This is a genomic window from Bacillus sp. P14.5 (assembly GCF_003316765.1).
Taxonomy (GTDB): Bacteria; Bacillota; Bacilli; order Bacillales; family Bacillaceae_B; genus Rossellomorea.
Window position 1 is genome coordinate 1 of sequence record NZ_NIJF01000036.1, and the last position, 57,059, is coordinate 57,059.

Genomic DNA, 57,059 nt, shown 5'->3' on the forward strand with positions numbered 1-57,059 from the left:
CCACGCGAGTTCCACTGCCCTTGGGTCTCTAAAAGCTTCCWTGAGACCTTTCCCACGCAAATCTCACTGCCCTTGGGTCTCTAAAGGCTTCCTTGAGACCTCTTCCACGCAACTTCCACTGCCCTTGGGTCTCTAAAAGCTCCCTTGAGACCTCCTTCCAAGAAAATCTAACTGCCCTTGGGTCTCTAAAAGCTCCCTTGAGAACCGTCCACTGCTATTTCCACTGCCCTTGGGTCTCTAAAAGCTTCCTTGAGACCCCTCCACTGCAACTTTCACTAGCCTCGGGTCTATAAAAGCCCCACTCTCCCACTCGCAAATCGCCCACCATCCAAAACGCCCTAACCCTCACCAAATACCCCAGTCCTCATGACCCCCACAAAAAAACCCGCCACACACCAGTGACGGGCCTCCCAATTAATGTGCTATTTTCTTCTTCAACCCATCGATATATTCATAGGCTGCATCGATTTCTTCAACCGTATACTTCTGCTTGCTCTTGAGGGTAAAGACTTTCTCTTCCACTTCTTCGCGGGACAGATTATCGAAATATAACACCGTTGACACGAGTTCAAGAAAACGGGAAGGCTGCTCATTCATTTCCTCCAGGCAGTCCTTAAGGAAGGGCATATCCGTTTCGTACATGTTCAAAAAGCCCTGGCCTTCTTCTGTCACGGTGTAGCGGTATTGGTAGTATCCGCCTTTTTTCTCTTTGAGCTCGCTGATGAATCCCATGTTGCACAGTTCTTCGACTCGAAGGGTCAGCTCCTCTGAGTAAGGACCGTAGAAATGAAACTGGAACTTTTCTTGAAAAGGGAAAGATAATTTCTTGGCTATATATATCATTTTCTGCAGTTTCTTTCTGCCGGTGATTTCCCCGGAAGCCAAAAATGCACTCATTAATTTCGTGTGATCCTTTAACACTTTTACTTCATCTCCTACTTCAAAAATTACTCGGTGTTCCGCCATTAGGTGCACGGAGGCTGTCTCAGAAGGGTCCGGCACCGAGTTGCAACCGCGGTTCCGGCTATGGCTTTTGAGACAGCCTCGCTATTAATCGAGTTCCAAAATCGAACGGATTTGTCTTTTGATGTTTCTCTTGGATGTTTCATCATATAGAAAGTCGGCAGGATAATAGAGTTTGTGATCCGTTCTTCTTTTACCTGAGATCGCATCCACGATATCCGACTGCCTGGACAATTCTTTTAATTCATTATTCGGCAACAGCAAGTGAATCGGCAGGCGTTCCTCTTCTTCACCGGGACGGTAAAAATCGTAAGGAAGGTCCGATGATGAATCGACGACGAGATAGTACTCCGGATCGATGCCGGCTTTTTTGAATAACGTTTCCAGCTCCCTGTGTTTCTTGTATTCCTTCGCTGGATCGAATTCCGCGTATTTGAAAAGATTCCTATTCATAAAGCGGCGGCAAAGGTCGCTCAGCACCGGATCATCTTCGTCTTCCCATGTCTGGAAGTAGAACATGATGACGGCTTCGTCGAGCTTCAGATAGTCCTCAAGCGATACGTTCTCTTCAAAGAGGGAATAGAAATGGAGAGGATCGTATTTGAAAGTATACGATTGTTGATAGAGCTCCTTGGCACGATGGAGGATCTTTGTCAGAATCACTTCGGCACTTCGTGTTACCGGGTGGAAATACACCTGCCAGTACATCTGATAACGGCTCATTATGTAATCCTCTACGGCGTGCATCCCGCTTGATTTAATGACGACCTGATCTTCCCGGGGCCTCATGACGCGCAGGATCCTTTCCATATCGAAGTGGCCGTAGCTGACTCCTGTAAAATAGGCATCGCGCTGCAAATAATCCATCCGGTCGGCATCGATCTGGCTGGAAATCAGGCTGACAACCTGCTTGTTCACGTATGTTTTTGCTATGACCTCGGCGACATGCTTGGGGAAATCCCTGCCCACTTTTGAAAGGACCTGATTTACCTCGGTATTCCCCAGAATGATTTCCTGTGTGAAATGCTCATGATCGAGATGAAAGACCTTTTCGAAAGAATGGGAAAAAGGTCCATGACCTAAATCATGAAGCAGTGCAGCACATAGACTTAAAAGCCTTTCATCCTGGCTCCATTCAGGCCGGCCCTGGAAAACGTCGTCTACGATCCTCCGTACGATCTCATAGACACCGAGGGAATGATTCAAACGGCTGTGTTCCGCGCCATGGAACGTTAAATAAGTGGTTCCCAGCTGCCTGATCCGCCTCAGCCTCTGAAACTCCTTCGTCCCTATCAAATCCCAAATGACCTGATCTTTTACGTGTACATAACGATGAACAGGGTCTTTAAAAACTTTTTCCTCATGTAACTTCAATTTGGAATATTCCATTCTTTACCCTCTTCCTGTCTAACATATATCTATTATAGACGGTTTTTTTCATAAAAACATCTCGAAGCTTGTCGAAAAATAAATAGAAATGGTGAAAATTGTTTATATTTCAAGGGTTAAAAGCCAGAAAAAAATTTTGCTCCTAAACCGGCTCTTGACAGACTCAGAATACCCTTCCCCAGCGGAACGACAACGAAACTAGCAGAAAAAATAATTTTAACATATTCGTATAGATTCTGTTTATTTTGTACAGACTTCTAGTAAGAAAAGTTACTAAAATAAGGGAGTTGGAATAAATGAAATCCAGACAGGACGCTTGGACAGAGGAAGATGATTTGCTATTAGCCGAAACTGTTTTACGGCATGTAAGAGAAGGCAGTACGCAGTTGAACGCGTTTGAAGAAGTAGGAGATAAATTGAACAGAACATCCGCAGCTTGCGGTTTCCGATGGAATGCTGTAGTTCGCCATCAATACGAAAAAGCCTTGAGCCTGGCAAAGAAACAGCGCAAGCAAAGACAGCGCATTCTTGGAAAAGACCAGGGCGGCAAGAAAAAGCTGCTATATCAGCCGCCCGCACCATCTTATGATGAAATCGACGCAATGTCCCTATCGATGTCTTCTGAGATGAGCTCTGAAGATCAAGAGTATACTAGTCCGCTAATGGAAACATTGGAAGCGATGGAAGCCTCTGAAGCCGCCGATACAGAGTTTGCAGAGGAAGCTGTACAGACCAATGAAGTGAATCCTCCTGCCGCAGCGCCGGTATTCAACACTCCGGCTGCCAAACGTGAGCCGGTCCAAGGAAAAATGGAAATGTCTCTTGAAAAAGTCATTATGTATTTACAAAGCTTGGCACACTCGAACTTTCACTCTGATATTTTAAAAAGTGAGAATCAGAGATTGAAGCATGAGAATGCCGAAATCAGACGCCAGAACGCTGATTTACAAAAGAAAATTGGCGAGCTCGAAAAAAATACAGTGACGATGCAGGAAGATTACGAAACCATGATGCAGATCATGAACCGCGCAAGAAAACTTGTATTATTTGAGGACGAAGAAGGAAAAGCCCCAAGATTCAAAATGGACCGCAACGGCAATCTTGAAAAAGTAGCAGAATAGAACAAAAACACTGGCCGCTGCCAGTGTTTTTTGATTTGTAAGGCTGCATAACAGTTCCTTAACGCTTTAAATCTCAGAGGGACTGTCCCTTTCACCGCTTTAAAGCGGTGAAGAGCATCTATCTTCCCCTGCTTCCGCAAAAAAATCGGCAGCCCAATGGACCGCCGAATACTATTTCTCTAAAACTTTCTCATTTCTTTGGTGAACCCTATCTAAATAGCCTTCATATAAAGGAATCTCGCTGCCTTCCAGCTGGCTTGCATAGATTTTCCCGCTGAACTCCTTCAGAGACTGAAAGAACCTAAGCATGGTATCTTGTATCGTTAATTCCACACCAAGAAGTTCAGAAAGGGAGGCCATCACCTCCGGGTGGATCTCAGGAAAGACGAATTTGCTGCTTTCTTCCCTTTTTCCAGCTGAATAAAAATCCCTGATGACTTTAGCGCGCTCAGATCCGCTTCCATTTACACAGAGATAAATCTGGACGGCGACGCCATTCCGGATCCTTCTTTGTGAGATGCCGGCGAATTTCCTGCCGTTTATACTGAGGTCATAACTGCCTGGACAATAGGAATTGACGATTTCCTTGGCTTCAATATCAACTGGGAAATCTTTGAACATATCTTCTGTCAGCTGCAGCATGGCATCATATCCGCGGTTGATATCAATGCCTTTTTCCGTATCAGGAAACACGAGCGAAAAGTTGAGGACGCCCTCGTCAAGGACGACCGCCAATCCCCCCGAATTACGGACGATGTACCGGTATCCGCGATCTTCCAGAAGCTTCAGGCCATCCTCTAAAGCGGGAAGCTTGGTATCCTGGATTCCGAGTACTATCGTATCGTGATGGACCCACGATCTCGCAGTGGCAGGCGATGTTCCCGCTCCCACTGAAGTGCAAAGGGTATCATCGATCGCAAAGGACTGAAGGGCATCGAATATCGGGCCCAGGCTGGATTGGTCGATGATCCTCCATTCCGGCTGTATTAATAATGATTGATTTTTTTGTATTTCCATCGTTCTTGCTCCTTCGATTATCATGGGGATTATTATATCATATCCCCCTTCAACAGGACGAAGCCTTATCAAAAAACGGCCCCCGCCATGGAGACCGTCAATTTGCCTTTATAATGCTTGTGCTGCCGTAATCAGCGCTAGTTTATAGACATCTTCTTCATTACAGCCGCGGGATAGATCGTTGACCGGAGCATTCAATCCTTGAAGGATCGGCCCAACCGCTTCAAAGTTACCTAGACGCTGTGCGATCTTGTATCCAATGTTTCCTGCTTCGAGGCTAGGGAAGATAAATACATTCGCATCGCCTTTGAGGACAGAGTCCGGTGCTTTTTTCTCTGCAACAGAAGGAACAAAGGCAGCATCGAATTGAAATTCGCCATCTAATGTTAAATGAGGCGCTTTTTCCCTTGCCACATTCACTGCTTCTGTTACCTTTTCAGTTTCAGGGGATTTTGCCGAGCCTTTTGTAGAAAAGCTTAACATCGCCACTCGAGGGTCAATATCGAACATTTGGGCTGTTTTCGCGCTTTCCACAGCGATTTCAGCCAAATCCTGGCTGTCAGGATTGATGTTGATCGCGCAATCGGCAAATACATATTTTTCGTTTTCACGGACCATGATGAAAACACCTGAAGTTTTGCGCACGCCTTCCTTCGTTTTAATGATTTGAAGTGCAGGACGGACAGTATCAGCTGTTGAGTGTGCCGCGCCGCTCACCAAACCGTGTGCTTTGCCTGTATAGACGAGCATCGTTCCAAAGTAGTTTTCATCGAGAAGAATCTTTTTAGCGTCTTCTTCAGTCGCTTTGCCTTTTCTTCTTTCCACAAAAGCCTGTACAAGTTCTTCCATGAATTCATTGTCAGACGGGTCCAGAATTTCACAGCCTTCGAGGGAAACGTTCACCTCTTTTGCTTTCGCTTGGACACTGCCTGCATTACCAATAATGACTGGAGTCAGGATTCCTTCTGCAGCCAGACGTGACGCCGCACTCAGGATTCTTTCATCCTGTCCTTCAGGAAAAACAATCTTCAGGTCTTTTCCTTTAACTTTCGCTTGTAGTGTTTCAAATAGATTGCTCATGAATTAAGCCCTCCTTCATTTATCCACTTTTTAGCATACTCTTCTGCCGGGAGATTTCAAGAATAACGGACAGTGGCAGCGTTTCCAACGCAATTGTTTTTGTTTTTAGAAAATTTCTTCCCTTTTCAGCCTGCTTTATTGTTCCCTTTTCAATACACGTGTATGCAGTTTTGCTTCACAATTAAGGGGAAAATTGTCCTTATTCAGTCAAGATTCATATTCAGGTAATTGGGCCAAACTATGATATAGTAAGGGTGCATACAAGATTATAAGGAGTGATACATATGAGTGAACCGGCACAAACATTAGATGGCTGGTATTCTTTGCATGACTTCCGTGCAATGGACTGGACTTCCTGGAAAATGCTTTCCAGCGACGAAAGACAAATCGCAATCAATGAGTTTCATGGTTTCCTTGAAAAAATGAACAAAACACAAGCTCAAGAAGAAGGAAGCCACGCGCTTTACACGATTGTCGGCCAAAAAGCAGACTTCATGATGATGATTGTCCGCCCGACAATGGAAGAATTGAATGACCTTGAAAATGAATTCAATAAATTGACGATTGCTCAATATACTATCCCTACATTCTCTTATGTTTCAGTAGTAGAGTTGAGCAACTACCTTGCTGATGGTGAAGATCCTTATGAGAACCCGCATGTACGCGCGCGTCTTTACCCGATCCTTCCAAAGGCCAAGCATGTTTGTTTCTACCCGATGGACAAGCGCCGCCAAGGAAATGATAACTGGTATATGCTGCCGATGGAAGAACGCCGCAGCATGATGCGCAGCCACGGTATGATCGGCCGCCAGTATGCAGGAAAAGTGAAGCAGATCATCACCGGCTCAGTTGGTTTCGATGATTATGAGTGGGGAGTTACATTGTTTGCGGATGATGTCCTTCAATTCAAAAAGCTTGTATACGAAATGCGCTTCGATGAAGTCAGCGCCCGTTATGGCGATTTCGGAACTTTCTTTGTAGGAAACCTATTGGAAGAAAAGAAGTTATCCCATTTCTTATACGTATAATTTTATGTTTCACAAGCCAAACAGATAAATTCTGTTTGGTTTTTTTACACTCTTCTCCTATCCATGCTTCCAGCTTGGAAACAAAATCTCCATTTCCTCCACCCTTTTTTGTCTGGATGAAACGAGTACGAAAGGCCCTTCAGCACCCAGCGTCCAACGGCTTCCTCAGCAAATAAATTACACACGAAAATTTGTCCATGCACATTCTCCATCTATCTGGAATATTCAAGCCCCTGCCTACATAAAAATGAAATAGTGAAATCAGAGCATGCTCTCTTTATCATTATCTACTTATTTTTAAGGAAAGAGAGCCTTAAAGGAAGAATACCCTGCTTTGTGACCAGAAGTGAAATACCTTCCACATGAAGGATTATGATTACTCAAGGAGGTCAATATTGTGAAACAATCAACCAGCGGAAATCCCTATGGATATGGCTATACCCAGCCCCCATATTACGGCCAGCCCCAGAACTATATGGGAGGCCAGTATTACGGCGGCCAAGGCATGCAGGTTCCCCAGCCTGCCAGCGCTCAAAGTCCGTCACAGAACTTTCCCGGCCAGCTCCCTGTAGAGGAATCCTACATTGAGAACATTCTGCGCCTGAATAAGGGAAAGGTCGCTACAGTCTATATGACTTTCGAAAACAATCGAGAGTGGAATGCCAAGGTATTCAAAGGAATCATTGAAGCAGCCGGGCGTGACCACCTTGTCCTGAGCGACCCCCAAACGGGAATGCGCTATCTTCTGCCAATGATTTATCTGGACTACATCACATTTGATGAAGAAATCGAGTATGAATATCCGTTCGGCTCAGGAGCTCCTACTGTTTCTTACTCGCCAAGATAAAAACAGAACTCCGGCCAATAAAAAAACTGCGAGCCATCTGGCGCGCAGTCTTTTTTATGATGATTATTCCTTAGTAAAACAGCCTTACATGGATTTCACAGCCGTAATGATGAGCAGAACCCATGCGATCAGGAAAGCTACCCCTCCTAAAGGCGTGATGGCCCCCAGCACTTTGATCCCTGTCAGGCTCAATATGTACAAGCTTCCGGAGAACAGCACAATCCCGGCAAGCATAAGCCAGCCTGACCAGTTCAGCATTGAACCGGCTGCGATGTTGCCCACCAGTACCCCAATGATCAAAATCCCGATTGAATGAAACATCTGGTAAAGTACGCCTGTGTTCCATGTCTCAATATATTTCTGAGAAATCTTCCCTTCCAGCGCATGTGCACCGAAAGCTCCCAATGCCACTGAAAGAAATGCATTGATTGCTCCTATAATAATAAATGTTTTCATACTCACTAACACTCCCATTTATAAATATTAAAATTCAAACAGCGAGTCACCATTGGCTCCATCGTCCGTCTCCAGTTTGCTTTCTTCCGTAATCCTCACTGTCTGGGACTGCTGATCGACAGCGGGCATCGTCATCCTCTGAGCAGGTATTTCTTTGGAAAAGGAAGGCTGGCTGGAACCAACGCTTTCGGTTTCCAGCATCACTTCACACAAAGCCTTGATGGAGTTGATGTGTTCCCGGATGTTTTGCGGTCTTTCCGCTTTCTTTGCTTTAAGGAGTTCCTGCTCCATTTTATTAATTAATGAGACATGAGATATATTCATTGTGTCCCTCCTTACCTGTAGGTCTTTATTTTGTTTCTTTTGCCTCTTTTTGCAAAAATTGTATCTGTTAAATAATAATGGAATTCCGCTCCAGACGGGCGTTGAGCCTCCGGGGTCTCATCTGTCCCGCTAGTCCCGCAGGAGGTCGCTCGCCTTCCGCTCCAATCCCCTTACATAAAAGGGAGAAAGTAAAATAGTCTCGAAAAGCAACAATCTTTTAAAAAGAGCCTTCTCTTTAGTTTTCAAGACGCTGTTAATCTTCCCAACAGAGGACTTCCCGGGCCGAGAATGCGGTCCCTGCATAAGCACACTGTGTTAATGAAAATCATAACATCCCTTGCGAATAAAGTAAGCCGGCCGTAAGTTACTTTCCTTTTTTGCCCTTCGGAGTATACTTCAGGCAGCTTTCTCCCGAAGAACGAAAGACGACCAAGGAGGGCATTGCTTTCGTTTTGAATCCATATGCTTTACATCCCCGTGGATGGGCCGGTTCCCATGTTGTGTAAAAGTATTGGCATTGAAAACAATTGATTTTCTTTTTCTCTGGCAATTCTCTCGTCTCCCTATCCAGCATTCTTCCCTATTCTATCAAACTTATCTCGAATTTGCCTATCCTATGAGTGATAAGCCTGGCACACTTTTCATATCCTCTTTTCGTAAAGATTGTGGCTATTAAGAGGTAAAGGATTTTTGCTCTCTATGGACAGAACCGGCTTCTTCAAACCCGCTAAGCGTTCTTCCCTGGAGGTGAATGGTACAGGCTTTCCGTTCTAATCGACTCTTTTTAAAGCTATATTAACTATAAAAAGAAAAGAACCAAAGCCAATTATCGCTTTGGTTCGCCATCACTCCCCATTGTTTCACGTGAAACATGAAGGATGTAGTCTGAAAATGCTGCTTTTACTCAATGCACCAGTCAATTTCCTCTTCTCCATTTTTCTTCAGCCAATCATTCGCCCGTGAGAAAGGCCTGCTTCCGAAGAATCCTTTCCTCGCGGAGAATGGGCTCGGATGTGGAGATTGTATAACAAAGTGCTTTTCAGCATCGATCAGCTTCAATTTTTCCTGCGCAGGCTTTCCCCAAAGCATAAAAACAACAGGTTCCTCGCGATGATTAAGGTGCTCAATCACCTGGTCAGTAAAAGTTTCCCAGCCTTTTCCCTTATGAGAATGCGCCTTTCCCTTCCTGACTGTCAGAACAGTATTCAGCAGAAGGACTCCCTGTCCAGTCCATTTACTCAAGTTTCCGTGTCCCGGTATCTCACATCCGATATCCTCGTGAAGTTCTTTATAGATATTCCTCAGTGACGGGGGGACCTTCACATTTTCCTCAACAGAGAAACTCAGGCCGTGAGCCTGTCCCGCTCCGTGATAGGGGTCCTGCCCAAGCAAAACCACTTTCACATCCTGAAAGGCAGTGGAATTCATGGCATTGAAGATATCATTCTGCTCAGGAAAGATTTTTTGAGTTTTATATTCTTCGTCAAGAAATTCCTGCAAATTGAGAAAATAGGGTTTATCCATTTCATCTTTCAGTACATCGTTCCAATCGTTCGTAAAATTGTCAGCCACGATAACACCCTTCCATGCTAACCTTTATATTCGATTGTTACTTTGTAGCCAAGCTGTCCAAAAAATTCACTGAGCGATTTTTCAGCATTCTTTTCTGCCGTTTGCAGCAATCCCTGATCGATTGCTTCCTGCTGAATAAGCTCCTTGGCCGCTTGCGCAAGGCCGAACCCTTCCTCCCAGTCCACATCACTTCTGAAGATTCCTTCCACAGAAAATGTTTTGATATTCTCTGTATCAAGCGAAGGAGACTGCAGGATCTCGGCTCTTGGCAATTCTATCGTCATTTCTTTTCCCTCTTCATCTATTAAAATATCATTTTCTGATACTTTTTTCAGGTCCACCCCTGCGAGGACTGTTCCCGGTACTACCAATAACAGTTTTCGCTTCGTGCCCGGTACGTCCGCTGAAATCTCTTTTCCAAAGATCTTATTATCTTCCTGTTCAATGACCGCCTTGGTAAAAGCTTGAGCGGTTGCCAGTGAATTCATGTCTTTGATCTGTTCGACAAAAGATCCCTGTTCTTCCTGAAATGTACTGCCGGCAAACCAGGAATACATGCCAATTGAAAGACCTGCAATCACAATGACCAAAATGAGCAATATGATAAGAAACTTGCTTTTCCAAACACTGAAAATGGCTTTTCCTGCTTTGAAGAAAGGCATTTTGATTTTCCCTCTATCTAAAACGGCCGTGGCACTTGTCTGCTGGCTGCTGTCTTTCAATTCTTCCAAGAGAGCTTCTATCTCTCTTATTTTACTTTCATTACTTTTCAACTAGTTCACCGTCCTCTGTTCATATTATAGAAAATATTGTCGGAAGTGGGAATACTTATTTACATAAGAGGGTAAATGAATAGTTACTACTTATTGGAGGAAAACCCATGAAAAAGTTGATAAACCGGCTTAATATGAGGAATGTAGTTGCCGCACTCCTTGTACTGGTATTTTTTGGGGCGATTATGTTTTATCAAACCCACAAGCCTCTTCCCGAAGGTATCTCCTATGAAGGTCAGGTATTCCGGACGGATGATGTGAACTTCCTCTATGACCTTTCTTATAAGGACAAATCAGGAAATTTTCATCATGAATCCAGAATATTCGAGAGGGTCAACGAGATGATTGCGGAGGCAGAGGACTTTGTCGTCATCGATATGTTCCTTTTTAACAGTTATTATGATGGAGATCACGACATGCCTGATTTAGCAGGAAACCTGACGAAAACACTCATCGAGAAAAAGAGAAGCAATCCTGAAATAGAAATGGTCTTTATTACCGATCATATAAATACTACCTACGGCTCCCACCACGCTCCAGAAGTACAGCAGCTGAAAGAGAATGGAATCAAGGTAATGTATACAGATCTGAAGCCCTTAAGAGATTCCAACTATGTATACAGTGCTGTCTGGAGAACTTTTTTTCAATGGTTCCAGTCAGAACCCGAAGATGATGGATGGCTTCCGAATCCTTTGGCTTCTACCGCACCGGATGTAACACTCAGATCCTACTTGGAACTGTTGAATGTGAAGGCCAATCACCGAAAAGTAGTGGTCACAGACCAATCATCCCTTGTTACTTCGGCAAACCCTCATAATGCAAGCGGACTTCATTCCAACATTGCATTTGAAGTTGGAGGGCCGATCATCGGAGATATCCTTGAGACAGAAAAAGCAGCCGCCCGATACTCGGATGGCCCTCAACTGCCGGATTATCAAGGCAGTCAAGAATCCGGCGGCAGCATAAAAGTACAGGTGCTGACGGAAGGAAAAATTTATAAGAGGGCCTTGGCTGAATTGGATCAAGCCGGTAAAGGAGATACAGTCTGGCTTGGAATGTTTTACTTAGCTGAACGGGAAGTCATCGACGGGCTTGTCAAAGCTGCACGCCGGGGTGCTGACGTAAGAATCATCCTGGATCCGAACCAAAATGCCTTTGGGAACCAGAAAATGGGGCTGCCCAACATTCCGGTGGCATCCGAATTGGAAGAGCGCGGGGAAGATAATATTCACATTCGCTGGTATAACACGAAAATGGAACAGTACCATACAAAGCTCCTTTACATCAAAAAGGAGGACAAGGCAACCATCCTTGGCGGTTCAACTAACTATACAACAAGGAACTTTGAGGACCTGAACCTCGAGACCAACCTGTGGGTGGAAACCCCTCTCGACCAGGAAATCAACCAGGAGTTGTCAAACTACTTCAATAGAATCTGGGATAATGAAGATGCACTTTACACTGAAAAGTTCAGTGAGAAGGAATATGAAATGTCCTGGGTGAAATATATCGGCTACAGAATTCAGAAACTGCTTAATTTCACCACCTATTGAGTTTGTTTAATGTTCGATAAACCGGGTAGATATTAGATATACCGCTTCATCAAAATTATAGAGGAGGCTGTAACAATGTATAAAGTAGAAACAGTTGAAAACGGAGTACAAGCAACGAAAGTAATTGAAGGCTTAAACCGTGAAGGTTACGAGAAAGACGATATTTATATCTTTGCTCACGACAAAGAACGGTCAAAAGATCTGACAGAAGGAACGCATACTGAAAGTGTCGGCATGGGCGAGCAAGGTGTGTTCGACTCACTGGGTAACACTTTCAAGAAGCGCGGTGACGAGCTTCGTTCCAAGATGAGTTCCCTGGGATTAACGGACGCAGAGGCAGATCGTTATGAGGAAGAACTCGACAAAGGGAAAGTAGTTGTCGTCGGCAGCAAGAAATAATCTTTCCCTAAATGCAGCATAATGACTTTTTATCTTAACCCTGAATACATTTTTATCTTAACCCTGAATACCTTTTTATCTTAACCTTGAAAATGGCTCCCTACTGGGGGCCATTTTTTTATTATTAGTTCTATTTGCTTTAAGAAAAAGAAAGACAGCTTCCCTCAAAGCAAGATGAATGTTCATTGGAGACTTTAAAATAGCGACATATTTTAGTGAAAGGACCCTCTCGTTCCTCCCTCTTTGCTCAGGATGACCTTCACTGCAGGAGTACTACTCCTTCGGAACGAGCGGTCGTCTAGTTCCAGCATTTAGCCCGTCGGGGTCACCAAGGGTGCTTTGCTCTTCATCAAATAGAGGGAAAAATTCCCCTTATTTAATAGATACCACTCAAAATAGCTTAAATAGAGGGAGAAATTCCCCTTTCTTAACTTAAATCACTAGAAAATAGGTGCTTTTTCTTTAGATAAGGGGAAAAATTCCCTCTATTCACCTGCAAAATGAGATTCAATCTGCCATTAACGGGAAAATCTCCCCTTATTTTTCCGCTCGCCCGCCGGGATTGTTGCGAATAGAGTATAACGAAAATAACTCTGCGAACAGCACTCTAAATGATGAAAAAGACTCATTTATCCTCAAAAAGGAATAGAAAGACCTTTTTAGGTAAAAATTGTAAAAAAACACCGAAAAGGATGTAAATCAAATGCATACCTTACTATTCTTTCTTTTCTTACTTGCAGTCATTAAATGGGGTGATTGGAAGAACTGGCGCGATTATTATCCGACTTTCCTCTTCTTCCTGGTTGGGGACCTGCTGTATCAATACTTACTTTATAACAAATCGATGTGGCTCTTTCAGCCGTCCTTTGATAGCAGCTACCTCCCTAACCATACTGTCATTTCCTTGATCAAAATGATCATACGTTATTGGGCAACGACCCTTATCTTTCTCGGCCGCCTTCCCGAGAACAAAAGCAGAAGAGTTCTCTGGATTGGCTTATGGGTGCTCATATATTTTGGCATTGAAGTCATCGCCTTTGAAGCAGGCATAATCACCCACCATAACGGCTGGAATCTGCTTTGGTCTTTTTATTTGGATATCGTAATCTTTGTAGTCCTGAGCATACATTATAAAAATCCGGCACTAGCCTGGGTATTATCTATTGTGAATTTAATCTTCCTTTGGAACGTCTTCGGTTTGACCATCGACATATTGAAATAAAAAGTTTCTGCAGCCGGCTCTGCCGGCTTTTTTACATTCCCGGGGTATACGGGAGACGTTGTTTTCGCATTCTAATGATGGTTTTAGTAAAATGGGAAGTAATCAGATTGATTTACCGGATAAGGAGGCAGAGGAGTATGGAACCTATAACGCTGGCAAAGGTTCAGGGCCTGATCAATGAATTCGCCCGCAAAGATGTTTATATACATTTAGAAACGACCAACGGAGCATATGCCTCCCACTTTAAAGAAGATTTCTTCTCAGCAGGAGCTTACATACGCAATGCATTGGTAAACTACCAGCACGGAAAGATTGTCGGTGAGGGCCCTTTCAGAGCAGGATTGAAGCTTGATATTGGCTGGATTTATGCGGAAGGACTCACCCACTTTGAAAAAACAGATAAGAACCAGCTGCTGATGGCAGGGCATGGCAATGATGGTAAACTCGCAGTGGCCCTGCAAATCAGTCCGACACCTTTTGAGTAGGCACAGCCATTTTGAGGAGGGTACAGTATGCAAAAAGAAAATCACGTTCTCGTTATATTTCCTCATCCAGATGATGAAGCATTCGGGGTATCGGGAACGATTTCACAGTTTATAAAAAGCGGCACCCCTGTCACCTATGCGTGCCTGACATTGGGCGAAATGGGCCGCAACCTTGGGAATCCTCCCTTCGCGACTAGAGAATCACTACCTCTCATCCGCAAAGAAGAATTGAAAAAGGCGGCAGAAGTGATGGGAATCACAGACCTGCGTATGATGGGGTATCGTGATAAAACCCTTGAATTTGAAAATGATGAAAAGCTCGCCAACATGGTGACAGAATTGATAGAGGAATTAAAACCGTCCTTGATTATCACCTTTTATCCGGGATATTCTGTTCACCCTGACCATGAGGCAACCGCTCGGGCAGTTGTCAGGGCAGTCCGCCGTCTTCCCAATGCTTCCCGTCCGAAGCTTCACTGCCTGGCTTTCTCAAATAACTGCCAGGAATATATTGGGAAACCGGATGTTGTATATGACATTACTTCTGTTAAAGATCAAAAGATAGCAGCAATGAAAGCGCACAGCTCCCAGACAGCCTGGATGCTTCCACAGATTGAAGAAGGTATTGCTGCCCAGGATCCGGAGGCATTGAAGTGGGTGACGACCGAACACTTCTGGACCTACCAATGGGAAAACGACAAGGTTGAATAAACCATGTGTTGCCAGCAGTATGGAGAAGCATACAAATCAGAATAATTTCAGACCAACCCGTAACAAATCACTCATGATTTGTTACGGGTTCTATTTGAATTACAAACTTCTAATTAGCCAAAGAAATGGCTGAATGATTCGCATCCAACAACAAGTATTAATTTCCACTCCAGGTGCGTGACTCCGCGGGGCGTGCGGTGAGCCTCCTCGGCTTCATAAAAAGCGGAAGCGGCCGTTCAGCGACGTACAGATTGTAGGGCTCACGTATGAGATAAAGGAATCACGAAGAGCGTTAGCGATTCGATGATGACTTATCGCAAGGAGAGAGACCGAAATCTGCTAGTCGCTGGCCGCTGGAGCTAGATTCGCCTGTGGGGTCTCACCTGTCACGCTAGTTCCTTCAGGAGGTCACGCACCTTCCGTTCCAATCATAACACTGCAAGCTTTCCTATATAATTTACTACTTCTATATATTAGGCTGTTTTCTCATTGATTGTTGCTTTCGGAAAAATCCCGAGAGCCGGATTTTTCCCCGGATACGAAGGATTCCTCTATAAACGGAGGGTGTAGCTCTTTTCTTTCTTGCTTACCAGGATATTTCGGGGGGAATTCCGGCATTATTTTCCAAATCACATATTAAATAGCCAAAAAAATTACGAAAAGAGCCTTATATTAATATTGGGGATAAAAGTGAATAGGAAATTGCGCAAAAAAACTTCAAGAACAAAAAGTTCTGCCATTTGCTATTTAGATTACATTTTGTATTGCCAATTTAACAGGTTCCCCAGCTAGCAAGAATACCCTTTATCAAGAAAAAGGAGTGTCAAAACCGATGCGATTTGGCACTCCTTTTGATGTGCAATTTATAATTTTGAAAGGGAAAACAGAACCCGTTATATGATTGATCTTATTTTATTTACTATTATTCTTGTCTATTAAATCGCCCCAAAAATAATTAAGAATAATCATAATGACAAAATAGGTGGTCTTTCCTTTTATTCTCTTTGGGTTATTTGCCTTCAGTCACTTTATACTCTTAATCCTTCCTCTTCCTCTGATAAAACATCAGCGCTTCCTCAAGCATCTCCTTATCATATCCGGTTTTTCCATGAATTCTTTCAACCCACTCTGAAATTGAATGCAGCGGAGCATCATAAAACCTGCCCTCCGTCGTGCTCAGGAAACTCTTCCAATCTCCGAATTCCCAATGAGCGATTTCATTCTTGTATGGGATCCTCACTTCAAGAAGCGGGTCAGACTTTACGTCACTCTGGGAACGATCCGCAGCCTCCATAAACGAGTCTATATTTATCGGACTCAGTTCATAGACCTGCCTGGATGTTTTCCCGTTTGGACGGTGATATAGAACCTCGACTTCCGATTCCCCGGGGAAGACCTGAATATCACTGGCCGGAAAAAACCCTTCAAGTTTACTAGTTTTAAATAGAGAGTGCCTACCTTCAATTAACACAGGCTGAAGCCACTGGTCCCCCAGGTCACACAGATATCTTTCCCCCTCATCACCTAATGCGATTACAGCAACATGGGCACTGCTTGTATTCAGGTCATGTCCGACCGGATAGGCCTCGATGCCCCCTTGCTGAAATTCATGCAGCAGCCAAAGTGCTAAATCAAAGCAATTTCCCGTGATTCCATATTTCTCCCGGTGTAACTGCATGATTTCGGGATCCCGCTGCCTGGTGTCTCCCCTGCTATAGAACCACGCTTTTGTAAGTGTCTCCATAGGAAAGTCATCGAATTTACTCCAAATTCTTACTATTTCTTCTGGTGCTTGCACGCTGCCCCTCCTCCTTGTCTTTCTGTATAACTACTATATTAATAGAAATATTCCTCCTAGACTTGGATATTCTAACCAATATGATGCTATACTTTAGAAAAGACGGTTATTTGGAGGAGCACTTTTGAAGAAGAGTATACTGGAAATGTCACAACATAAGGCGAATGCAATGGATTTTCTAAAAAACGCCATTATGATCATTGATGCAAATTATAAAATTTTATACCTGAATCCCGCTTGTGAAAAGTTATTGAAAGTGAAAAAAGAAGAGGTTCTTCAGCAAAATGCTTATGACCTCCATCCTGACGCACCTGAAGATGTAAGACATATTGAAAACACGGTAAAGTATGGAAGGCCGACCATAGTTAAGAGAATGCCCTATCAATTTGGTGATTTCAATAGTTATTTTAACCTGGAAACACATCTCCTCGAAGAGAACAGTGAAATTATCGGGGCTCTGGCTGAGTTTTCCGATGTCACAGAATTTGTCCTGGAAGAGGAAAAGTTTAAGTACAACTTGGAGCAAATGGCCTCCAATATTATCCTGCTTCCTGAAGGGAAGGGAATTCTTCCACTTAACCAAACAATCATTGACGATCTTGAAATAGATATAATCATACAAAAAGTTTTGATGAGTGTTTCACAAAAGAAATTATCTTCTTTGATAGTGGACCTCTCTTCTGTACTTGAAGCTAACGCTCATTTTCTCCATTCCATCAACGGTCTTCTGAGTGCGTTGAAGCTGTTGGGAGTTTCAGTTACCATTACCGGCGTCAAACCGGAAGTTGCTCAAAAAATGGCTGTCACAGGAGTTTCTCTTGATAAGCATAAAGTACAATTTATCAGTTCGTTAAGAAATGCATTTTAGGAAGGCTCAGCCTTTCTTTTTTAATCAACAAATGAGTGATTACTCACTTTACACTTTTTAAAATTCATTGTATGATAAAAAGTGAGTAATCACTCATTATTTGGAGGTGTTGTTGTTGCAGCCTATTATTGTTATGAAAAATGTCAAAAAGGCTTTTGGAAAGCAAGAAGTACTAAGGGATATTTCATTGGAAATTCCTCAAGGCGAAATTTATGGGTTGATCGGTCCTTCCGGATCTGGAAAAACCACACTTGTCAAAATGTTGATAGGTTTGGAAACTCCTGGTTCTGGGACTATTCAATTTAAAGGAGGCGCTCTTGAGGCCGGTTCTGTTTATACCTCTGTTGGGTACATGGCTCAGTCAGATGCACTCTACACAGAACTGACTGCCAAGGAAAACTTGAACTTTTTTGCTGCCCTTTACGGGTTAAAAAGAAAGAGAGGGAAGAACGCATCAAGATTGTTATGAAAACCGTGGACCTTCTTGATCACCTTCATAAACCAGTGGCTTTATACTCGGGTGGCATGAAGAGGCGGCTTTCCCTGGCCATAGCTCTTCTCCACGATCCGGAAGTCCTGATACTCGATGAACCGACTGTGGGAATCGATCCTGTATTGCGACAGCAAATTTGGGCGCAGTTCCAGGAATTGAAATCCAAAGGCAGGACCTTGCTGATCACAACACACGTCATGGATGAAGCAGAAAGATGTGACCGGCTCGGTCTTCTGCGTGACGGCATGCTGTTAGGCAGTGAAAAGCCTTCTGTTATAAAAGAAAAATACGGTGTCTCTTCTATTGAAGAAGTTTTTTTATCGACGGAGGCGAATTAAGTCATGAGAATAACTGGTTTTGTCATCAGAATCATTAAGCAGCTCTTCAGAGACAAGCGGACCTTAGCATTGATGTTTTTAGCTCCCGTTTTGATTTTGACCATGATGTGGGTCATCTTTGATTCAGATCCATATGACCCCGCAATTGGAATCTCAGCAGAAAATGAGGAAGTATTGAAAGCATTAGATTCAAATGACTTCGTTCATTTTGACAACACTGAACAAGCGGAAGAATCAATTGAAACCGGAGAAATTGACGGATATCTTTCCATTGAACAAGGAAATCCGCCTCTCCTTGTCCTCGAAGGCAGCGACCCTTCCATCAATCAAATGGTGATGAAGGAAGTACAGTCCCTGTTCACTCAACAAACTGAAACTCCAAACTTGGACATTGAGCTTCTGCACGGAGAAAAAGGAATGGGTATGTTTGACTCCTTTGGGCCTGTTTTGCTCGGATTCTTCATCTTCTTCTTTGTTTTTCTAATCAGCGGGGTTTCATTTCTTCGTGAAAGAACAAGCGGAACATTGGAGAGACTTCTGGCAAGTCCTTTGAAAATATGGGAAATGGTCATCAGTTATGTACTCGGCTTCGGTATTTTTGCGGTCCTGCAGGCGGCCTTCATTTCCTGGTTTGCGATCTATGTCTTGGATATGATGATGGAGGGCAGCTTTTTGAATGTCCTGATCATCATCGCATTGCTCTCACTAACGGCGCTGACTCTTGGCATCCTGCTCTCTGCTTTTGCTCAAAACGAACTGCAGATGATGCAATTCATTCCCATTGTGGTGATTCCGCAAATCTTCTTCTCCGGATTGTTCAATCTTGAGACGATTACCGATTGGCTGAGCTGGATTGGGCCGTTCACCCCTCTCTATTATGCTGCGGATGCATTGAGGGATGTTATGATCAGAGGAGCTGCTTTCAGCGATATAACCGGAAACCTGTCATTCTTATTAGGGTTCTCTCTTTTGTTCATCGTTCTAAATGTTGCAGCATTGAGAAAATACCGTAAAATATAAGGTAACTTATCTTACAAGGGGTTTATCATGACTGAACAAAACGATATGCTCGATATACTATTGAACAGCGATGAAAAACTGACAGAAAAGCAGCAGAAAATCCTGGAAGCCGCACTGGAAATCTTTGCGGAAAAAGGATATTCTGCTACCTCCACCAGTGAAATCGCCAAAAAAGCAGGAGTGGCCGAAGGGACGATCTTCCGCCACTATAAAACAAAGAAAGATCTTTTGCTTTCCATCGTGGCACCGACCATGGCCAAGCTTATCGCTCCTTTTATCATCCGTGATATCAACAAAGTCCTTAATACAAAATATGAAAAGTATGAGGACTTCCTGAAAGCGATGATCTTGAACCGCCAGGCTTTCTTAAAGGAAAATATGAGTGCGTTCCGGATTTTGATACAGGAAATTCCTTTTCATCCGGAGTTAAAAGAACAATTCAAGGAACATATTGCTGAAAAGGTCTTTCATCGTTTTCAGCACTTGGTCGACTTCTATAAAGAAAAAGGCCAGATCATTGAGCTGCCGACAGAAACCGTTATCCGCTTTACCGCTTCCAGTGTATTCGGCTACCTTCTCATCCGGCATATATTCCTGCCTGAAACGAAGTGGGATGATGAAAAAGAAATCGATATGACTGTTCAAATGATTATGAACGGGATAGGTGCACAGGACTGAGTGAAGTGCTGATGTACCTCGCTGGCGAAGCGCGGTACATCAAAAATCATATTTCCCATGATCTTGTACCTCGCCGGCTGAGCACGGTACATCAAATAAAGAGGCTGGGACAAAACCTTATAAAAAGCTCTTTTCAAAAGAATGTGTCTGAGTATAAAGAAAGGATTTCCGCTCCAGGTGCACGACTCCGCGGGGCGGGCGCTGAGCCTCCTCGGCTTTGCCTGCGGGGTCTCACCTGTCCCGCTAGTCCCGCAGGAGGTCGCACACCTTCCGCTCCAATCCGCCTACGATCAGGAACTGGCGGATAACCTAATCTAAAAAATAACATCTTTAAGGTAAGAGCCTAATAACCGCATGAGATCAACCTTGATCTCATGCGGTTTTATTTTCGATGATTTCTACTTGCATCAATTAGTTTTCTACTTTTGTCCCAGCCTCTTTAACATGTATAAGTGACGCTGGTACTCCTTTTACAAATCCCACTTATCCACTTGCAGCAATTCAATTGAATCGTCACAGAAAAACCTGATTTGAGATGAGTCTTTTTTCGGGTATATCCGGGCAGTCATAACTTTTTCACCGCCATTGATGAATACTTCAACAGAAGAATGATCGATGAAGATGTGTAGTTCGAGAAAATTCTCCTTAAGTTCAACTTCGGCTTTCCTGACGCCTCCGGGACCTCTGCCAGCAAGGCTGCGGTCGAGCACAAGGCTTCTTTCTTCTTTGATATAAAGAAGTTCGGTTTCCTCCTTGTTTCCGGCTCTCAGTTTCAGACCGAACTGGGAAGCTTCTTTTGCATCAATGGTGACTTTCAGTTCAACAGCATTCCCCTCGACACCGGGAAGTGACGTTTCACCTTGAACGGCCACATTTTTAAATTGTTTATGATTTCTCCGCCTTTTCTCCAATTCAGGTACTGGTTTGGACTTCAGTTTATCTTTTTCCAAAACCAGTTCACGGGGAATCGTCATCGCCCCTGCAAATCCCTCAGCCTGCTCCGGCATCTGGCTCTCCCACATATTCATCCAGGCAGTCATGATTCTTCTGCCAGTTGGGTCTTCCATCGTTTGCGGTGCGTAAAAATCGAAGCCATGATCGAGCAGCTCAAAATCTCCATGCTGAAGCGTTCCTGATTCGTAATCAAGGTCTCCGGTTACATATCCCGCCTGATGGAGGTTTTGATAGAGATTCCCTTCCGGCTTCATTCCCTGCGGAGACATCACAAGGATGGTCCGGCCATCCATTTCAAACAGATCGGGGCACTCCCACATGAATCCGAAATTGCCTTCCCCTTTCGCTGCTACATTGACAAACTCCCATTTAATAAGATTTTCGGAGCGGTATAAGAGGACCTGTCCAACATGGTCTTTAGTGCGTGAACCGAGGACACAATAATAGTGATCCCCTTTTTTCCAAACCTTCGGATCCCTGAAATGGTGTGGGTGGATATCCCCTTGGGGCGCAGGATCAATGACCGGGTTTTCAGCTATTTTTTCAAAAGTCATTCCATCTTCGCTGACAGCCAGGCATTGCGTTTGATACAGATCTGTATCATGATCAGGGCCTGTCCATTGATTCCCGGTATACATCAGGTAAAGCTTACCGTCCTTTTCAATGGCACTGCCGGAAAAGCAGCCATCGCGATCATACTCTTCACTTGGAGCCAAAGCGATCGGTGCCTCTTCCCAATGGGCCAGGTCCTTACTTTTAAAATGTCCCCAGTACATCGGGCCCCACTCTGGTGAAAATGGATGATGCTGATAAAAGAGATGGTATTCACCCTGATAATAGCTGAACCCGTTTGGATCGTTCATCCAAAAAGCAGGTGGTGACAGGTGGTAAGCCGGTTTCCAGGGACTGACGCTGATCTTTTCGCGCATTTTATTAACAGAGGCGGCTGCCTCATCGATCATTTTTTGATGATTCATTGTAACCCTCCTGATTGATCAACTATTTTATTTCTATCATAAATAACGCAGCCTGCATAAACAAGGCTGCCCCCTATCTTTAGAAAGATAGGAGGCAGTTGTAATACCAGATTATTTTACTCATTTGAGGGTATTCTGAGCACATTGCAACTGAAACTAAAAAACAGACAGAACCCAACTGGATTCTGCCTTCTATTAATCTACTGCTTATTAACCTTCCTGCTGCAGCTTCCTTTCCAAAAATTCCTCTTTAATAGCAGATAGCGTCTGATGATCTGTTAGCAGCTCAAGACCGGTCAGTGCCAAGGCTTTTGCTCCTTTAATCAAGGCTTCATCTCCTTGCGGGGAGGCTGCCGCTTCCCTGAATGGCACCGTGTGTCCAACGAGGTTATCCGGCCCGATTTTGATGAATGGATGGATGGTCGGCACCACTTGGCTGATATTGCCCGCATCCGTGGAACCAAGTCCCTCCCTGTCGTTCAAATCGACCGTCTCACCTAATTCTTCTATGACCCCTTTGAAAACATGGTCGAAGCTCTTGTTCAAAAGAAGGTTATCGACTTCATTTTGAAAAGCAATGACCTTGAGTTGGGCTCCTGCTGCCAGGGCAGCTCCCTCTGCCACAGCTTTCACTTTTTTGGTTACTTCATCAAGATGGGCTCTTGTTGCTGCACGGATGAAAAATCTGGCTTTGGCATATTCAGGGATGATATTGGGTGCATCTCCTCCATGTGTGATGATTCCGTGGATTCGCACCTCATCCTTCAACTGCTGTCTCAATGCATTGATTCCATTAAACAGCTGGATGACGGCATCAAGGGCATTGACCCCTTCATGCGGAGAAGCAGCAGCGTGGGCTGGGACCCCATGGTATTCAAAATCCAGCGGGTCAACAGCAAGGGAAGTCGATGTCACTCTTGTCGAGTTGGCCGGATGGATCATCATGGCTGCATCTATCCCCTTCAGCAAGCCGTGCTTCACGAAGCTTCCTTTCGCACTTCCGTTCGGCCCTCCTTCTTCCGCAGGTGTTCCGAGAACAACCACCTCACCTCCGGTTGTATCGAGAACCTTACTCAACGCAATGGCTGCCCCTACACTGGTTGTTCCAATAATATTGTGGCCGCAGGCATGGCCGATTCCCGGCAGTGCATCATACTCTGCCAGAAAAGCGATGGCTGGTCCTGCCTTTTCTGATTTCTTTCTTGCCAGGAAGGCTGTTTCATGACCTGCAACAGCTCTTTCTACTGTAAAGCCTTCTTCCTCCAGGATGTCGGAAAGAAGTTTTGAAGCGAAGAATTCTTCATTTCCGATTTCCGGTCTCTGGTGGATGCTGTGGCTCGCGGCAATGTATTTTTCCCTTTGACTATCTACACTCTCGATAATTACACTTTTTAGATTCGTATTAATTTCTGCTACTGAAGACATGGCGATTCCTCCTGTTATAATTTTTTTATAAGTCTATTACTCTCCAATTTCACTTAATGGAACAAATGTAGGGATCGTGCTGCCTTTGTATTCTTTTTCGATAAATTCTTTTACATCGTCCTGTTGATAAAGCTCACCAAGCTTCTGGAGTGTTTCGTTATCCTTATCTTCCGCGCGGACAGCAATGATGTTGATGTATGGTGTCGCTGTTTCGCTTTCATGGAAGATGGAGTCTTCCGTCGGATTGAATCCAGCATCTACTGCAATTCCGTTGTTGATGATCGATGCGGCTACATCCGGAAGCACTCTTGGCGTCTGGCCCGCTACTACAGGGACGATTTCTAGATTTTTAGGGTTGTCGACGATTTTCTCTACTGCACCGTTTCCGTCAAAGTCTTCTGGAAGTGTGATCAATCCGGCTTCCTGAAGCAGCAGCAAGGCTCTTCCCATGTTTGTTGCTTCGTTAGGCACGGCAATCTTGCCGCCTTCCGGGATTTCATCTGCTGACTTGTATTTATCAGAGTAGATTCCCATCGGAGCGATGACAGTAGTGGCAATCGGAACTAAATCCAAGTCATGTTCTTTTTTGAAAGCATTGAAATACGAGATGGTCTGGAACGCGTTGGCATCAAGTTCTCCCTCTGCAAGCGCGATGTTTGGCTGAACATAGTCAGAGAAACGGACGATTTCGACTTCGATACCTTCCTTTTCTGCTTTCTCTGAAACAAAGTCCCAAATGCGGTTATCGGATCCGCTGACACCGATTTTCACTTTCTTTGTCTCTTCCCCGCTTGTTGAACTTGAGCAGGCCGCTCCGGCCACTGCCACTGCTGAAATAAGTAACGCCAATAGTAATTTCTTCATGAATGATTCCTCCTGTTATCTTCTTCTGATTTTTTTGGATGTGATGTTTCCGAACGTTTGCAGTCCTTGAACCATGATGACCAATATGCCGACGGTGATCAGCATGACGGCTGTATCAAAACGCTGGTAGCCGTAGGTGATGGCAAGGTCTCCAAGTCCTCCCCCGCCGACTGCGCCTGCCATGGCAGATGCGCCGACCAGCCCGACAGTTGCAATAGTAAAAGCCAGAACCAATGAACTTAAAGCTTCCGGTATCAAAAATTTAATGATGATCTGCCAAGGTGTGGCTCCCATCGATTCTGCTGCTTCAATGACGCCTGGTTCGACCTCCAGCAGCGAATTTTCTATCAATCTTGCAATATAAGGTCCCGCATAGAAAACCAATGGAACAACCGCTGCAGCTGTACCTATGGATGTACCGACAATCAGCCTAGTCACCGGGATGATGGCGACCATGAGTATGATGAATGGAATCGACCTGAATACGTTGATGATTCCATTCAACACATTGAACACCGGCAGATTTTCCAGCAGATGCCCTTTTCTGGTCACAACCAGCAGGATCCCCAGAGGCAAACCGAGAAGAGCGGAGAATAACAGCGAAAAGGCGACCATTTGTACCGTTTCAATGAGTGCATCAATAATCTGTTCCTGATCAACTAGCATTGGCTTCGACCTCCTTGATTGCGACTTTTTCCTGGTTGATGTACATCAGCGCCCGGTTGATTTCACTCTCACTGCCGATAAATTCAACAATCAGGTTTCCGAAAGGCACTCCTTGCAGCTCTGTGATATTGCCGAATAATACATTCGTATCGATATCAAACTTTTTGGCGATTTTTGATAGAAGCGGCTGTCCTGCAGATTCACCGACAAAATTGATTCTGAAAACCTTTTGTGCCCCTTCATTTTCCCTGACGATGTCCTTGATTGATTCCGGTAAGTTATCATTCATCACCGTGCTGACAAAGTTTCGTGCTGTAGTCGTCCTGGGTGCGGAAAAAACACTGAATACCGAACCTTCCTCAATGATTTTTCCCGCTTCAATTACTGCCACCCTGTCACAAATCTCACGAATGACTGTCATTTCATGGGTGATAATCAGCACGGTGATTTTATATTCTTTGTTCACCTTTCTCAGCAGCTCCAAAATCGAGTTGGTTGTCTGGGGATCCAGTGCCGATGTCGCTTCATCACAAAGCAATATGGATGGCCTGGTCGCAAGTGCCCGTGCAATGCCGACTCTCTGCTTCTGCCCGCCGGATAACTGGTCTGGATAGTAGTCCGCTTTATCTTCAAGCCCGACAAACTCGAGGAGCTCCGTAACTCGTTCCTTTATAGCTTCTTTTGACACTTTGGCCAGCTTTAGCGGCATAGCGACATTTGCAAACACCGTTTTGGAATTTAAAAGATTGAAATGTTGAAAGATCATGCCGATGTTCCTTTTTACTGCCCTGATTTCTTTAGGAGAGAGCTTTGTTAGGTCCTTGCCATCCACAATCACACTTCCTGAAGTCGGTCTCTCCAGCAAGTTAACGCATCGGATCAATGAACTTTTTCCTGCCCCGCTGAACCCGATCACCCCGAATATTTCTCCTTCGTTTATTTTTAATTCAATGCCGTCCAATGCCCGGACAGGCGCATCTCCACTTTCATACGTCTTAGTCAGTCCTTTGAATTCAATCATGTTGCGGCTCCTTTCCATTGATGAATTTTTCAAAATAAAAAGCCTCTTCCGGAGGGAGGAAGAGGTTTCAGCCCGCAGGCAAAAAGGACTCTTCTTATCTCCCAAGCTGTTGCTTGCTGGATTTGGCACAGTTCCCCATATAGGAGTCCGCTGCCGAAGCTTCATAGGGCCAGTCCCTCTGCCTCTCTCGATAAGAATCATGATTATTTTTATGGAATTACTCTGTTTTATAAGTGTAAACTAGCTCTTTTCCCTCCTTGGCGCTTATTGTTAGTCAAAATGAAGATTGCTGACAAAATAAAAAACCCTCTTCTTGAAAGCGAAGAGGGCATGATTATGTAATCCGTCCTCTTCTCATCTCTCAAGCGTTGCTTGCTGGATTTGGCACGGTACTACTAAGTAGTCCGCTGCCGAGGCTTCACAGGGCCAGTCCCTCTGCCTCTCTTGATAAGAAGTATGGAAATTTATTCTGTTGTTTAACTTGATTTACACTTTACAACGGCAAATCTTAAGTGTCAATACATTTTCTGAAATTTTCAAATAAAAACTTTTTGTATGCGTTTTCTTTTGGATGGGCTGTTTTAAGCAAAGAGGGGTGGTTGAGAAGTAATGGATTTCCGCTCCAGGCGCCCGACTCCAATCTGCTTAAGGAAAAAGAATCACTTAAAATCAGGTTGAAAAAAGATGATTCTGTTAATACTTTTTTTGGTTGATTATACTTCTCTATACTAAGCTTGGCAGGACCAAAGATAACTTATCAAGAATATTTATTATCTATACTCTTTTCGATGAAGAAGCTGCCTATTCAGGAAATGATCTATTAACAAAACCATTGACCAGGGGGTGCACCCCATAGTTTATGATAAAGATATCGGGGGGACGTTATGTACAAGATCAGTGAGTTTGCGGAAATCACAGGGCTCAGCAAGGAAACTCTCCGTTATTATGCCGAGATCAAACTGCTGGAGCCTGCTTACATCGATCCTCGCAATCATTACCGCTATTATGATGACGGATCTTTTTTTCTGGCTGTCCTGCTTGTCAAACTAAGGAGCTTCGGGCTGACTATCCAGGAAATGCAGGGAGTGATGAATGATGAGTCTTTCTTCAACCTGGAGACCCTGTTGCTGAAAAAAAGAAAACTTATTGTAAAACAAATGGAAGAATTACAGGAAAAGATTGTTGAAATTGATGCATTTATACAATCGGGAAGGGAGGAACACAAATGATTCAATGGAGAGAGGAAACGATCATTTCTGCCAATATTGAAAAAGTATGGAACCTGTTTCGGGAGGAGAACATGCCCCGGATTATGCCTAAGGTAATCGAAAATAAGCCTGTCCACATTACTGAAGAAGTCATTGGCTCCATGTATCAACAGAAATATCAAGAAGGAAAGAGAGTTGAAACCTATATTGTTGAAACGCTTGGCTATGAAGATACAGAAACAAGAAAGTTCAAACGCCTTGAATTCGTTCTTGCTAAAGCTTTTGAGGTGAATCTCTCATTCACTTTGGAGAAATTAGCTGAAACACAAACACGGTTTATTTATGAAGGACATAACAAAGGCAGGAATTTTGTCGGCCGCGCCATGCTGAAGCTTGGAGGAGACAAAAACAATCATAAAGTCGTCCAGGATTTTATGGAATTAGTAGAAAAAGAAGCTTCGAAATAAATGAGGTTGCCGAATGATTCTCCGCGTCATTCGACAACCTCTACTTTTGTAAAAATATTCATTGCCTTGTATAAGCACCGCTTATTTTTCAGCCCTCTGTCATTCTTCTTCAGCATCACTGTTCAATTGAGACAGCGGGACACTGTACAGCTTATCATCGCCTTCTGCAGGATTGCCTCTGCCATCCGTATTATTGCTGACAAAATAAAGGGTATCCCCTTCAATATACACATCTCTTACTCTTCCAAATCCAGAAAGGACATCTTCCACTTCTCCTGAATCCAAGGAAAGCCTCTTCACTCCTTCTCCCCTGAGAGCCGCAAAATACAGTTGATTCTCATTGATAGCTGCTCCAGATGGGGCCCAAGTGTCGCTTCCGGAATGGATGACCGGCGGCTGCATGCCTTCCTGTTCTTCATCACCAGTTATGACAGGCCAGCCATAGTTTGCACCCGCTTTAATCAGGTTGATCTCATCCATTGCTGAAGGTCCGTGTTCTGTACTGTAAAGCTCACCACTTTCAGACCATGCCATGCCTTGAGGGTTTCGATGGCCGTAACTGAACATGTAAGAATCCTCAAACGGATTATCTTCAGGAACGGAACCGTCCAAATTCATTCGAAGGATTTTTCCTCCCAGTGAGTTCTCGTCCTGGGCAATATCCTCTTCAGTAGCGTCTCCTGTTGTAATATACAGCTTATTGTCCGGACCGATTTCAAGCCGGCCGCCATGGTGGTACTGGCCGCTTGGAATGTCATCGAGCAGTGTCTGACCTTCTTCCCATACCTCCCCTTCAAGGTTTAACACTACTATCCTATTGTGCGGGCTGCTGCTGTTTTGGTATGTATAATAACCAAAAGCAGAAGGGTTGTCCGGGAAATCAGGGTGAAGGACAAATCCGAGAAAGCCTGCCTCCGATACCTCTGCGAGAGGCTCTTTCAAGCTTACCTCCATCCTGGTCGCTTCACCGTCCTCCAACTTGATGACTCCTCCTGTCCGTTCGTTGATATAAATTACATTTCCAGCTTTATTGATTGACCAGGGAACCTCCAGGTTTTCCGCAAGTACTTCCACATCCACATTTTTAGTTGCAGTTGTTTCCTGTGTCTCAGGCGCCTCAGGAGATTCTGAGGGAGTGTTGGAACAGGAGGCCAGCAGCAGAAAGCAGAAAGTACCAGCAAGCTTCATTTGTTTTTCATTGTGCATCTCCTTTCAAATCAGGTTCATTACTTAGAGGACAAAAATTTATGTCCAATAAAAGTGACCGAATCGCCGATAAACCTTATAAAAAACACCCCTGAATTTTTATTCAGAGGTGTATGCATCTATCCATTATGTACCCGTAAAAACGAGTTTAATCCATTACTGCCGATTTATCTTCCAGAGCATCGTATATTGCCCTTGCCACACCATCGTTTTCATTGCTGACGGTTTTATACTTGCAGAAATCAAGTATTTCAATTGCCGCATTCTCCATGGCTACCGGCCTTCCGACAACTTTCATCATGGAAAGATCATTCAGGTTATCGCCAACCGCCAGTGCGTCTTCGGGATTAAGCCCTTTTTCTTTGATCAAATCAAGCAAGGCGATGCCTTTCTGTGCATCTTCACTTGTCACTTCCAGGTTTTCACGTCCCGATGCGCTGATGGCCAGTCCGCCTGCATCGCTGAGAAGTCCCTTAGCTTTTGCAAGAAGGTCATCATCAAAGGAGAATACCAGAAACTTATAAACAACATTTCCATTCTCAAAAGCTTCACTATAATCATCGACCACTTTAATATGTCCTTTTTCAAAGCGTTCCTGCGCTGAATCCCTGATCGCCTGTTCAGAAGTTTCAGGGTTGGCCGTTTTGAAAATATCGATGATTGACTGGATGCCTTTTTCATAATCTGCTGTATAAACACCTTTGTCTGTATAGAGTTCATAATAAATGCCCAGATCCTTCAGGATACGCATCACTTCCAAAGCCTTCTCCTTCTCTATAGCATTCGTTTTCATTACTTGTCCTTCTTCATTCCGGACTTCTGCTCCGTTGACACAGATGATTGGACAGGTAATACCTGCTTCCTTCAGGACATACCTTGCTTCTTCATATGATCTTCCAGTCGCCACTACCACTTCAATACCTTTTTCCTGTGCTTCCAGAATGGCTCTTCGGTTCTCTTCACTCACTTCCTGTTTTCCGTTCAGAAGTGTGCCATCCATATCGCTTGCGATCATTGTAATCATTCATATTACCTTCTTTCTTAAGGGGATTTATTTCTTTGGTGAATGAGACATGCTGTTCCTGCCTTAAGGCATTTTAACATCTAAATACTAATTTATTGTAAAGAAAGACTCTGAGTTATTCTGCCCTATCTGGTAAAGGTTATAAGAAAGTTGTTAACAAAGCCTGTTCAAAAGCATCATCACACTATCAGAAAATAAACAAAAAAAGAAGCTCACCTAAAAGGCAGCCCCTATGCCGTCAGCAGACCGCGTCTGCTTAATTCCTGTTCTACCATTTCTATAAATTCGTAAACAACTTCCTCTTCCACTGACCGTTGATAGATTTCCACCACTTGTTCATCCGTTAGGTCAAAAAGAGATACCATACCGCTCACCTACTGTTTTTAAACTGACATGCTTGCCTGTTTACCCCTTCTAATTTACATCTAAACCTTTTTCCCTATATTTTTTTAGTTGTGAGGCTGTTTTTCGTAAATACTGCTGCTTTAAAGAGTAGTTGTTCTTAAAAAATGGTCACACTAGTACTAAGATACTTCCTCTGAAACGGCTGTAAATAAAAGGCTGTTTTGCAAAAATTGTGTTTGTTTAATAGTAACGGATTTCCACTCAGGGTGCGCGAACTCCTCGGCTTCCCCCTGTATAAAAAGTGGAAGCGCCTTGGTCAACCCCGAGGGGCTCGCTGGAACTAGATTTGGGGTTGCGTTCCGGTGGTACGTAACCTTGGTCTCACCTGTCATCAAAAGTGGAAGCACCTTGTTCAGCCCCGACAGGCAAATGTTCTCAAGAGAAAAAAAGGCGTTCTTCCTTTTATTCTCTTGAGGTTATTTGACCCCGAGGGGCTAGGTGCTGGAACTAGACGCCCGCTGCTCCCGCAGGAGTTTGCGCCCTTCAGCTCCAATACTTCTAGGTTAAAGGGGGAGGAGGGTAGAAAAGTATTAAAAAACAACAATCTCTTAGAAAAGAGCCTAATTAAAAGGGTTTTCTTCACATTTCCCCCGCCAATTCTTATGGAAATTTCAGGAGAAGAAGCACAACGTAGGTCTCTGTCGAAAACGTCTGATTTGCTGTAATATTTTGAATATAGTTTCTTTTGTTTCTAGGGGTAAAGAAAGGGGAAAAGGAGGGGAGGATAGCTCACTTGGCAGCTTGGTATTTCAAGGAAGGTCTGGACAACTGAATAAATATAAACTATCATGTATTTTATTACGTTTTTGAGGTGAAGTCGCTATGGACAATGGACAATCTAATGCAAAAGTAAAGGCGAGCACAGGAAATGTACTTCTATTTCTGCTTCCGTCTCTTTTGGGAATATTCTTATTTATGACTCCCATTCCACAGGAAGAGGGTTTGACCATACCTATAGCTCTGTTATCAGATTACCTACAGAGTTATATAGGAGAATTCATTCCTGCCATTATGACAGGTTTGATCATTGTAACAGTTCTTGGCTCTTTTATTGCCAAGATATTTAAACCAGCTTTTATAATAAATAATGCCTTTTTAAATAATCTATTTGCAGTAAACCTTCTTTGGTTAATCATCCGGCTATTCGGCGGGATTTTCGCGGTAATGACCTTGTTTAAAATCGGGCCGGAAATGGTGTGGGGTTCTGCAACAGGCGGCACACTGCTCAGTGTAGATGGATTACTGACCATCCTTTTTTCTGTATTCCTTTTTGCAGGCCTGTTCCTGCCGCTTCTGCTTAATTTCGGTTTACTGGAATTGCTTGGTGCCCTGCTGACCAAAGTGATGAGACCGCTGTTTGGACTGCCTGGAAGATCATCTATCGACGCTCTTGCATCCTGGCTTGGAGATGGAACGATCGGTGTTCTTTTAACGAACAAACAATACGAAGAAGGATACTATACAAAAAAGAAGCTGCCATCATCGGGACGACGTTCTCGGTAGTTTCCATCACCTTCAGTCTCGTCGTAATAGCTGAAGTCGGTCTGGGCAATTATTTCCTTCCATTCTATGGAGCTGTTGTTCTATCTGGAATAGTCGCCGCGCTGATTATGCCGCGCATTCCGCCTCTTTCCCGGAAGCCGAACACGTATTACAACGGGCAGGAAGGCCAGGATACTATGGATGTTATCCCGGAAGGATATTCTCGATTAGGATACGGATTTCAGGAGGCGTTGGTCCAAGCCCGTAAAAATAATAATATCGGAACCTTCTTTAAGGATGGTTTTAAAAATGTATTGGACATGTGGCTCGGAGTCGCACCGATTGTCATGGCAATCGGTACAACTGCTCTGATCATCGCGGAGAATACTCAGGTATTCAGCTGGATCGGCATGCCTTTCATCCCGATTCTTGAACTCTTGCAGGTACCGGAAGCAGCTGCGGCGTCAGAAAGTATTCTCGTCGGATTTGCTGATATGTTCCTTCCCGCTCTGTTTGCTGAAGGAATACAAAGTGAGTTGACACGCTTTGTCATTGCCAGCGTTTCCGTGACCCAGCTGATTTATTTATCAGAAGTCGGCGGATTGCTGCTTGGCTCGAAAATACCGGTAGGCTTTAAAGACCTTGCTATCATTTTTCTTGAAAGAACCATTATTACATTGCCGATCATTGTCCTTATAGGACATATTGTATTCTAAATATTTTAAGGAACCCGTAAGTCTTAATTGGCTTGCGGGTTTTTATTTTGCGGATTATTGTGCTGCAAAGATTGTGCTGTTTTAAAAGTAATGGATTTCCACTTCAGGCGTGCGACTCCGCGGGGCGGGCGTTGAGCCTCCTCGGCTTCGCCTGCGGGGTCTCACCTGTCCCGCTAGTCCCGCAGGAGGTCGCACTCCTTCCGCTCCAATCCTTCTACGTAAAAGGGAGAGGAAAATAAAATAGCATTCAAAAGCAACAATCCTTTAGAAAAGAACCTTTCACAAAAATTTGCTGTTTTTTCGAATTACTTACCTTATCTTCTTGGCTTCCTGACTTAGGGGTACGTTTTACGGCTAATCTTACCATTATCTTTTTGACTTCCTGACTTATTGGTACGTTTTACGACTAATCATGCCATTATCTTTTTGGCTTCCTAACTTAGTGGTACGTTTTACGGCTAATCTTACCATTATCTTTTTGACTTCCTGACTTATTGGTACGTTTTACGACTAATCATGCCATTATCTTTTTGGCTTCCTGACTTATTGGTACGTTTCACGCCTAATCATGCCATTATATTTTTGGCTCCTTGACTTGTTGGTACGTTTCCCGACTAATCTTACCATTATCTTCTTGGCTTCCTGACTTAGTGGTACGTTTTACGACTAATCTTACCATTATCTTTTTAGCTTCCTGACTTATTGGTACGTTTTACGGCTAATCTTACCATTATCTTTTGGCTTCCTGACTTAGTGGTACGTTTTCGCCTAATCATGCCATTATCTTTTGGCTCCTTGACTTGTTGGTAAGTTTCCCGACTAATCTTACCATTATCTTCTTAGCTTCCTGACTTAGTGGTACGTTTTTCGACTAATCTTACCATTATCTTTTTGACTTCATGACTTATTGGTACGTTTTACGGCTAATCTTACCATTATCTTTTTAGCTTCCTGACTTAGTGGTACGTTTCACCCCTATTCATACCATTATCCTCTTGGCTTTCTGACTTGTTGATACGTTCCACGCCACTCTAACCCCATCTCACCATAGAAAAAAGCGGGTGCACCAGGCACCCGCTCTTACCTTTACTTCTTCAATTTTTCCAGCATATCTTCTGTCATACGAGCAAGGTCGTATTCTGCCTTGAAGCCCCATTCTTCTGACGCTGCTGAAGCATCGATGGAGTTTGGCCAGCTTTCAGCGATTCCTTGTCTGACTGGATCTACATCGTAGTCCAGCTTGAAGTCTGGGATATGTTTGCGGATTTCCTCCGCCACCATTTCCGGTTCAATGCTCATAGCCGTTACGTTGAATGAATTCCTGTGCTGCAGCTTGGCAGGGTCGGCTTCCATCAAATCAATGATTGCATTCAACGCGTCAGGCATATACATCATGTCCATATACGTCTCTTTGTCGATATAAGATGTGTAGGAGCCATTTTCAATCGCTTTGTAATAAATATCTACCGCGTAATCGGTTGTTCCTCCGCCTGGTGGTGTTGTATAGGAAATCAATCCAGGGAATCGCAGGCCGCGTGTATCCACTCCGAATTTATTGTAGTAGTAGTCACAAAGCAGTTCACCGGATACTTTGTTGACACCGTACATAGTGGTGGGGCGCTGGATGGTATCCTGCGGTGTGTTGTATTTTGGTGTGGATGGACCGAATGCACCAATGGAACTTGGTGTAAAGAATTTGCAATTCAGCTCCCTTGCCGTTTCAAGGGCATTGACCAGTCCGCCCATATTTAAATTCCATGCAAGCAGTGGCTTTGCTTCTGCCGTTGCTGACAGAAGTGCCGCCAAGTGGATGATGGTATCCACTTCATGCCTTTTAGCGATGTCGAGCATCTTTTCATAATCCGTCACATCCAGGATTTCAAACGGTCCTCCCGTTACGACCTCACTGTTAATGGTTCGGATATCTGTCGCGATGACATTGTCTTTTCCATAAATTCCACGCATTTTGATGACAAGCTCTGAACCGATTTGGCCAAGAGCTCCCGTTACTAGGATCTTTTTCATCTTTACAACCTCCCTATTTCTGCCCGTCCTGCTGTCTCTCTATTTACGGAGCGAAGTTTTAACTCCGTCCGAATCTTTGTTTAGATCAATTCCATTTCTTTACCGACTTTTTCATAGATCTCAAGAGCCTTATCCAGCATCTCTTTTGTATGTGCGGCTGTCGGCATGTTTCTTACACGGCCTGTTCCGCGGGGAACTGTCGGGAAGACGATGGATTTCGCATAAACGCCTTCTTCGTTCAGACGCTTACTGAACTGCTGAGTCGTCTTTTCGTCACCAATGATACATGGTGTGATTGGTGTCTCACTATGACCGATATCAAAGCCAAGCTTGCTCAGGCCTTCTTTCAGATACTTGCTGTTTTCCCACATTTTATCTTGAAGTTCTGTGCTGTTCATGATTAATTCAAGCGCTTTTGTTGTAGCTCTGACATCAGCCGGTGTCACGGCTGTGGAGAACAAGAACGGTCTTGAAGCCACTTTCAACCAGTCAATCAGATTCTGCTTACCGGCTACATATCCGCCGATGACTCCGATTGCTTTAGAAAGAGTACCAATTTGGAAGTCCACGCGGCTGGACAATCCGAAGTGCTTAACCGTACCGGATCCTTTGCCGAGTACACCTGAACCATGGGCATCATCCACATATGTCATGATATCGAATTCTTCAGCGATTTCGACGATTTCCGGAAGCTTTGCGATATCGCCATCCATGGAAAATACTCCGTCTGTGATGACCATGACTTTACCATATTGGCCGGATTCTACTGCTTCTTTCGCTTTTGCCCGCAAGTCTTCCATATCTGAGTGGTTAAAGCGGATGACTTTTGCACGTGAAAGGCGGCAGCCGTCAATGATGGAAGCGTGGTTCAATTCGTCGGAAAGAATAGCATCATTTTTGTTCATGACGGCCGAGATAGCTGCCATGTTGCAGTTGAAACCGGATTGATAGGCGATGGCTGCTTCTGTTCCTTTGAACTCGGCGATCTTTTCTTCCAGTTCAAGGTGGATATCAAGGGTTCCGTTAATCGTACGGACTGCACCTGCACCGACGCCGTATTTCTCAACCGCTTCGATTGCTTCCTTTTTCAGCCTCTCATCTGTAGCCAGACCGAGGTAGTTGTTGGAAGAAAGGTTAATCAGATCTCTTCCGCCAATCTTGATGACCGGCCCGTTGGCACTTTCCACTGGGTCTATCTCGTTGTATAGTCCCCGGTCTCTCAGGTCATTAAGGTTTTCTTGCAAAAACTGGTCTAATTTTCTACTAGTCATATAATGTAATCCCTCCATGTATAATAGTGAGAATTTGTAAACGCTTCACAAACAATTGTGCGCGTCAAACGCACACTTTTCAGGTCACCAAATGCTATTGATGCTAATTATTCATTCCTAATTATTTTAACATGTTTACGTGTGACGGACAAAGTTATTGTGCTGGCAACCCTTCCACAACTTTAGTAGAGTAGGCGTGGTTATTGAAGAAGATTGTAATGATCAGGATCAGAAAAATGATACTGACGAAAATCAGGGCGAACTTGCGGGAGTTGTTCGCCCTCTGGATCTCCTCATATTTGATAGGGCGGATACCCGACAAGTTAAAGACCACTACCGCAGAGAGAAGAATACTGTTGATGTTCACGGAAAGCAGCAGCAGAGAAGGCAGGACATGCTCCCATAAAGCGGCTCCTATAGTGACGCCAAGAACGATTGTCGGCGGAAGCAAGGCGACCGCAACCATGACACCGACCAGGGAGCTCGGCGATCCCCTCAGGATTGCCAGTGCTCCTGCAGCGCCTGAAGCGAGGGCCAAAATCCCATCCATATAATCAACCTGCATCCGTGAGACAAACTCTTCACTCTCAACCGGGACTGGCAGCACGAGACCTGACAAAACCGCTATGAGTAATGAGATCCCGATGCCCGCGAACACGGTAAGCGACGACTGCCTGACGAGTTTATAATCACCAAGGATCGATCCGAAAGCCAAGGCAATCACCGGTCCGAGCAGCGGTGCGATCACCATTCCGCCAATGACTATGGCCGAGCTGTTTTTTATGATTCCTATCGTCACTACGATGGAGGAAAGCACGACAAACAATAAATAATTCATATGAACATTGCTCATGGATTCAATTTTCACATACAACTCATGCCTGCTGGCCCTTTGGATTGAATTTCGCTTTTCCTCTTTTTCCTTATTCTCTTCTTCTATTTCCACTTCCGTTTTCCGCCTGATATGGCTTTGCACCGGAAATAATGTCGCTTCAAAACCTTCGACTACATTGATGATGCTTTCGAGGTAGTTGAGGATCTCTTCCGAAGCCGTCGTTTTCACAATCATTCTCACAAGCAGCTTTTCTTCTGAATGCTTCCGAACCACATAAGAAGTAGATTCAAACTTCCTAAGCTTCTCATCTACTTTTTCAAAATGCTTCTTCGGAATATAGGCTTCAATTAACTGTAATGACATGTATTCACCCTCATTCGGCAGAACTTTCCTTCCCAACTAGTATTGCTTTATACCGGAAAGATTACTCGGTCGAAGAAGCCGCATTTGCCTGTTCATGTTTATTGCAGCAGATGTGTGTTATACTGAAGACAAAAGGAGGCGGTAAGCATGACCACGAATAAAGCCTTGATGGAGCATGGGGAGTTTACCCCGGAACGAATCGCGTTTTACAGAGATATCGCTTTTGTGGAAGCTGTGGATCCACAGAATGAACTTCATTACCTGTTTTTCTATAAAGAACAATTCCTGACTTGCAAGAAAGCCTTGAAGCTTAAACGGAGCTCGTTTATCGAACAGGCCTTCAAAGATGGAATTGTTTTTTATGCCCACACCCTCTCGCCGATCAACTGATAGAGCAGAATTCACCGCTCAAAATCATGAGCTTCAATGACCTTCATAAAAAGCTGCAAGCCAGCAGGACTATTCAGGAGACAGCCTATATTTTCAGGGCACTGGATTCGTTCCTCGCACCCGAAAAGCTTTTCCGCCTGATCCGGAACCACTATTATCAGTACCGCCGAAATGGACAATTTCTCCACGCTTATAAGATTCTCAGGATACTGGCCGAAGCCGCACCCCAACACTCCTGGGTCCGCCAGACATCCGCCGAACTGCACTTCCAGCCTTATGAAAAAACCTATAAACAGCACCCTCTCAAACTTCTCGAAAAAGACCCGCTCTATGCCGCTTCCCAACTTTGGCGGAACAGGCATGAACAGGAAAATAATGAAGCCCTTCAACAGCATCTGCTTCAGCAGAAACAAAGGCTGACCATCACCGCTTTGATGGTTGAAAGTGTGCTTCAGAACCCTTGCCATGATACTCTCCAACCGTTGACCTTATGGATACGCACCCACTTTGATAAACAAGATGAAAAAGATCTTCTGTTCGCACTTTCAAAAGAAATTCCGGAAAACAGAGAAATTTTACAGCTTCTGCTACATGAACTGATAGAGTCCGGAGAGTATGAAAAAGCACTGAAACTGCTTAGCGATGCTCCTGCTAGCGCCGGCGAGATGGATGTGAATATGCTCTCCCGGATCTTCGAAGGGGTGAATTGGCAGCAAACAACCATCCCGATTGAAAAACTGAACACCATGATCATTTCCGTCCTTCAAGGACATCCGAGCAAGTTGGAGAAAATTATGAAATCCTGTGTGCAGTCACTTCTTGAAGGACACGATTTGCCCTTTGTAGCAGAGTGGATTTCGCCTCTGCAAACTCAAAACATTTCACTGCCTGTAGCGGAAAAAATCAAAAAAATGAACGCTCTGCTGGATGATCCGGAGCAGCAGTCGCAGCTGGGAGAGTATTACTACCAATTCAATATTCTCGACCGAGCCATCGACTGTTTCAGCTGGGATATGGAACTCCGCCCGAATGATCCAGCCCCCGTCAAATGGCTTTCCCGCCTGTATCAAGAAAAGGGGATGGCCAATGAAGCGAAGGCTTACCAGCAGGTGCTGATGGAGATGCAGAAACGCGCATAATGAAACCCGGCTGTCCTTTAAAGGGCAGCCGGGTTTTTATATAAGGTATTCTTGATTTTCATTTAATAGATGAGGTGTACCAACCATATTTTAGCAAGGAGGTTCTCCTAGGAGGACAAGATAGAGTTATCTTCAATCCACCCCACTATATCGTCAAACGGAATTGAAGGGTTTTTCTTTTCTACCATCAAAACAGTGAAGTCTTCTGCTTCTTGGGGTGATACCATAAGTTTATATCCGTTTTGACGAAGAAACATATAAAGACTTGCAAAGGCTGTTCGCTTATAGAAGATGTGGAAACTTTATCCCCTTTTGTTCCAAAGGAGAATAGACATTGATTTGGTGAGTATTCAAAAAAAACACTTGATGTTCAGTAAGGTATTTTGTCATTCATATTACCTGTTTACGAGGCCTTTGAACGTATCATCGTACTCTGTCATCATATCATTCATCTGCTCTAAGAAGTCCGCATCGACACCTTTAGGAAGTTTCAACTGCGCTTTCTTTTTTATGTTCACTGAACCATTTTGCAATTCGAAATTCACTTCATCTCCATGCTGTATTCCTAAATGATCCAAAACTTCTTTTGGAAATGTGACTCCTAAACTATTTCCAATTTTAGTTACTTTGCGTTCCACTCTCTTCTCCACCACCGTTTTAGTCATGTAAATCACTCGGTTAATATGTTATAACCGTTAGTACAATTATAACTCTTGTTGTACTTGGTAAACATCAAATTTCCTCTTGTGGTTACATGGATTCCTGAAACAGAGGCGCCTAAATCCCATCAACCACTCAAACAGAACTCGCTCTGTCCTCCACACGTTTTCGCAACACCGCTTCATCCATTCTTCTTAAAGCCAGAGTCAGCCTTTCTCTCGGACAGGCAATATTCATCCTTACGAATTTACTGCCGCTTGGACCAAATTTATAACCTTCATCAAACTTAATTTTGGCTTCCACCAGAAAAAATCCGAACAGTTCTTCATGCTCCATTCCCAATTCCGAGCAATCAAGCCAAATGAGATGCGTCGCTTCAGGTATGACCGGCTTTACCGAAGGAATATTTTCCTTTAAGTAATTCACCGTGTATCGCAGATTTTCTTCCAGATACATCAGCAGGTCATTGAGCCATGGTTCTCCTTGTTCGTAAGCCGCAATGGTTCCTTCCACTCCAAAGGCATTCGGCCTGGACAACCCAAAACTCAGCAGCTTTGCTTCGTACGTTTCTCTCAGTTCTTTGTTAGGGATCATTAAAATAGACGTCTGCAATCCGGCAATGTTGAAGGTTTTGCTCGGGGCAGCACAAAGGATGCTTCGCTGCTGGAGTTCTTCATCAATACTGAATATGGGATGATGAGCCGTCCCTTCAAAAACCAAATCACCATGCATTTCATCTGAGATTACCCAGACATCATGCTCAAGGCAAATCTTTGCCACCCGTCCAAGCTCCTGCCTTGTCCACACCCTTCCGACCGGATTATGCGGGCTGCACAAAATCAGCACCTTGGTCTTTGGATCCTTTGCCTTGGACTCCAAATCCTCAAAATCGATTCCATAGATTCCGTCTTTATATGTAAGGGTGTTTTTCATAACCGTACAGCCATGATTCTCAATCGTGCTGTAGAATGGATAGTAAACGGGGTCCTGCACAATGACACCGTCCCCTGGTTCTGTTAAAATTCCGAGCAGGACATTCATTCCCGGAATGATTCCCGGACTGAATGAAATCCACTCTCTATCTATCTTCAATCCATGACGTTTTTTCCACCACATCTGGATGCTATGGAAATAACGCTCGCTGAAGGTGGTATATCCATAGATTCCATGCTTTGCTTTATCCTTCATAGCCTCTGTGATTGCTTCAGACACTTGAAAGTCCATATCAGCAATGCACATCGGGATGATTTCTTCATCTGAGAATGACCACTTTACGGAGTGTGTATTATGGCGCTCCACACAATCGTTCCAATTCATTCTTAAGCCCCCTTTTTTTCTGTAAAAAAATTTTCTCCCACGTTTACTATATCATGAAATGTTAAAAGGATAACCCGCCATCCGGATTATCCCCTGGTCTCTTTATTCTTGATTGGACAGGCGGGCCAGCTCTGCTTGTATCCCGTTTTTCAGCTCTTCGACGACATTGAAATCCATCGCGCTTATATAGTATCCTTCGAGGTCGTCATGCAAGGCTTTGGCTTTTGCCAGATAGGAGGTAGCTTCATTCATCTTTTCTCGATATTTCCTGCTGATGACTTCAATCTCTTCGGCATACTTCTCATCGGTTCCAGCTTCAACTGCCCTTTCATAAACATCCACAATTTCATCACCGGCCCGTTCAGGAAAATACTCATGCGGTGCCGTGCTGTCAAAAATGGCAAAACCGAGCTCACGTACAATCACCATATCAAGGCTGTTCGGATCAAAGCCGCAATGGTAAATTTCAACATCGAGTCCTCTGTCCTCTGCAGCCTGGGCCAGTTTTTTCAGCATCGTCGATTTCCCGGTTCCAGGTCTTCCCTTGATAAAATACCGTTTGGGAAGCTCCTCGGTCAGGTTGCCGATGAAATCACGCGGCCCCTCAGGTGTGGCGGCCCCCAGGAAACGATGCCTTACCTCAGCGTGTTTGTTTAAGTATATGTGGGAAAATAATTTTTCCATCAGTTCAGCTGTCAAAGCATCACAGCTTTCAAAGCTCATATTTTGGATATAGATCTTTTCCCAGTCATCATGGATTTTCAGAGCCTGGGCATACGTGCTGTAAGCAGTCTGGAAGGCAGCGGAAATATCAGAAGTCAGGACCGCAATCTCGTCCCGATGGGTCCTGAGAATACGTGAATCCCATGCGGCACCCAGATTGATATATTCCTCGACAACACCAGGCAAATCAGGCTCGATGACATGAGGAGCCGTCCCATCCACTATTCCCGCCTTTAACGCAGGAATGATCACTCCGTCGATGCTATCGTTATCTGATGAACAATGGAGATACTCAATATCCCAGCCTTCTTTATTCCAATGACTGCCGACTGCCTTCATCAAAGAGGATTTTCCCGTCCCCGGCCCGCCCTTCAAGATGAATAAGCGATCGAGCCCCTGCAGATTTGAGGCGTATAAGCTATGGAAGCCGCGGGCTGTATTTCCTCCCGCATAATAATGGCGAACTTTTCCGCTCATTGTAACCACTCCTTTTCAGATATATAGGAGAACACTCTATATCTTATGCAGGAGATCCGCTTGGGTGAATGCCCAGTGAAAAAAAGTGGAAGCGGCTCTTTAAGCAGCGACAGGAAAATGCTCCTCAGAGAAAAAAGGCGGTCTTTCCTTTTATCTCCGGGGGTTATTTGACCTCGAGGGGCTAAGTCCGTTCCAGTGGGTACGGACCCTCGAGCGCTGGAGCTGGCTGGATTCATAAACGCCTCCTGATCATTTGACCGAAAAATTAGGCTAATTCCTAAATGATTGATGCTTTAGAAAGCGTCTATACGTAGGAGGATTGGAGTGGAAGGTGGACGATCTCCTGCGGGACTAGCGGGACAGGTGAGACCCCGCAGGCGCAGCCGAGGAGGCTCATCCAGCTCCAGCGGCCAGCGACTAGCAGATTTCGGTCTCTCTCCTTGCAATAAGTCATCATCGAATCGCTTAAGCTCTTCGTGATTCCTTTATCTCATCCGAGAGCCCTAAAATCTGTACGTCGCTGAACGGCCGCTTCCGCTTTTACTTCACCGCACGCCCCGCGGAGTCGTCCGCCTGGAGCGGAAATCCATTACTTCTCAAAGTCACAACCTTTGCGAAAACAGCCTATAAGAAAGCGGAAGCGGCTCGTTCCGAACCGGCTTCTGTTCACGACTATTACTTAACTCTCTTTAGGTGTTTCAACCCTTCACGCTTGCTCAACGGCCGTAACTCTTCTTCTTCAATAAAGCCTGCAACCTTTTCAGGAGCAGTTTTCGAATACTCCCTCAGCGCCCATCCGATGGCTTTTTCTATAAAAAATTCTTTGGAAGAAGCATGCTGTTTAATGTAAGAGAACAATTTATCTTCATCAGTCTCTTCCTTATAACTCAGCTGGTAAAGGATGGCCGTCCGGTTGAGCCAGAAGTTATCCGAGGCAATCCACTTTTCCAGAAACACTCCCCCTTCCACCGGAAATTTCTTGATTACGAAACCGGCAATCCGCGCTGCAATCGTGTCGATTGTATCCCACCATGATTTCGTGACAATGAGCTCCTCGATTAACGAAAGGTGTTCCGGCTGGAGCCTGTTTCGATTTTTATCCAGCAGAGCCAGGGCAAGATATTGAAATTCCCGCTCCGGCTGTTTCCATAGTGTCCGAGCGATTTCAGGCAGTTCTTCCAATGAAGGCGCACCATTTTCTTTAAGAAACTCTCTCAACACTATTTTGCGCTCCGGAGTCCTGATTCCCAGGAATTCGAATTGATTTCTCATATATGCCTTCATGGGTTCGGCATTATCTTTATTTGCATGTCCTTTAAAATATGTAATCAGCTTTTGTGAATAATTCACTTGTCAGCCTCCTCCTGTTTAGATGTGCATTGGAAACATATAATCGTTTTTGAAGCGGGGTCATGGACGCCATTGAAAAAACCATCCAGGCAGTAGACCGGCTTTCCACAGACCTGGCAATTTCCAATATACTCTTTCATCCTTCCAGCTCTCTCAGATAATAGATATAATCTGTCGAATGTCCGGCGTATCCCTGCTGACGCAGCATTGCGCTTATATTTCCCCGGTGATATGTACCGTGATTCACAAGGTGCTGAAGCAGCTCCTCTTCATTATTTGTGAACTCTTCACCTGTTGAAATACTATACCTGACTTCCCTGTTGAAATCATAGCTCTCCGAGATAAATCTCTCTATCTCCTGGTGAAGCGCCTGAAAAGCATTCCGGTAATCTTGCGGTGATGATAAGGATCCCTCTTCGATATGGAAGTTGTTGTTCATCCTGCCATACCACAAGCAGTCCACCTCATACTGATGCTGAAAGGTGTCCTTTATCGACGGAAACACACTGTTGATTTCTGCAGAAAAGGTGTCCGGTACTTCCTTTTCAATATAACGAAGCAATTTATCTGTTGCCCATGCGTGATAGTTGAAAAGCTTGGCTGTTCTTTTCATCTTATTCCTCCAGTAGACTTATTTATTAATTGCTTCTTCATGAAGGGTGTGTTTTCCTTTGGGAATCTGAAAACAGTGATTTTTCCCCCATTAAAAAAAGCTTGGATTCCTTCCTATCCAAGCTTTTTGCCAATCATCCACTCTATAATGCCTTGTTTCTATACAAAATCATTACACTGTATGAAAAAATAGTACTAGAGAATCTAAGGTCCTCAACCTCGATTGAAGCGTCAGCCAAGAACTCATTTACTTTTTTATCCAAACTGTCTTCCGTCCAGCCGGTAATTGTTTTAACTTTCATCATATCCTCCTTGGAAACTCTTTTATTTCGGTTTTTGCTTATATAAGTATATACGTTTATACACCCTGAAAAGTTTCAACATTGCGATATTGAATGCTGTGGAGTCTATCGACCAGTTCCGGCGGGAGGCTCGATGGTTCTTCTAACAACGCGGCAGGTAAGGCTATCGACGGAATTTACCGTTCTATCGACGATGTTGGCATTTCTATCAACCACTTCTTTTGTCAGTCTATCAACCAGTTTGCCACTTCTATCAGCCACTTTCCACTTTCTATCAGCAGTCTCCAATTCAAGGGAGCTATTTAAAAAAGGTTCTATTCTAAAAGATTGTTTTTTGGATGCTATTTTATTCTCCTCCATTTTTTACGTAGAAGGATTGAAGCGGAAGGCGTGCGACCTCCTGCGGGACTAGCGGGACAGGTGAGACCCCGCAGGCAAAGCCGAGGAGGCTCAACGCCCGCCCCGCGGAGTCGCGCGTCTGGAGCGGAAATCCATTACTTTTAAGACAGCCATAATTTTGCGAAAACAGCTTTTTTTAAACAGAAACTAACTTTAGCTTGTCCCCCAGCCACGGCTGGTTTCTGGCTGATTTTTTTCAAAATGTATTGGCGGAGGAGGCAGCGGTAGTTCTTCTATCGACTCATTTTTCAGTTCTCACAACTGGTTGGGAAGAATATCAACAAATTCTCCCCAATACAAAAAAGAAAAACCTGAACCACTACAGGTTTCAGGTTAAGGCCAAACTCGCTACATTTTTGGTGAAGCTGTTTCGGCACTGGCTCCTCTTGCAATTAAGCTGCGCATGAAACGCTGGCATTGCGGGAGTGCAAAGCCGACAACCGAGCCGAGGAAAAAGGCAATGATGATGGTTCCTATGCCGACCGGTCCGCCAAGCAGCCAGCCCAGCACGAATACCGCCACCTCAATTCCATTTCTTACCCACTGAATCTTCCAGCCTGTTTTTTCCACGATCAGCAGCATCAAGCTGTCCCGCGGGCCTGCCCCAAAGTCAGCTGAAACATAAAGTCCGATGCCGTAACCGATAATGATGGTTCCCGCAGCGAATAAGATGCTCTGCACCACAATGGAAGAAGTGTCTGGAATGATAAAATTGAAAAAATCTATAAATATACCAATTAACAGCATGTTCAAGAATGCACCGATTTTAGGAAACGTCTTTGTCGCAAGACCTGTCACAAGCAGGAGGATAAGCCCGGCAATAATGGACCACGTTCCAATCGTCAGACCGAATTTCAGAAACAGTCCATAGTGGAAAACATCCCAAGGCCCGATGCCAAGGTCCTTTCCTTTAATCGTCAAAGTAATTCCGAATGCCAATACTAATAGTCCGATGGTGAAGAACGACCAGCGTAACCCGTATTCTCTGTTCATGTTATCCCATCCTAAATGTTAGTTTGCCACCCGAAATACTTTATCATATATTGATAGTTTAATAAACACCTGTTCTCTTGGAAACGAGTTCAATTACTTCCCCATCAGGCCCTTTGTAAAATATGACATCCCATCCTCTATCTAAACTATACGGACCCTCCTCAGGTTTCAAACCCCAATTCTCCAAGCGGGACATCCAATAGGCAAGGTCCCCGACTTCCCAGGCAAAATGAAGATTAGAAGGACCTGTGGTTTGCTCTCTATTTTCAATCAACTCAATAACAATGGGGCCACGGGTCAGGAAGACGATCTTTTCCTCCCCCATCTTAAGGCAGCTTTCTTCCTTGAATCCAAATATTTTTTCATAGAAGGCCGTGGACCGTTCCAGCCTCTCTACCTCTATCCCGGCATGATGCCACTTCATGAATGGGCTCTTTCTGACAAAATTAAATTTATATCGCCGAATTCATGCCATAGATAGCCTTTCTTCAATGCCTCCCTATATGCTGTAAACAATCTATGGGGAGAGGTGAACGCCGACAGCATTTCAAGATGGGTCGCCTCCGGTTCGTGCAGACCAGTAACCAGACCGTCGACCGCTTTTAATTTGTATTCTTTCTTGATATAAAGATTGGTGATTCCTGTTGCCGTGTGCAGGCGGCCGCTTTCATCTGCTGCTGTTTCCAAAGCCCTGACCACGGTGGTGCCGACAGCAATGACCCGTCCTCCTGCCTCCCTCACAGAGTTGATGAGTTCAGCCGTCTCCTCCGGAATGTGAAAAGCCTCCGGATGCTTATTAGGATCCGGCCAGCGGTCCTTTCCGTAGTAGCTCAATCCGGTATGGAGCGTCAAAAATGCTGTCTTTATCCCTTTCCCTTTTAAATTACGCAGCATCTTCCAAGAAAAAGCCCTGCCCGCAGATGCCATTTCGACAGAACCGGGAACGGAGGCATAGGCAGTCTGATAAGCATCAAGCGGCCAGTCAGAGTCAATATACTCGTAGCGGATCGGTTCGCCATACCTATAAATATAGTCCATCAGCTCAGCACCCTTTACGGAAAAGGAAATAGTGACTAACAGTTTTTCAGCGGCATTGCCGGTGATGACCGCTTTCACTCCTTTTTCCAACTCCAGTTCATATCCAGCTGAAAACAAGCCTCCCCAGATCAGCGCTTCCCACGTCTGCCCGTCCAATTGTCTGGACAACCTGATTTCCACTTCATGTTTACAAGCTTTTGCCTTTAGGACTGCAGGGATGGTACGGCTGTTGTTAAAAATAAGAAGGTCTCCTTTTTCAAGGAAGTCAGGAAGAGAAGAAAAACGCTCATGATACACCCCTTCTCCATCCATGACCATAAGACGGACATCGTCTCTGCCTTTGCCTCGAAGTTCTGCCGGCACCTTAGCATTGAGAGACTGAGGGACTTCAAATGCATTTGAGATTGCTCCCATCAGACCGCCCCCTTACTGGAGTTGAAATTCTGAGCTTGGAACCTTTGCCCGTTCACTCCTGAAGCTTGGTCTGAACCCAGATAAAGAAAGACATCCACTACATCTGAAGGTTCTGCCAACTCATAATCACAATGAGGTACGGCTTTGTCATGCATCTCCGTATCCATCTCCCCCGGATCCACCATGTTCATCCTTACCCCTGTTTCTTCAAGTTCATCTGCCCATGTCTGTGTCATCCCTTCCACTGCAAATTTGCTGATTCCATAAGCTCCCCATTCCGCAAACCCTGTTTTGCCCGCTTCTGAAGTAAGGTTGATGATCGATCCTGTTTTACGTGAAAGCATTCCGGGCAGAACCCGCTTAGTCATCATCAGCGGATTCATCGCATTGACTCTCAGAACTTCTTGAAATTCTTCATTAGGATAATCAAGCAGCAGGCAAGGCCCCCTCCCGAACACGGATGCGTTATTGATCAGGACATCGACCCTTCCATAGGTGCTTTCCGTAATCGAAACAAATCGTTCAACATCCCTTGGGTTGGACGCATCCGCAGCTACTGCGACCACCTCTGCACCCGTCCTTTCAAGTTCCAGCTGTACTTCTTTCAGTTTCTCCTCTCCTCGTGCGCATATCGCAAGCTTAGCTCCCTGCCTGGCAAAAGCAAAAGCCAGTTCTCTCCCTAATCCTTTTGAAGCCCCAGTAATCATGACCACTTTTTCTTTACCCATACTTAATTTCCCCTTTCATTTCTGTTGTTACTTTCATTATATGGAAGGCCATCCTCCAACAAATCGGGTATAAGAGAGAGAAGGCGTTCCCTAATTCGCCCCATCCTTCCCTGCGACTTTTGACTGATTCTGCTTCATATTAGAAGGCTGCCAGAAGTTCCTCATCTGTTAACAAGCAGGTTGTTCTGTTTTAAAAGAAGTAATTCAAAACTTTCATCGTAAAAAACGAACATTAAGGGTGGAAAACCATTTTATATTCGTGTTACAATAGGAACATCAATTTAAATGACGAAAGCAGTGACTGGCGAAGCTGTGGAACCAACCACAAGGGAGCTGCTTTTCTTAAAGCTACTAGCCGTTCGCCTGGGCTGAGGCTGATTTTCCGGACACCTTTTTAGGCAGAAGTATGTCCTTAGAATCAGCCTCTTTTCTTGTTCTGAAATCAACCAATTCAACAATAACCAGGAGGGAATGTAATGACAGTGAAAGAAAAGATAATTCTGGATGGCAGCCGTGTCGCAAGTGCAGTAAAAGAGGAACTAAAGTCAAGAGTGGAAAACCTGAAAGAAAATGGGATAACCCCTTGCCTCGCCACCGTTCTGGTCGGTGATGATCCGTCTTCGGCCACTTACGTCAAGATGAAGGGAAATGCGTGTGAGCGTCTCGGCATCCTTTCAAAAAAATTCACCTTTCTGATGACACCACCACAGAAGAATTATTGGCAGCAATTCAATCACTGAATGAAGATGAGGGTGTTCATGGAATCCTTCTTCAGCATCCTGTTCCCCCACAAATTGATGAGCGAGCTGCCTTTGAAGCAATCGCTATTGAAAAAGACGTCGACGGAGTCACTTCGCTGGGATTCGGACAGACTTCACTTGGCTTCGGCACGTATCCATCCTGCACACCTGCAGCAATCTTGGAAATTATGGATTATTACAAATTGCCGATCGAAGGGAAACACGCTGTCGTCATCGGACGGAGCCCGATTCTAGGAAAACCTGTTTCCATGATGCTACTGAACCGGAACGCAACAGTGACAACCTGCCATTCCTACACAGAGAACCTTGAAGAAATCGTTAAAGGAGCGGATATCGTGGTAGCCGCTGTCGGAAAGCCGAATTTCGTCAAAGGTTCCTGGATCAAAGAAGGGGCCATGGTTCTGGATGCCGGCTACAACAAAGGCAATGTCGGTGATGTCGACTACGAAGAGTGCCTTAAACGAGCTGAAGCCATCACTCCGGTACCAGGCGGTGTCGGCCCGGTAACCATCTCCATGCTGCTGAAGCAAACCGTTGAAGCGGCGGAAAAACTTATCTGAATGATCAGCCCCTGCATTGTGCAGGGGCTTTTTTGTTTCAGAGGCGGCGGCTTTATGCCGGACACCACCGAAAGGCAACAACTCCACCAAGACCGTTCGACAAAAACCGGGGAGTGACTGTCACCAGAAGCATAAATAACCTCATTTTGGAAACTATAGACTTATCAGTAGTTGAGGAGGATTAATATGTCATCAGAGGATAGAAAAAAGGTTATGAATGAACAGCCGGAGCCGTATTGGAGGGAGTCTGTCAGCTTTGACACCTATCCGCCCCTTTCACAGGATACCGAGGTGGAGATTGCCATTGTCGGCGGAGGTATAGCGGGAATTACAGCGGGCTATGAACTAGCCAGGCAAGGGAAAAAGGTAGCGATTATTGAGGCAGGCAGCATCCTGAACGGGACTACAGGCCATACAACAGCAAAGATTACCGCTCAGCACGGGCTTATTTATGATGAGCTCATTCAGCATTTTGGGGTCGACCTGACGAAAACGTACTATCAGGCAAATGATGATGCTCTTCAATACATAAAAAAGAATGTCAGAGATCTGCAAATCGATTGTGATTTAACCGAAGAGGATGCGTACGTCTATGCCATTACTGAAAAATATGATGAAAAGGTGAGAAACGAGTTCACCGCCTATAATAAACTTGGCATTGATGGCGAATTGGTTGATAAGCTTCCCATTGACCTTGATATCAAATCCGCAGTCATTATGAAAAAACAGGCACAGTACCACCCGTTGAAGTATTTGAAAGTGCTTGTGGATGAATTCACTAATCATGGCGGGACGATTTATGAAAATACAACGGCTGTTGATATCCAGGAAGGAAGCAGCCCGTCCGTCGTAACCAGGGATGGCCATAAGGTGAACTGCAGCAACGTTTTGATCTGCTCACACTTTCCTTTCTTTGATGGAAAAGGCTTTTATTTCGCGAAAATGTATGCCAGCCGCTCCTATATTCTCGGAGTGAAAGCAAAAAAAGAATTTCCGGGAGGCATGTACCTGAATGCTGAAAGCCCGTCCCGTTCCCTGCGATATACCGATGTTAACGGAGAGAAACTCATCCTTGTTGGAGGGGAAGATCATAAAACAGGACAGGGAAAAGATACCGTCAAGCATTATGAGGCATTGGAGGAGTATGCTGAAGCTGTTCTCGGAATCGAAGAACTTTCTTACCGGTGGTCCGCACAAGACTTGATCTCGGTTGATAAAGTTCCCTATATCGGCCAATTGACCGCGAACCATAAAAACATCTTTGTCGCGACTGGTTTCAAAAAGTGGGGCATGACCTCCGGGACTGCAGCTGGAATGATTTTGTCCGATCTTATCGTCAAGAAAGCCAGCCCCTATGAAGAAATCTTCAGTCCTTCCAGATTTGTCGCGGACCCGAGCATCAAGCATTATCTGGAGTATAACGGTGATGTGGCCAAGCATCTGATCAAAGGCAAGCTGACTTCTGTCTCGAAATCTCCGGCCGATTTGAGGAATGGGGAAGCAGCCCACGTTTCCGTCAATGGTCAAAAAGGCGGGGCTTTCAAGGATGATGAAGGCACTCTTCATATCGTTGATACAACCTGTACCCATATGGGATGCGAGGTCCATTGGAACCATGGTGAACGAACGTGGGACTGCCCTTGTCATGGATCACGATTCTCTATCGGAGGAGAGGTACTTGAAGGTCCGGCTAAGAAGCCTTTAAAGAAGCTGAAGTATTAATACTTGTTTAGGTGAGCGGATAACGATAATTCTGGTACGTGCGTCCAGGGCTATTTGGTCATCCTATCGGCGGATACCAGCTGTTTCACGGCGTATTCTCCGACTTTATCGGCGAAAAAAGTTTTTTATCAGCGCTTTTCCAAGGTTTATCAGCGGAAAACCTCTATTTATCGGCCGATAAGGTTTTAAGAAAACCCCTTAGGGTCCCGGCAGCCGGCGGGTTGAGCGCGACCGAAGGGTATTCGGCGAAACGACTCTTTACAGCGTCAAACACCTGCCCGTGTCTGCAAGAATACAACTTAACAAAAAGGGCATCTCTCAGCTGAGAGATGCCCTTTTCCATTAATCCTGGAATCGATTCTTTTTCTTCTTAGCGTCACCTGTGGTGAATTCCACCATTTCAGTGCTCGTCCTGTTACCTTTTTTCTGGTTGTCATTACGCTGTGCGTTTGCATTGCCTGACTTTGTGCGTCCCATGGTTCATCTCTCCTTTAAGGTCTTACACCCATAGTATGAAGAGAGCACTATGGAATTATGCAGGCCGGTACAGAGACTGTCTCTGTCTTAACTTGGTCTCGATAAGAAAGAAGGGATTCCTGGATTATGTGCTTGGTGAAGTTTCCATCGATCTCGGGAATCAAATCTTTCGCGATGCACCAGGCATTCTCTTCAATCTGCAAGGCAATCCGCTTTCGTTCATAATCATCCGCGGCGTCCATCCTGTCTGCAAGTTCTTCCAGTTCTTTATCTTCTGCATGGCCCAATTCGTGGGCAAAAACAACCGTAAAGTATTCATAAAAATGGTCCAGTGTCGAAAAAAGGATTTTACACTGTCTCTTGATTTCATCAATATACATCGTAATGGTATGAGTGCCCATATTATACTTTCCGCCTGCTATCCGATTTCCCGGAAAGTCCTTCGCCAGCATCACATTGACACTGCTGCCCGCCCTCGCTTGCAAGGTACTTGTGATTTGCTGTAAATTACTGTCTAATTCCAAACCCAAACACACCTTTTTTTAGTATTGGCTTTCAGAAGTTCCATACACCCCTATTATATTCATCTTCCAGTCCAACATGAATCTTTCCGAAAAAGAGTCCCTATTCTCTTTATCGCCATATTCTTATTACATTAACCGATTTTCAGTACAAAAAAACGTATTAGACAAACCAGCAGTCCCGGTTGTCTAATACGTTGTCCATGCTTTCTCATATTTCTGGATTAAATTCGGGTTGATCAAGGTGTTGATTTCCAGCTCCACTTCGTCACCATTCTCGTCGGTTATCCTGGAATCAATATCTTTTCCAAAAGTACTTAAACCCTTGAGCAGCTCATTGGTCAAAAACTTGGTTTCCACCTCTATCTCGAAATCAGCTAAAGACCGTTCCTCCCGGGAAGCCAGTACGAACCCCCAGTCACCGAAGCTCGGTATATCAACATGAAGGTTTTCTGTTTTCATGCCGGCAGCCTCAATGGTCTTATCAATGCTCCAATACACTTCTGTCGCAAAAGTCGGGCTTGTACTCTGCACCATGATTGTGCCGCCCGGGGGAAGGTGGTTGCGGAGCAGCTGATAAAACTCAAGGGTATACAGTTTATTTAATGATTCATTATTTGGATCAGGGAGGTCGACTAAAATAACATCATAAAAATCTGTGGCTTTTTCCATAAAGTTAAAGGCATCCTGATTGACCACCTCGACACGATCATCTTCGAAGGCATGTCCATTCAGCTCTGCTATGGCTGGATTCTCTTCTGCCAGCTCCACAACACGGGGATCGAGATCTACAAGAGTGATATGTTTGACCTCATCATATTTTCTCAATTCCCTGATTGCTAATCCGTCCCCGCCGCCCAGGATAAGTATATTTTCTTTTCTTTCCGCACCGGCCATTGCCGGATGGACAAGGGTTTCATGGTACCGGTATTCGTCCGATGAACTGAATTGCAGCTGGCCATCCAGGAACATCCGCAGATCGCCTTGTTCTTTCGTCAGAATGATCTGCTGATAATTGGTATTCTCAGAAAAGACGATGGGATCGCGGTACAACTTTTGCTCAAAAGAAAAGGCCATCTCCTCTCCCCAAAACACTCCGGATAATAAGAAGAGGAATACCGCAATGCCGGCAGCTGCATGTTTCTTGAAAGAGGCAATTTCATCCTTGAAATACACGATGAGCCAAAGGGCCACGATGACATTCACCAAGGCGACAATAAAAGCTGTTTTGACCAAGCCGAATTGTGGTCTCAGCAGATAGACAAACAACAATCCGCCAATCAAACCTCCCGCATAATCTGAAAAAAGCACTCTCGCTGTACTTCGATTCAACGTTTCTCCAATTTCATTTGCTTTTCTGATCAATATCGGAAGCTCAACGCCTGTCAATGCTCCCACAATGGCTGTCACGGCATAGAGGAAAAAGGCGTCCGTCCCTTCACCAAAGAAGGCTGTTACTCCGAATAAGGTGAAGATGGACAGTCCCCCGATCAGGCCGATAAGCAGTTCAATCCAAATAAAAGAGACAATAAGGTTCTTGGTCACCTTTTCACTGACAGAAGCACCGATTCCCATACCTGTCAAAAAAAGCGAGATCGTCAACGTATATTGCTTCACGCCGTCTCCTAAAATATATGAACCCGCGGCACCAAACAGGACTTCAAAGATGATCCCGCAAATCGAGACTATCCCTGAAGCCCAATAAATCGCTTTCGTTTTTCGAATTCCTTCGTTTTCCACTGATAAGTCCCCTTTATGAAAGCCTTCGGGTCAAAAGTTAATCTATTCCTCCGTCCAGCTGGAAAGCCGAACGGAGGTTTTCACATTTACGTTATCGAAGCTCCGATGACAAATGCCAACCCGACTGATACAGCAAAAGTGATGATTCCAACCGCAATGTTCCCTTTGTGCAGCTGTTCTTCAACAGAGAACTTTCTTGTAACCAGTTCAAACAGCAAGTAGGCAACCATCTGCAAGACGACACCGAATGCTCCCCAAATCAATGTATCCGTCAACGCGGAACTGTGATAAATCGAAAAAGCAAGGATGACACAGATACCAATGACTTTTCCGCTGATGGAAAGGGCAACCGCTTGATTTCCCGCGAGCACCTCATCCCAATCCTTGTATTTACTTGTTAACAATTCGAAGATAAAAAGTCCTGCAATAACAATCACTATCGCGATTGCGAAGTACATAAGTGTTAAAATAAATGGTTCCATGCCTTGATCTCCCTTCTAATTTCCTTGTTCAATTCAGTTGCAGCCTCCAGCTCCCACGGATCAATTAACCTGCCGGGGCTGGACATAGCGCTTCCACTTTTTATTTTCCGGCACCTGGACCGCCGCCCCTTACAGAGGATGATCCTCCGCGGATAGGTGATTTATTGTAGCCTGAAAAGGTTCCACCTGATCTGCTGTAGCCTCCGTAACACGATTCAGGGTTGTTTCGGCATTTCAGCCGCTGGCTTCTGTCCCAGTCATTTGTACCGAGTAAACTATTCAAAACCGAATAGAGCAGCAGCCCCTCAAAGAAACTCGGGCTGTAGTTGTTGCGGACAAACTGGTCATTAGCCACTTCGATCATGGTGTTCGCACTGTCTTCTTCATCTTCTGTTAGGATGACAAATAACTCATCATAGACAATCACCTGCTTATTGTCCTTCTTATCACTGATCCTTTCAGGTTCCTCGTGATTCTGGATCGCTTGGGCAACTTCGTCAATTGACTGATTTTCTGCTATGTATATTTCTGAATAATTGCTGTCATCTGTCCCGCTTGCCACCGTATCGGTAAAGTTATATTCATTATTGATAAAATCAACTATACCTTCTTTAAATATAGAACCGCTTCCTGAACCGGAGCCAGGCCCGCAGGCAGTCAGCATAACCACCGAAATGATTAATACAGTTAACGACTTCTTCATTTACTCACCTACTTTCAGTTGCGCATTGCTTCAAAGTGATATGATTAGTTCCTATTTAGACTGCTTGAATACATCTTCTCCAATATTTTGCCTAGTTCATGTAACCAAGGGGCTTGCTTGGGTACATCTTTTCCTCTATCCCGACCAGTTCATGTACCCAGGAGGATTGCTTGGGTACATCTTTTCCACTATCCCGACTAGCTCGTGTACCCATGAGGCTTGCTTGAGTACATCTTTTCCTCTATCTCACCTGGTTCGTGTACCCAAAAGGCTTGCTTGGGTACATCTTTTCCTCTATCCCGACTAGTTCGTGTACCCATGAGGATTGCTTGGGTACATCTTTTCCTCTATCCCGACTAGCTCGTGTACCCATGAGGATTGCTTGGGTACATCTTTTCCTCTATCTCACCTAGTTCATGTACCCAAAAGGAGTGCTTGGGTACATCTTTTCCTCTATCTCACCTAGTTCATGTATCCAAGAATGCTGCCTGAGGACATCTTCTCCAACATGACGCAAAGTTCATGTCCCCAAGAGGAGTGCTTGAATACATCTTATCCAATATTTTGCCTAGTTCATGTACCCAAGAGCACACCCTGGATACATTTTCCCAATGTTATATCATCAAGAAGACACACATAAGCAGGAACCGCCACTCGCGCGGTTCCTGAAATTACTGGTCTATTCTTTGCCTAGTTGTTTCTTTAACGCTGCCAGTTCGTCATCAACGTCATTGTTCTTATCTAATGCATCAAGTTCGTCATCCAGGCTGCGGTTTGATGATTTCATATCCTCGCTTGTTTCAGCTTCCGCTTCGAATTGCAGGACCTTCTCTTCCATGCGGTCGAAGCCTTTTCTTGATTCGTCTCCGCCAATGGAAGACATCGCACGGTTCATTTTGGTACGGGTTTTTGCCGATTCAGCGCGCGCCTTTAATGAATCCTTCTTCAGCTTCATCTGGTTGTATTCATTCTTCATTTCATCAAGCTTCTTGCGCAAGCTGTCGGCATCGCCTTTAGCTCTATCATAGGATTCACGCATTGAATCAGCTTGGGCGCTGTGGACCTTTTTGTCTTCAAGTGCTCTTCTGGCAAGATCGTCATTTCCTGCTTCCAGTGCTTTGACAGCCTGCTCCTGTCTTTTTTCAGCCATTTTAATGGCGTCTTCAAATTTTCTTTGAAGCATTTTTTCATTCGCGATCTGCTTTGCTACTGCAGCCTCCGCATCACGGATATCCGCTTCCATCTCGCGCATGAACTGATCAAGCATTTTTACTGGATCTTCTGCTTTATCCAGCATGGCATTCAGTTCTGAACCGACTACTGTCTTTACTCTTTTAAATAATTGAAACATGATTTCATCCTCCTGATTAATTGCTAGCGATTATTTTAATTTCATATTCATTGATCTCATACCCGCGGCTTACCTCAATCTCACTGCCCCAGATCTCCACAGACAGATAGCTTTCTTCCTCTTCGTCCTCAAAGTCGAAGTAACGGCAATTTATGTCATTTACATTTTTCCCTCTGCCTTGTCCTTTTACTCTTGCAGTCCCGGACTCATCCAGATAATAGCGTGTGCCGTTATAGTCAACTTCTTCCGGAATGGGCTCACTCAGCTTCAGCTTCACTTTCTCATAAATCCCCAGATATACCTGATCGTCCATCTCGGCGCTGAGCCAGACTGTACGCCCCGGGCTTTCCAATTGATATCCAATCCATTCAAAGCCATGGTCATTATATGTTAGCTTGCTGACTACTTCATAGTCCTCAAGGTCATAAGCCACTATATCCCCGACTTCGATTGTGAAAACATTTCTGTCTTTTACAACCGGCACTTCCTTTTCCTTTTTGCCGAACAGCCTTTTTAATATGCTCATGTTTTCACCTCCGCCCAGATGTACTATGTTCTTACTAACATATACGCACTGCAATTCAAAAAGTTTCAGATTAACGCAATTCTATTTTAAGTATTTTATTTATTTTTAAATTTCCTCTTATAATAACTTCAACCCATTCGCTCTGAATCCTTTATTTTTCTGTTCTCTTCGTGATGTTAGATGCTTTAATCTAAAACGATAATTTTCAGTTCATGCTCCGAGCATTTCTCTCCTGTAATAACCGTGGAGATTCTTTCCTCACTTAATTACATTTTTAGGTTTATACTCTTTCCTGATATCAGTCTATCCTAACCCCTCCAAAAAATAAAAGGGTTTTCCTCCACATATACAGAAGTAGTAAGGAAAATGCTGTAGGGGGACTAATAATGGAGGATTCACAACTTTTTAAGCAAATGGATTTCATCCGCATGAGGACGATAGCTGCCCTGGATAATACAACGGAGGAAATGGCGGACCTTGTTCCAGACGGTTTTAAAAATTCGATCCGCTGGAACTTGGGACATATTTATCTAAGCCAGGAAAATCTTATCCATTCTTTCGCAGGAGAGAAAGGACAAATTCCCGAAGGCTTTCCCGAACTATTCGGCTTCAATACAAGCCCGGATTCCT

The 57,059-nt window shown here is 44.5% G+C and carries 57 protein-coding genes, 3 pseudogenes and 3 riboswitches (1 of these 63 running past the window's edge); of the genes and pseudogenes, 22 read left to right on the plus strand and 38 right to left on the minus strand.

Features of this window, described 5'->3' with window-relative positions; translation table 11 throughout:
- Window positions 1-414: 414 nt before the first annotated feature.
- Entirely contained in the window at window positions 415-921 is a 507-nt protein-coding gene (locus B9Z54_RS04060; protein WP_113927282.1) for a YwgA family protein, read from the minus strand.
- Window positions 922-1,050: 129 nt separating this feature from the next.
- Window positions 1,051-2,352: an HD domain-containing protein gene (locus tag B9Z54_RS04065; RefSeq protein ID WP_113927229.1), complete on the minus strand. Its 1,302-nt coding sequence runs from the start codon at window positions 2,350-2,352 to the stop codon at window positions 1,051-1,053.
- A 296-nt stretch (window positions 2,353-2,648) separates the two neighbouring features.
- Here B9Z54_RS04065 and B9Z54_RS04070 point away from each other — a divergent pair, with 296 nt between their 5' ends.
- Window positions 2,649-3,473: an RsfA family transcriptional regulator gene (locus B9Z54_RS04070; protein WP_113927230.1), complete on the plus strand. Its 825-nt coding sequence runs from the start codon at window positions 2,649-2,651 to the stop codon at window positions 3,471-3,473.
- A gap of 171 nt (window positions 3,474-3,644) precedes the next feature.
- Here B9Z54_RS04070 and lipL read toward each other — a convergent pair whose 3' ends face one another.
- Window positions 3,645-4,484, minus strand: a complete 840-nt coding sequence (gene lipL / locus B9Z54_RS04075) for an octanoyl-[GcvH]:protein N-octanoyltransferase (RefSeq protein WP_275887779.1) — start codon at window positions 4,482-4,484, stop codon at window positions 3,645-3,647.
- Window positions 4,485-4,598: 114 nt separating this feature from the next.
- Window positions 4,599-5,570 (minus strand): phosphate acetyltransferase, encoded by a 972-nt coding sequence (gene pta / locus B9Z54_RS04080; protein ID WP_113927231.1) that lies wholly within the window; start codon window positions 5,568-5,570, stop codon window positions 4,599-4,601.
- A gap of 284 nt (window positions 5,571-5,854) precedes the next feature.
- On the opposite strand from pta, the gene hemQ reads away from it, so the two are divergent.
- Together hemQ and gerQ are read left to right on the plus strand one after the other, a co-directional pair.
- Entirely contained in the window at window positions 5,855-6,598 is a 744-nt protein-coding gene (hemQ, locus tag B9Z54_RS04085) for a hydrogen peroxide-dependent heme synthase (protein ID WP_113927232.1), read from the plus strand.
- A gap of 397 nt (window positions 6,599-6,995) precedes the next feature.
- Window positions 6,996-7,445 (plus strand): spore coat protein GerQ, encoded by a 450-nt coding sequence (gene gerQ, locus B9Z54_RS04090; protein WP_113927233.1) that lies wholly within the window; start codon window positions 6,996-6,998, stop codon window positions 7,443-7,445.
- Between the two features lie 84 nt (window positions 7,446-7,529).
- Here gerQ and B9Z54_RS04095 read toward each other — a convergent pair whose 3' ends face one another.
- From B9Z54_RS04095 to B9Z54_RS04115, 4 genes are all read right to left on the minus strand, one after another.
- Window positions 7,530-7,901 (minus strand): DUF423 domain-containing protein, encoded by a 372-nt coding sequence (locus B9Z54_RS04095; RefSeq protein ID WP_113927234.1) that lies wholly within the window; start codon window positions 7,899-7,901, stop codon window positions 7,530-7,532.
- A 27-nt stretch (window positions 7,902-7,928) separates the two neighbouring features.
- Complete coding sequence (locus B9Z54_RS04100; protein WP_113927235.1) at window positions 7,929-8,225, minus strand: YwdI family protein; 297 nt, start codon at window positions 8,223-8,225, stop codon at window positions 7,929-7,931.
- A 900-nt stretch (window positions 8,226-9,125) separates the two neighbouring features.
- Window positions 9,126-9,797 carry a uracil-DNA glycosylase gene (locus B9Z54_RS04110; RefSeq protein ID WP_113927237.1) on the minus strand — a complete coding sequence of 224 codons (672 nt, stop codon included), beginning with the start codon at window positions 9,795-9,797 and terminating at the stop codon, window positions 9,126-9,128.
- 17 nt (window positions 9,798-9,814) lie between these two features.
- The gene (locus B9Z54_RS04115; RefSeq protein ID WP_240189792.1) at window positions 9,815-10,570 is read right to left on the minus strand and encodes a DUF4230 domain-containing protein; all 756 of its coding nucleotides are present in this window, start codon (window positions 10,568-10,570) and stop codon (window positions 9,815-9,817) included.
- A gap of 107 nt (window positions 10,571-10,677) precedes the next feature.
- Here B9Z54_RS04115 and B9Z54_RS04120 point away from each other — a divergent pair, with 107 nt between their 5' ends.
- From B9Z54_RS04120 to bshB2, 5 genes are all read left to right on the plus strand, one after another.
- The gene (locus tag B9Z54_RS04120) at window positions 10,678-12,123 is read left to right on the plus strand and encodes a phospholipase D family protein (protein ID WP_113927238.1); all 1,446 of its coding nucleotides are present in this window, start codon (window positions 10,678-10,680) and stop codon (window positions 12,121-12,123) included.
- A 75-nt stretch (window positions 12,124-12,198) separates the two neighbouring features.
- Window positions 12,199-12,522 (plus strand): YflT domain-containing protein, encoded by a 324-nt coding sequence (locus B9Z54_RS04125; RefSeq protein WP_113927239.1) that lies wholly within the window; start codon window positions 12,199-12,201, stop codon window positions 12,520-12,522.
- A 703-nt stretch (window positions 12,523-13,225) separates the two neighbouring features.
- Complete coding sequence (locus B9Z54_RS04130; RefSeq protein ID WP_113927240.1) at window positions 13,226-13,744, plus strand: CBO0543 family protein; 519 nt, start codon at window positions 13,226-13,228, stop codon at window positions 13,742-13,744.
- Window positions 13,745-13,881: 137 nt separating this feature from the next.
- Window positions 13,882-14,229, plus strand: a complete 348-nt coding sequence (locus tag B9Z54_RS04135) for a YojF family protein (protein ID WP_113927241.1) — start codon at window positions 13,882-13,884, stop codon at window positions 14,227-14,229.
- 27 nt (window positions 14,230-14,256) lie between these two features.
- Complete coding sequence (bshB2, locus tag B9Z54_RS04140; protein ID WP_113927242.1) at window positions 14,257-14,940, plus strand: bacillithiol biosynthesis deacetylase BshB2; 684 nt, start codon at window positions 14,257-14,259, stop codon at window positions 14,938-14,940.
- A 1,036-nt stretch (window positions 14,941-15,976) separates the two neighbouring features.
- On the opposite strand, the gene B9Z54_RS04145 is transcribed toward bshB2, so the two are convergent.
- Complete coding sequence (locus B9Z54_RS04145) at window positions 15,977-16,738, minus strand: hypothetical protein (RefSeq protein ID WP_240189793.1); 762 nt, start codon at window positions 16,736-16,738, stop codon at window positions 15,977-15,979.
- Between the two features lie 124 nt (window positions 16,739-16,862).
- Here B9Z54_RS04145 and B9Z54_RS04150 point away from each other — a divergent pair, with 124 nt between their 5' ends.
- From B9Z54_RS04150 to B9Z54_RS04165, 4 genes and pseudogenes are all read left to right on the plus strand, one after another.
- Window positions 16,863-17,606 (plus strand): PAS domain-containing protein, encoded by a 744-nt coding sequence (locus B9Z54_RS04150; RefSeq protein ID WP_113927243.1) that lies wholly within the window; start codon window positions 16,863-16,865, stop codon window positions 17,604-17,606.
- Window positions 17,607-17,739: 133 nt separating this feature from the next.
- A pseudogene (locus B9Z54_RS26620) lies at window positions 17,740-18,437 on the plus strand (ABC transporter ATP-binding protein).
- A gap of 3 nt (window positions 18,438-18,440) precedes the next feature.
- Window positions 18,441-19,457 carry an ABC transporter permease gene (locus B9Z54_RS04160; RefSeq protein ID WP_113927244.1) on the plus strand — a complete coding sequence of 339 codons (1,017 nt, stop codon included), beginning with the start codon at window positions 18,441-18,443 and terminating at the stop codon, window positions 19,455-19,457.
- A gap of 27 nt (window positions 19,458-19,484) precedes the next feature.
- Window positions 19,485-20,135, plus strand: coding sequence for a TetR/AcrR family transcriptional regulator (locus tag B9Z54_RS04165; protein ID WP_113927245.1), 651 nt, complete (start codon window positions 19,485-19,487; stop codon window positions 20,133-20,135).
- Between the two features lie 470 nt (window positions 20,136-20,605).
- On the opposite strand, the gene B9Z54_RS04170 is transcribed toward B9Z54_RS04165, so the two are convergent.
- The 5 genes from B9Z54_RS04170 to B9Z54_RS04190 form a co-directional block, all read right to left on the minus strand.
- Window positions 20,606-22,066 (minus strand): glycoside hydrolase family 32 protein, encoded by a 1,461-nt coding sequence (locus B9Z54_RS04170; protein ID WP_113927246.1) that lies wholly within the window; start codon window positions 22,064-22,066, stop codon window positions 20,606-20,608.
- Window positions 22,067-22,276: 210 nt separating this feature from the next.
- The gene (locus B9Z54_RS04175) at window positions 22,277-23,491 is read right to left on the minus strand and encodes a M20 family metallopeptidase (RefSeq protein ID WP_113927247.1); all 1,215 of its coding nucleotides are present in this window, start codon (window positions 23,489-23,491) and stop codon (window positions 22,277-22,279) included.
- Between the two features lie 36 nt (window positions 23,492-23,527).
- Entirely contained in the window at window positions 23,528-24,355 is an 828-nt protein-coding gene (locus tag B9Z54_RS04180) for a MetQ/NlpA family ABC transporter substrate-binding protein (RefSeq protein ID WP_113927248.1), read from the minus strand.
- A 15-nt stretch (window positions 24,356-24,370) separates the two neighbouring features.
- Window positions 24,371-25,021, minus strand: coding sequence for a methionine ABC transporter permease (locus B9Z54_RS04185; RefSeq protein ID WP_113927249.1), 651 nt, complete (start codon window positions 25,019-25,021; stop codon window positions 24,371-24,373).
- Window positions 25,011-26,042: a methionine ABC transporter ATP-binding protein gene (locus B9Z54_RS04190; protein ID WP_113927285.1), complete on the minus strand. Its 1,032-nt coding sequence runs from the start codon at window positions 26,040-26,042 to the stop codon at window positions 25,011-25,013. The genes B9Z54_RS04185 and B9Z54_RS04190 overlap by 11 nt, the downstream gene beginning before the upstream one ends.
- 91 nt (window positions 26,043-26,133) lie before the next feature.
- Window positions 26,134-26,239: riboswitch (SAM riboswitch) on the minus strand.
- A 154-nt stretch (window positions 26,240-26,393) separates the two neighbouring features.
- Window positions 26,394-26,496: riboswitch (SAM riboswitch) on the minus strand.
- Between the two features lie 430 nt (window positions 26,497-26,926).
- Here B9Z54_RS04190 and B9Z54_RS04195 point away from each other — a divergent pair.
- Together B9Z54_RS04195 and B9Z54_RS04200 are read left to right on the plus strand one after the other, a co-directional pair.
- Window positions 26,927-27,271, plus strand: coding sequence for a MerR family transcriptional regulator (locus B9Z54_RS04195; RefSeq protein WP_113927250.1), 345 nt, complete (start codon window positions 26,927-26,929; stop codon window positions 27,269-27,271).
- Complete coding sequence (locus B9Z54_RS04200) at window positions 27,268-27,717, plus strand: SRPBCC family protein (RefSeq protein ID WP_113927251.1); 450 nt, start codon at window positions 27,268-27,270, stop codon at window positions 27,715-27,717. The genes B9Z54_RS04195 and B9Z54_RS04200 overlap by 4 nt, the downstream gene beginning before the upstream one ends.
- Before the next feature lie 99 nt (window positions 27,718-27,816).
- Here the strand turns inward: B9Z54_RS04200 and B9Z54_RS04205 are convergent, their stop codons facing one another.
- The 3 genes from B9Z54_RS04205 to sda all read right to left on the minus strand — a co-directional run bounded on the left by B9Z54_RS04205 (window position 27,817) and on the right by sda (window position 30,312).
- On the minus strand, window positions 27,817-28,905 hold the full coding sequence (locus B9Z54_RS04205) for a PQQ-dependent sugar dehydrogenase (protein ID WP_205207669.1): 1,089 nt from the start codon (window positions 28,903-28,905) through the stop codon (window positions 27,817-27,819).
- Window positions 28,906-29,071: 166 nt separating this feature from the next.
- The gene (locus B9Z54_RS04210; protein WP_113927253.1) at window positions 29,072-29,947 is read right to left on the minus strand and encodes an HAD family hydrolase; all 876 of its coding nucleotides are present in this window, start codon (window positions 29,945-29,947) and stop codon (window positions 29,072-29,074) included.
- Window positions 29,948-30,177: 230 nt separating this feature from the next.
- Entirely contained in the window at window positions 30,178-30,312 is a 135-nt protein-coding gene (sda, locus tag B9Z54_RS04215) for a sporulation histidine kinase inhibitor Sda (protein ID WP_113927254.1), read from the minus strand.
- 342 nt (window positions 30,313-30,654) lie between these two features.
- Between sda and B9Z54_RS25520 the strand changes: the two genes are divergently transcribed.
- Window positions 30,655-31,017, plus strand: coding sequence for a hypothetical protein (locus B9Z54_RS25520; protein WP_240189794.1), 363 nt, complete (start codon window positions 30,655-30,657; stop codon window positions 31,015-31,017).
- 157 nt (window positions 31,018-31,174) lie between these two features.
- A pseudogene (locus tag B9Z54_RS04225) lies at window positions 31,175-32,550 on the plus strand (YjiH family protein).
- Window positions 32,551-33,636: 1,086 nt separating this feature from the next.
- Here the strand turns inward: B9Z54_RS04225 and B9Z54_RS04230 are convergent.
- The 3 genes from B9Z54_RS04230 to B9Z54_RS04240 all read right to left on the minus strand — a co-directional run bounded on the left by B9Z54_RS04230 (window position 33,637) and on the right by B9Z54_RS04240 (window position 37,044).
- Window positions 33,637-34,575, minus strand: a complete 939-nt coding sequence (locus B9Z54_RS04230; RefSeq protein ID WP_113927255.1) for an L-threonine 3-dehydrogenase — start codon at window positions 34,573-34,575, stop codon at window positions 33,637-33,639.
- 80 nt (window positions 34,576-34,655) lie between these two features.
- Complete coding sequence (locus tag B9Z54_RS04235) at window positions 34,656-35,846, minus strand: glycine C-acetyltransferase (RefSeq protein WP_113927256.1); 1,191 nt, start codon at window positions 35,844-35,846, stop codon at window positions 34,656-34,658.
- Between the two features lie 154 nt (window positions 35,847-36,000).
- Entirely contained in the window at window positions 36,001-37,044 is a 1,044-nt protein-coding gene (locus B9Z54_RS04240; RefSeq protein ID WP_113927257.1) for a TIGR00341 family protein, read from the minus strand.
- A gap of 147 nt (window positions 37,045-37,191) precedes the next feature.
- Here B9Z54_RS04240 and B9Z54_RS04245 point away from each other — a divergent pair, with 147 nt between their 5' ends.
- Both B9Z54_RS04245 and B9Z54_RS04250 read left to right on the plus strand, forming a co-directional pair.
- Window positions 37,192-37,434, plus strand: coding sequence for a hypothetical protein (locus B9Z54_RS04245; protein ID WP_113927258.1), 243 nt, complete (start codon window positions 37,192-37,194; stop codon window positions 37,432-37,434).
- Between the two features lie 26 nt (window positions 37,435-37,460).
- Window positions 37,461-38,573: a tetratricopeptide repeat protein gene (locus tag B9Z54_RS04250; RefSeq protein ID WP_113927259.1), complete on the plus strand. Its 1,113-nt coding sequence runs from the start codon at window positions 37,461-37,463 to the stop codon at window positions 38,571-38,573.
- A 107-nt stretch (window positions 38,574-38,680) separates the two neighbouring features.
- Here the strand turns inward: B9Z54_RS04250 and B9Z54_RS25525 are convergent, their stop codons facing one another.
- The 7 genes from B9Z54_RS25525 to B9Z54_RS25170 all read right to left on the minus strand — a co-directional run bounded on the left by B9Z54_RS25525 (window position 38,681) and on the right by B9Z54_RS25170 (window position 44,014).
- Window positions 38,681-38,830, minus strand: a complete 150-nt coding sequence (locus tag B9Z54_RS25525; RefSeq protein WP_240189795.1) for a hypothetical protein — start codon at window positions 38,828-38,830, stop codon at window positions 38,681-38,683.
- A 138-nt stretch (window positions 38,831-38,968) separates the two neighbouring features.
- Window positions 38,969-39,211, minus strand: coding sequence for an AbrB/MazE/SpoVT family DNA-binding domain-containing protein (locus tag B9Z54_RS04260; RefSeq protein WP_240189796.1), 243 nt, complete (start codon window positions 39,209-39,211; stop codon window positions 38,969-38,971).
- Between the two features lie 157 nt (window positions 39,212-39,368).
- Window positions 39,369-40,550: a MalY/PatB family protein gene (locus tag B9Z54_RS04265; RefSeq protein WP_113927261.1), complete on the minus strand. Its 1,182-nt coding sequence runs from the start codon at window positions 40,548-40,550 to the stop codon at window positions 39,369-39,371.
- A 102-nt stretch (window positions 40,551-40,652) separates the two neighbouring features.
- Entirely contained in the window at window positions 40,653-41,750 is a 1,098-nt protein-coding gene (locus B9Z54_RS04270) for a PRK06851 family protein (RefSeq protein WP_113927262.1), read from the minus strand.
- A 675-nt stretch (window positions 41,751-42,425) separates the two neighbouring features.
- Window positions 42,426-43,100 carry a DNA alkylation repair protein gene (locus tag B9Z54_RS04275; protein ID WP_240189797.1) on the minus strand — a complete coding sequence of 225 codons (675 nt, stop codon included), beginning with the start codon at window positions 43,098-43,100 and terminating at the stop codon, window positions 42,426-42,428.
- Window positions 43,101-43,236: 136 nt separating this feature from the next.
- The gene (locus B9Z54_RS04280) at window positions 43,237-43,713 is read right to left on the minus strand and encodes a DinB family protein (protein WP_113927263.1); all 477 of its coding nucleotides are present in this window, start codon (window positions 43,711-43,713) and stop codon (window positions 43,237-43,239) included.
- Window positions 43,714-43,855: 142 nt separating this feature from the next.
- Window positions 43,856-44,014, minus strand: a complete 159-nt coding sequence (locus B9Z54_RS25170) for a hypothetical protein (RefSeq protein WP_205207670.1) — start codon at window positions 44,012-44,014, stop codon at window positions 43,856-43,858.
- A 93-nt stretch (window positions 44,015-44,107) separates the two neighbouring features.
- On the opposite strand from B9Z54_RS25170, the gene B9Z54_RS24675 reads away from it, so the two are divergent.
- Complete coding sequence (locus B9Z54_RS24675) at window positions 44,108-44,320, plus strand: hypothetical protein (protein ID WP_162785086.1); 213 nt, start codon at window positions 44,108-44,110, stop codon at window positions 44,318-44,320.
- Window positions 44,321-44,761: 441 nt separating this feature from the next.
- Here B9Z54_RS24675 and B9Z54_RS04290 read toward each other — a convergent pair whose 3' ends face one another.
- The 4 genes from B9Z54_RS04290 to B9Z54_RS04305 are packed head-to-tail and all read right to left on the minus strand — an operon-like array spanning window position 44,762 to window position 47,586.
- Window positions 44,762-45,406, minus strand: coding sequence for a YczE/YyaS/YitT family protein (locus B9Z54_RS04290; RefSeq protein WP_113927265.1), 645 nt, complete (start codon window positions 45,404-45,406; stop codon window positions 44,762-44,764).
- Between the two features lie 58 nt (window positions 45,407-45,464).
- Window positions 45,465-45,830 (minus strand): VOC family protein, encoded by a 366-nt coding sequence (locus tag B9Z54_RS04295; protein ID WP_113927266.1) that lies wholly within the window; start codon window positions 45,828-45,830, stop codon window positions 45,465-45,467.
- Window positions 45,827-46,858 (minus strand): S-adenosylmethionine:tRNA ribosyltransferase-isomerase, encoded by a 1,032-nt coding sequence (locus B9Z54_RS04300; protein ID WP_113927267.1) that lies wholly within the window; start codon window positions 46,856-46,858, stop codon window positions 45,827-45,829. Before B9Z54_RS04300 ends, B9Z54_RS04295 begins: the two co-directional genes overlap by 4 nt.
- Window positions 46,858-47,586, minus strand: coding sequence for an SDR family NAD(P)-dependent oxidoreductase (locus B9Z54_RS04305; protein WP_113927268.1), 729 nt, complete (start codon window positions 47,584-47,586; stop codon window positions 46,858-46,860). Before B9Z54_RS04305 ends, B9Z54_RS04300 begins: the two co-directional genes overlap by 1 nt.
- A 287-nt stretch (window positions 47,587-47,873) precedes the next feature.
- Window positions 47,874-47,962, plus strand: a riboswitch (ZMP/ZTP riboswitch).
- Window positions 47,963-48,062: 100 nt separating this feature from the next.
- On the opposite strand from B9Z54_RS04305, the pseudogene B9Z54_RS04310 reads away from it, so the two are divergent.
- Together B9Z54_RS04310 and B9Z54_RS04315 are read left to right on the plus strand one after the other, a co-directional pair.
- Window positions 48,063-48,907 (plus strand): annotated as a pseudogene (locus tag B9Z54_RS04310) (bifunctional 5,10-methylenetetrahydrofolate dehydrogenase/5,10-methenyltetrahydrofolate cyclohydrolase).
- 186 nt (window positions 48,908-49,093) lie between these two features.
- Window positions 49,094-50,629 (plus strand): FAD-dependent oxidoreductase, encoded by a 1,536-nt coding sequence (locus tag B9Z54_RS04315; RefSeq protein WP_113927269.1) that lies wholly within the window; start codon window positions 49,094-49,096, stop codon window positions 50,627-50,629.
- 342 nt (window positions 50,630-50,971) lie between these two features.
- Here B9Z54_RS04315 and B9Z54_RS26090 read toward each other — a convergent pair whose 3' ends face one another.
- The 7 genes from B9Z54_RS26090 to B9Z54_RS04350 form a co-directional block, all read right to left on the minus strand.
- Entirely contained in the window at window positions 50,972-51,106 is a 135-nt protein-coding gene (locus B9Z54_RS26090; RefSeq protein WP_262370978.1) for a hypothetical protein, read from the minus strand.
- Window positions 51,107-51,153: 47 nt separating this feature from the next.
- Complete coding sequence (locus tag B9Z54_RS04325) at window positions 51,154-51,630, minus strand: hypothetical protein (protein WP_345840689.1); 477 nt, start codon at window positions 51,628-51,630, stop codon at window positions 51,154-51,156.
- A 186-nt stretch (window positions 51,631-51,816) separates the two neighbouring features.
- Window positions 51,817-53,367: a polyamine aminopropyltransferase gene (locus B9Z54_RS04330; protein WP_113927272.1), complete on the minus strand. Its 1,551-nt coding sequence runs from the start codon at window positions 53,365-53,367 to the stop codon at window positions 51,817-51,819.
- A gap of 86 nt (window positions 53,368-53,453) precedes the next feature.
- The gene (locus B9Z54_RS04335; protein WP_113927273.1) at window positions 53,454-53,849 is read right to left on the minus strand and encodes a DUF350 domain-containing protein; all 396 of its coding nucleotides are present in this window, start codon (window positions 53,847-53,849) and stop codon (window positions 53,454-53,456) included.
- A 100-nt stretch (window positions 53,850-53,949) separates the two neighbouring features.
- Window positions 53,950-54,552, minus strand: coding sequence for a DUF4247 domain-containing protein (locus tag B9Z54_RS04340; RefSeq protein ID WP_113927274.1), 603 nt, complete (start codon window positions 54,550-54,552; stop codon window positions 53,950-53,952).
- Window positions 54,553-55,231: 679 nt separating this feature from the next.
- Entirely contained in the window at window positions 55,232-55,903 is a 672-nt protein-coding gene (locus B9Z54_RS04345) for a PspA/IM30 family protein (protein ID WP_113927275.1), read from the minus strand.
- Between the two features lie 16 nt (window positions 55,904-55,919).
- Entirely contained in the window at window positions 55,920-56,429 is a 510-nt protein-coding gene (locus B9Z54_RS04350) for a DUF4178 domain-containing protein (RefSeq protein ID WP_113927276.1), read from the minus strand.
- A gap of 386 nt (window positions 56,430-56,815) precedes the next feature.
- Between B9Z54_RS04350 and B9Z54_RS04355 the strand changes: the two genes are divergently transcribed.
- Window positions 56,816-57,059 carry the 5' portion of a DinB family protein gene (locus tag B9Z54_RS04355; RefSeq protein ID WP_113927277.1) on the plus strand. 257 nt of this gene lie beyond the right edge of the window, so the window shows 244 of its 501 coding nt (coding positions 1-244); its start codon is at window positions 56,816-56,818; the stop codon falls past the right edge of the window.

Coding starts and splice junctions, on each gene's coding strand:
- B9Z54_RS04065 (WP_113927229.1), bottom strand. CDS start 2,352: ATGGAATATTCCAAATTGAAGTTACATGAGGAAAAAGTTTTTAAAGAC.
- B9Z54_RS04070 (WP_113927230.1), top strand. CDS start 2,649: ATGAAATCCAGACAGGACGCTTGGACAGAGGAAGATGATTTGCTATTA.
- pta (WP_113927231.1), bottom strand. CDS start 5,570: ATGAGCAATCTATTTGAAACACTACAAGCGAAAGTTAAAGGAAAAGAC.
- hemQ (WP_113927232.1), top strand. CDS start 5,855: ATGAGTGAACCGGCACAAACATTAGATGGCTGGTATTCTTTGCATGAC.
- B9Z54_RS04095 (WP_113927234.1), bottom strand. CDS start 7,901: ATGAAAACATTTATTATTATAGGAGCAATCAATGCATTTCTTTCAGTG.
- B9Z54_RS04100 (WP_113927235.1), bottom strand. CDS start 8,225: ATGAATATATCTCATGTCTCATTAATTAATAAAATGGAGCAGGAACTC.
- B9Z54_RS04120 (WP_113927238.1), top strand. CDS start 10,678: ATGAAAAAGTTGATAAACCGGCTTAATATGAGGAATGTAGTTGCCGCA.
- B9Z54_RS04125 (WP_113927239.1), top strand. CDS start 12,199: ATGTATAAAGTAGAAACAGTTGAAAACGGAGTACAAGCAACGAAAGTA.
- B9Z54_RS04130 (WP_113927240.1), top strand. CDS start 13,226: ATGCATACCTTACTATTCTTTCTTTTCTTACTTGCAGTCATTAAATGG.
- B9Z54_RS04135 (WP_113927241.1), top strand. CDS start 13,882: ATGGAACCTATAACGCTGGCAAAGGTTCAGGGCCTGATCAATGAATTC.
- bshB2 (WP_113927242.1), top strand. CDS start 14,257: ATGCAAAAAGAAAATCACGTTCTCGTTATATTTCCTCATCCAGATGAT.
- B9Z54_RS04160 (WP_113927244.1), top strand. CDS start 18,441: ATGAGAATAACTGGTTTTGTCATCAGAATCATTAAGCAGCTCTTCAGA.
- B9Z54_RS04165 (WP_113927245.1), top strand. CDS start 19,485: ATGACTGAACAAAACGATATGCTCGATATACTATTGAACAGCGATGAA.
- B9Z54_RS04170 (WP_113927246.1), bottom strand. CDS start 22,066: ATGAATCATCAAAAAATGATCGATGAGGCAGCCGCCTCTGTTAATAAA.
- B9Z54_RS04175 (WP_113927247.1), bottom strand. CDS start 23,491: ATGTCTTCAGTAGCAGAAATTAATACGAATCTAAAAAGTGTAATTATC.
- B9Z54_RS04180 (WP_113927248.1), bottom strand. CDS start 24,355: ATGAAGAAATTACTATTGGCGTTACTTATTTCAGCAGTGGCAGTGGCC.
- B9Z54_RS04185 (WP_113927249.1), bottom strand. CDS start 25,021: ATGCTAGTTGATCAGGAACAGATTATTGATGCACTCATTGAAACGGTA.
- B9Z54_RS04190 (WP_113927285.1), bottom strand. CDS start 26,042: ATGATTGAATTCAAAGGACTGACTAAGACGTATGAAAGTGGAGATGCG.
- B9Z54_RS04195 (WP_113927250.1), top strand. CDS start 26,927: ATGTACAAGATCAGTGAGTTTGCGGAAATCACAGGGCTCAGCAAGGAA.
- B9Z54_RS04200 (WP_113927251.1), top strand. CDS start 27,268: ATGATTCAATGGAGAGAGGAAACGATCATTTCTGCCAATATTGAAAAA.
- B9Z54_RS04205 (WP_205207669.1), bottom strand. CDS start 28,905: ATGAAGCTTGCTGGTACTTTCTGCTTTCTGCTGCTGGCCTCCTGTTCC.
- B9Z54_RS04210 (WP_113927253.1), bottom strand. CDS start 29,947: ATGATTACAATGATCGCAAGCGATATGGATGGCACACTTCTGAACGGA.
- sda (WP_113927254.1), bottom strand. CDS start 30,312: ATGGTATCTCTTTTTGACCTAACGGATGAACAAGTGGTGGAAATCTAT.
- B9Z54_RS04230 (WP_113927255.1), bottom strand. CDS start 34,575: ATGAAAAAGATCCTAGTAACGGGAGCTCTTGGCCAAATCGGTTCAGAG.
- B9Z54_RS04235 (WP_113927256.1), bottom strand. CDS start 35,846: ATGACTAGTAGAAAATTAGACCAGTTTTTGCAAGAAAACCTTAATGAC.
- B9Z54_RS04240 (WP_113927257.1), bottom strand. CDS start 37,044: ATGTCATTACAGTTAATTGAAGCCTATATTCCGAAGAAGCATTTTGAA.
- B9Z54_RS04245 (WP_113927258.1), top strand. CDS start 37,192: ATGACCACGAATAAAGCCTTGATGGAGCATGGGGAGTTTACCCCGGAA.
- B9Z54_RS04250 (WP_113927259.1), top strand. CDS start 37,461: ATGAGCTTCAATGACCTTCATAAAAAGCTGCAAGCCAGCAGGACTATT.
- B9Z54_RS25525 (WP_240189795.1), bottom strand. CDS start 38,830: ATGTTTCTTCGTCAAAACGGATATAAACTTATGGTATCACCCCAAGAA.
- B9Z54_RS04265 (WP_113927261.1), bottom strand. CDS start 40,550: ATGAATTGGAACGATTGTGTGGAGCGCCATAATACACACTCCGTAAAG.
- B9Z54_RS04270 (WP_113927262.1), bottom strand. CDS start 41,750: ATGAGCGGAAAAGTTCGCCATTATTATGCGGGAGGAAATACAGCCCGC.
- B9Z54_RS04280 (WP_113927263.1), bottom strand. CDS start 43,713: ATGAAAAGAACAGCCAAGCTTTTCAACTATCACGCATGGGCAACAGAT.
- B9Z54_RS25170 (WP_205207670.1), bottom strand. CDS start 44,014: ATGAAAGTTAAAACAATTACCGGCTGGACGGAAGACAGTTTGGATAAA.
- B9Z54_RS24675 (WP_162785086.1), top strand. CDS start 44,108: ATGCTGTGGAGTCTATCGACCAGTTCCGGCGGGAGGCTCGATGGTTCT.
- B9Z54_RS04290 (WP_113927265.1), bottom strand. CDS start 45,406: ATGAACAGAGAATACGGGTTACGCTGGTCGTTCTTCACCATCGGACTA.
- B9Z54_RS04295 (WP_113927266.1), bottom strand. CDS start 45,830: ATGAAGTGGCATCATGCCGGGATAGAGGTAGAGAGGCTGGAACGGTCC.
- B9Z54_RS04300 (WP_113927267.1), bottom strand. CDS start 46,858: ATGGGAGCAATCTCAAATGCATTTGAAGTCCCTCAGTCTCTCAATGCT.
- B9Z54_RS04305 (WP_113927268.1), bottom strand. CDS start 47,586: ATGGGTAAAGAAAAAGTGGTCATGATTACTGGGGCTTCAAAAGGATTA.
- B9Z54_RS04315 (WP_113927269.1), top strand. CDS start 49,094: ATGTCATCAGAGGATAGAAAAAAGGTTATGAATGAACAGCCGGAGCCG.
- B9Z54_RS26090 (WP_262370978.1), bottom strand. CDS start 51,106: ATGGGACGCACAAAGTCAGGCAATGCAAACGCACAGCGTAATGACAAC.
- B9Z54_RS04335 (WP_113927273.1), bottom strand. CDS start 53,849: ATGGAACCATTTATTTTAACACTTATGTACTTCGCAATCGCGATAGTG.
- B9Z54_RS04340 (WP_113927274.1), bottom strand. CDS start 54,552: ATGAAGAAGTCGTTAACTGTATTAATCATTTCGGTGGTTATGCTGACT.
- B9Z54_RS04345 (WP_113927275.1), bottom strand. CDS start 55,903: ATGTTTCAATTATTTAAAAGAGTAAAGACAGTAGTCGGTTCAGAACTG.
- B9Z54_RS04350 (WP_113927276.1), bottom strand. CDS start 56,429: ATGAGCATATTAAAAAGGCTGTTCGGCAAAAAGGAAAAGGAAGTGCCG.